This is a genomic window from Chitinophaga jiangningensis (genome assembly GCF_900142605.1).
Taxonomy (GTDB): Bacteria; Bacteroidota; Bacteroidia; order Chitinophagales; family Chitinophagaceae; genus Chitinophaga; species Chitinophaga jiangningensis.
In genome coordinates this window covers 346,030-403,700 of the sequence record NZ_FRBL01000007.1, presented here as the reverse complement: position 1 = coordinate 403,700, position 57,671 = coordinate 346,030, and the positions used below count along the sequence as shown (strand labels likewise).

Here is a 57,671-nt window from a genome sequence, read left to right as displayed (position 1 = left end):
CGTGTACCTGGCTTTCTTCTATGTGTACCATTTCCTGCACAGTGTGGTCAATGCGGTCCATTACACTTTCACCGGCCAGGACAGTGGCTTTTTCTTCCCTGCTCATATCCGCTTCGGCATTGCTGCCCAGCAGCTGCTCATATTTGATGGTGAGTAGCTGGCGGAGTGTATCCAGATGGAGCTGTTGGATTTTGCTGTCGGCCGTTACCCGGCGCAGCATCTGGTATTCTTTTTCAATGCGCAGGCTTCTGTCTTTCATGGTAGGATCAAGGAAAGAGCTGTCCTTTGTAAGTTTAAAGCCTCTGATAGCGGCCTCAGCCTCCTTCACCTGTTTGGTGATCACTTCCAGTCGCTTGGAAACTTCAATAGCGTGGTTAAGCCTGGCAGCGTTATCCAGGAGGTTTTTTGCAACAAGATAGGAGAATATCGACGCTGTCACGATAACGGTAAACGCAATGAAAAAACCAATCTGTATTTTCTTGTGTACGGAAAAATGCATATCGTCTTTGTTGGTTACTGCAACGGCATTTGAAGATACTGTATCTCCCGGAATTTTCGGTAAGCTGTCATGTGTTTTCATGGCTGATAATGAGCAACAATTTCCACAGTTGTATCGCGAATTTCTACAACTCATGCGGGTACTGACGGTGAGGGCAGACTAACTGTGCTGGAACGAACTTTGATTTTTCAATAATTATATGTTCACCTTAAAACTGTAAGCTATGGCAAATAATCCAAATCCCGACAGGAACAAGGAACCAATTCCAACTCAGCCGGATAAGCCGTCGCCGGACAGGCAGGAGCCAGGACGGCACGAGCCGACTCCCATGCAACCTCCGCCGGATCAACCCGAAATAAGGCCTATTCCACAGGAAATTCCGGATCGGCAAACGCCACACCAGCCTGCTGATCCTCAAACTAAATGATAACTGTTTTCGCCGATAAGCGGCAAATCCGAAAGAGGGCGGGTGCCAATGGTACCCGCCCTCTTTCGGTAATTGGAGGTGTATCGTGGCTTATCCAAAGAGCAGCTGCTCATCCCTGTCTTCCACAGGAATTTTCTGGATAAACTCGTCAAATCCGGGACCGTCATGGCTGCTGTAAGCGCCGTAAGCATCCAGGACAAAACTTTTATCACCTTCCTTATCTTCCAGTACATAAAGGATGGAGGAATCGGAAGGGTCTGAATCACCTTCAAACCGATATGTTTTGACAATTAACAGATCTTCCGGATTATAGATTTTCTTGGATTCCGGATTTTGCATGCGGCCATGGTCGCTGAGTTTTAATTCATGATCAAAGCCTCTCTCACGCAGTTTTTCCATTACTCTTGTCAGTGTTGTCATTTCGCCTGGCTTTTCCATAAAAAAGGGTTTTTGGTTAATGATCAAAATCCAAAAGTTATGCCGCCTGCCGGGGAAGGTACGATACAACACATGGTACCATTTGTGTGTTAGTTAATTATAACCAAAAACCTTTAGATATGAGAGCAATTTGGTCAGGCGCCATTGGTTTTGGACTGGTAAACATACCGGTGAAGTTATATAGCGCCACACAGGATAGCCACATCAGCCTGGATATGCTGGATAGCAAAAATATGGGGCATATCCGGTACAAACGTGTAAATGAAGACACAGGTAAGGAAGTCCCCTGGGAACAAATTGTGAAAGGCTATTTATATAATGATGAATACATTGTACTCGAAGATGAAGACTTTGAGGCAGCCAGCCCGAAAAAGAGTAAGGTCATCGAAATAACGTCTTTTGTTCAGGAAGAAGATATTGATGACATCTACTTCGAATCCCCGTATTTCCTGGAACCTGCCAAAGGAGGAGAAAAGGCCTATGAGCTCCTGCGCCAGACGCTGGAGAAAACCAAGAAAGCCGGCCTCAGCAGTTTTGTGCTCCGCTCAGCGGAACACCTGGCGGTGATACGCCCCCGCGAAAACTACCTCCTGTTACAGCAACTGCGTTTCGAAGAGGAGTTAAGGTCGGCCGAAGACCTGAACCTGCCTACCAATGTAAAACTGCAGAAAAAAGAGCTGGACATGGCCGCTGCCCTGGTAAAGGAATACACGGAGAAATTTGATATTTCCGCTTATAAAGATGAATACAATGCCGAGCTGATGAAGATCATCAAAGCCAAAGCAAGTGGTAAAAAGCCGGTGGTTAAAAAGATGCGGGTGGTACATACGAAAAGTGCCGACCTCTTTGATCAGCTGAAGGCTAGTTTGGGTAAATCAGGTAAAAAGAAAGTATCATGACGCTTACAAAGTATAAGGCTAAACGAAATTTCAAGGAAACAACAGAACCCCAGGCGGGTAAGCCTGAAGCAGGCAAACATATTTTTGTTGTACAGCGTCACCAGGCCTCCCGCCTGCATTACGATTTCCGGCTGGAGATAGATGGTGTGCTTAAAAGCTGGGCTATTCCTAAAGGCCCTTCGCTAAACCCGGCAGACAAGCGCCTGGCCATGGAGGTGGAAGACCATCCCTATGACTACAAGGATTTTCAGGGCGTGATTCCCGCAGGCAACTACGGTGCCGGCAGCGTTTACATCTGGGATAAAGGCACTTTTACCCTCCTCAACGATGAGGGTAAAAATTTTGATAAGCAGGCCCTGAACGAAATTAAAGCCGGCAACCTGAAAATAGTAATGAAAGGGAAAAAGCTGAAAGGAGAATTTGCCCTGGTAAAAATGAAAACTGCAGAAGCAAATGCCTGGCTGCTGATCAAGCATAACGATAAATATGCGGTGGAGGAGTATAACAGTGAGGACTATACGCCCCAACGTGTGAAAGACCAGGGAGAAAAAAATAAACCCGTTCCCAAAAAAGCTGCTGCTAAAGCTAAAAAATAAGACAAGCGGCGCACGTTTGCCTTTCTGCTATCTTTGCAGCGTTATGGCTAAAGGTCACATTCTGATTATCGACGATGAAGATCAGCTGCGTAAGCTGATGAGCAGGCTCCTGGCACTGGAAGGATATACCATGCATGAAGCCCCCAACGTACGTACGGCGTTAAAGCTGCTGGAAAAGGAAGAAATCCAGGTAGTACTCTCCGATGTAAAACTACCGGATGGAAACGGTGTGGAATTGGTGCAGACTATTCGCAGTAAGTATCCGCAATCCGAGATAATTGTGCTCACCGCCTATGGCAATATTGCAGATGGTGTGCAGGCGATCAAAAACGGCGCTTTCGATTACATCACCAAGGGCGACGATAACAATCGCATTCTCCCCCTCGTAAGCAAAGCCATGGACAAAGCAATACTGCAATACCGGGTCCGGGATCTCGAAAAGAAATTAAACGGAAAATATAGTTTTGATACCATCCTCGGCAACAGCGAGGAAATCCACAATGCTATTGCACTGGCCCGAAAGGTTGCCATGACGGACCTCACTGTGCTGCTCCTCGGCGAAACGGGAGCCGGCAAAGAGGTATTTGCGCAGGCCATTCATCAGTCCAGTAGCCGCAATCAGCAGCCTTTTGTAGCCGTTAACTGCAGTGCCTTCGGAAAAGATATCCTGGAGAGCGAGTTATTTGGCCATGTGGCAGGGGCCTTCACCGGCGCAATAAAGGATAAGAAGGGCTTTTTTGAAGAAGCTAAAGGAGGTACTATTTTCCTGGATGAAATCGGGGAGATGCCAGTGGAGCTGCAGGCGAAAATGCTGCGTGTATTAGAAGCGCAGGAGTTTTATAAAGTAGGGGAGTCAAAGCCCACCAAAACGGATGTGCGCGTGATTGCAGCTACTAACAGGAACCTCGAGAAAGAAATAGATGCAGGGCATTTTCGTTCCGATCTCTACTATCGCTTAAGCGCCTTTCAGATTGTACTGCCTTCGCTCAACGAGCGTAAAAAGGATATTCCCATGCTGGCAGCCTGGTTCCTGGACCAGGTGGCACCTAAACTAAATAAGCGCCTCTCCGGCATGACGCCCGCTTTCCTCCAGGCGCTGCAACAGCATTCCTGGAAAGGAAATATCCGTGAGCTCAAGAACGTTATTGAAAGAGCCGCCATACTAACGGAAACAGATACACTGGATGTGAATGTACTGCCTTTCGACTTCCGGCAGGACGCCTCCACACCCGCTTCCATGCGACTGGCAGAAGTGGAGAAGCATCATATTGCCCGGGTGCTGGCGCATGTGAAGGGAAATAAAACGAAAGCAGCGGAGCTGTTGGATATAGGTCTCACTACGTTGTACAATAAAATCAAGGAATATAACATTAACCTATAACAGCCAACCCAGCAATACGCAGGTGAGTACAATCACCGGCGAAGGCAGCTTGCTGAACAGCAGCAGCGCCAGTGTGGCCACCATTACCATGATGTTTACCGGAGATACGGGAATCGCAAAGAAGAGGATAAACGTGGCGGCCCACATAATTCCCACCACCACGGCGTTGATGCCTTCCAGCGCCCTGTAGATGATTACATATTTTTTCAGGTTATGCCAGATGGGGAAGAAAAAGAGCACCAGTAACAAGCTGGGTAAGAAGATCGCCACGGGAGCCAGGATACAGCCCAGGAACTGGTAGCCCATGCCAAGGTTGCGCATGGCCATGCCGCCAACATAAGCCGATATCGAAAAGGTAGGTCCGGGAAGGGCGCGCATGATACCAGCTCCGGTGAGCAGCTCTTCGGCAGAGAGGAACTGGCTTTTAGCACGGAACACGTATTGCTCCAACATCATGGCTATCAGGATATCCCCACCGCCAAATACCAGGCTTCCGAAACGATAAAAGTTCTCAAACAGGTTGAACGGACGACGGGTGATCCAGTCGTGCGTACGCGCCAGCTCCGACATGAATCCCGCCAGGATAAACAGCAGCACAAACAGCCAGATATTACCCCATTGAATCTTCTTTGGCTTTTCGGCTATATCCGGAATACGTTTATCACTGAAATTGGAGACGATACCGCCTCCGATGATCAGGGCCGGGAAAGTCCACGGTGACTTTAGGAAACACGCTACCAGCATGGATCCTATCATGATACAACAAGTAGCAGTATTCTTTATACTAATCTTGAACGCCTTTATGCTGCCGTAGGCCAGGAAGCCTACCGCCATCGGCTGTACGTAGATAAAGATGTCGGTATGAAGTGCCTTTTTATCAAAGTATTGTAACAGGAAACTCAGTGATCCCATGAGCAGGCAGGCCGGCGTAATCCATATCAGCAGCGTGATAATGGCAAGTAGTACCCCACCTCTTTTATAACCAATAAGGGTAAGGGTTTGGGAGGAGGAGGCGCCTGGCAGCAGCTGGCAGAAGGCGTTATATTCCATCAGTTCCTGTTCGGTTACATCTTTTCGTTGCTGTACAAATGTTTTCATCATCATTGCCAGATGGCCCTGGGGGCCGCCATAGGCAGTGAGACTATGCAGGAGTACTGCTTTCAGGAATGGAATATGACGTAGAATCACAGTTTTAGTTAAGGGTGGTTAGCCTTTGCGATACAATAAGATAATATAGTTAAAGTACTGCAAAATACAACAGTGTTGCTAATTATTCCAAAGAGGAGGTCTATTACAGGCACGGTACTTGTAATATCCAGCACTATTGAATTTGTGTTATGGCCTTTTATCCGTTGTGTGCATTTGCATCTGTAGCCGTGTAGCCTCGCATTTATTGGGCAGTTAACCTGCTCTCAATAATAACCATATCGGATGTTCGAAAAAACCATGATCTGACTATTAACACCAGTTCAGATATGCAAGCTTAAAGTCCCGGAAGGTTAACACTTTCCGGGGCTTTAAGTTTTATTGATACCGCTTGGATATTATTTTTTCAGGCCTATTTCGCGGAGGCGTTCATCGAGGTATTCACCTGCGGTGATGGGCGAATAGGCGAGTGGATTATCCTGGGTAACGCAGCTATCCAGGCTATCCAGCTTCATATCTGATTTAGGATGCAGGAAGAAGGGAATGGAGTAACGGGAAGTGCCCCATAACTCGCGCGGAGGATTTACTACGCGGTGGGTGGTGGACTTCAGTTTGTTGTTGGTTAAGCGTTGCAGCATATCGCCCACGTTTACCACAATCTGTTCCGGCAGGGAGGTAACGGGTACCCAGTTGTTCTGTTTGTCAAGAATCTGAAGGCCATCAGCGGAAGCGCCCACCAGCAGGGTAATCAGATTGATATCTTCATGTTGTTCTGCTCTGATGGCTGATTTCGGCTCCTCTTTAATAGGAGGGTAGTGGATCGCTCTCAGAATAGAATTACCGTTATGTATTTTGCTGTCGAAGTAATGCTCTTCCAGTCCGAGGTAGAGCGCAATGGCCTGCAGCAGGTAGCGGCCTGACTGCTCAAAGCCGCGGTAGGCTTTAAAGAAGGTTGGCGTAAATGCCGGTACTTCCTCTACCTGTACGTTAGCCGGATAATGTTCTACGGTTTTGTCGTCATCCTCCACCGTTTGTCCGAACTGGAAAAACTCTTTCAGGTCAGGTGCTTCATAGCCTTTAGCGTGCTCCTTACCAAAAGAGGTATAGCCCCGCTGACCTGCCAGTTCAGGAATTTCGTATTTATGCTTTATGTCGAACGGGAGTTTAAAAAACTCCTGCACGTATTTGTACAGATCAGCGATCAGTTCATCAGGAATGCCGTGATTTTTAACGGCCACAAATCCTACTTCTTCATAAGCTTTGCCCAATTGCTGTACAAAAGCAGCCTTGCGACTGGCGTCGCCCGACGTAAAGTCCGCGAGGTCCACGGATGGAATGGAGTGGGTAATTGCCATAATGCTATTGTTTTGGAGTGGTAAAGGTAGCAAATCCTTACCACATGGAATCCGGCCCTGCGGTTAGCAGGACCGGTATTATGGCTATTTGTTGAAGTAGGCAGTTTCCTGCGGTGTGATATCGGTTACGGCATAACGGTCAATCTTATTGATCAGCATCTCATCCATGATATCCACCAGGTTCTTGTAGTTGGCGGTTTTATCTGCCTTGATAAGTACCATGAGGTCGTTGGAATGGAATTTTTCCATTACCGCAGCCTTTTTGCTGATCAGTATATCACGGATACCATTTTTATTAGCGAAAGAGGTATGATGTATCTGTGGATCGGTGTCCATGCCTTCGTACCATGCCACCTGGTTGTTGGGGCCGAGGATAACGTTTAAGGCCTTGGATTCGCCCAGCTTCATGGGTTCTCCGTCTGTGCGGGGCATCAGGAGGTTCAATGTTTTAGGTTGTGCCATGGTGGTGGTAAGCATAAAAAAGGTGATTAGCAAAAATCCGAGATCCACCATAGGTGTCATATCCACGCGGGTTGATTTCTTGATACTTCTTCTTTTGCCATCATGACGGTTGTTGGATGTATTGTTCATTTCAGCCATGGTATAACAGTTTAGTATAAACGAAAATGGTTGAAAGCGCCTTCATCAGTAAGATGCGGGGTCAGATACATTCCATAAATTAAGGGCAAAAAAAACTCCCGCGGTGTGCGGGAGTTACTTTTATTAGAATTCTGCGTTCTTCGGTGTTCTTGGGAAAGGTATCACATCCCTGATGTTGGTCATACCGGAAACAAAGAGTACCAGTCGCTCGAAGCCCAGTCCGAAGCCGGCATGCGGGGCGGTACCGAAGCGGCGGGTATCCAGGAACCAGCTCAGTTCTTCCACAGGAACATGCATTTCTTCCATGCGTGCCACCAGTTTATCGTAGTCTTCCTCACGCTGGCTACCACCAACGATTTCGCCGATGCCAGGGAAGAGTATATCCATTGCTCTCACTGTTTTACCATCTTCGTTCAGCTTCATGTAGAACGATTTGATTTCTTTTGGATAGTCAGTGAGGATAACTGGTTTCTTAAAGTGTTTTTCCACGAGGTAGCGTTCGTGTTCGCTCTGCAGGTCGGCACCCCAACCTTCGATCAGATATTGGAACTTCTTGTTCTTGTTAGGTTTGCTGTCTTTCAGGATGCTGATCGCCTCTGTATAGGTCAGTCGCATAAACTCGTTGTTTACTACGAACTCCAATTTTTCGATCAGGCCCATTTCTGAGCGTTCTGCCTGTGGTTTTGATTTTTCTTCTTCTGCGAGGCGGCCAGCGAGGAATTCCAGGTCTTCCCGGTTGTTTTCCAGTGCGTAGCTGATCACGGATTTGATGAACTCTTCCGCGAGGTTCATGTTGTCTTCCAGTTCGTAGAAGGCCATTTCAGGCTCGATCATCCAAAACTCAGCCAGGTGGCGTGCGGTGTTGGAGTTTTCGGCGCGGAAGGTTGGTCCGAAGGTATAGATATCACCCAGTGCCATGGCGCCCAGTTCACCTTCCAGCTGACCGGATACGGTGAGGTTGGTGGAGCGGCCGAAGAAATCTTCCTTAAAGTCTATTTCACCACTTTCGGTACGTGGGGGCTGGTTCATATCCAGTGTGGTTACGCGGAACATTTCGCCGGCGCCTTCAGCGTCAGAAGCAGTGATGATAGGGGTGTGGAGGTATACGAAACCTTTTTCCCGGAAGAATTTGTGTACTGCGAATGCGAGGGAGCTGCGCAGGCGGAAAATAGCGCCGAATGTGTTGGTACGGAAACGCAGGTGAGCGATTTCACGCAGGTATTCGAGGCTGGGCCTGTTTTTCAGCTGCAGCGGATATTTTTCCGGATCGCAATCGCCCAGGATGGTCAGGGAGGCTGCTTTGAGCTCTACCCGCTGGCCTTTACCCAGGGAAGGAATTACTTCCCCTACTGCACTGATGGAAGCACCGGTGGTGATGCGCTTCAGCGTAGCAGGGTCGGTATTCTCGGTATCTATAACTACTTGGAGATTATTATTGGTAGAGCCATCATTCAAAGCTATAAACTGATTGTTACGGAATGACCGTACCCAACCCTTTACTGTAACTTCATAGTTAGTCCTGTCGTCTGCCAGGATCTGCTTAACTTTTACCCTTTGGCTCATAATAAATAAATTTTAGGACTGCAAAAATAAGTGGAATTATCCATAGTGCATAGCCCGTTTACCTGCAATTAACCTCGAAAACGCAAGGCTGCTTTTGCCAAGGAAATGTTAAAAAAGTACTTAATATGGCTGCAATCTAGCGGCAACAAGGAAAGGAGAGGGCAATGAGGGGCAAATTTTTTTGGATAATTATGAAAGTTGTTTTAATCTTGCGTTATAATCTGTCTGATTAAGTCCAAAATTACCACCTTCATCAGCAGTTCCTGAACTCAACATTCCCTATCAAATTTAATAATCAAATTAAATTTATTGACTCAAAACAATTATTTGTAATTGGTGCGTGTTGGTATGCAGTGGTACCCGCCTCATATGACTTCTAAAATTTGACAATTCCGATGATGTACGACATCTTACAATTGAACGACATGCTCGTTCCAGAGCTGCTTGATATAGCAGAGAAGCTGGACGTTACAAACGCAAAAAAACTGAACAAACAAGACCTTATCTACAAGATCCTTGATAAACAAGCTGTAATGGCTTCTGCAGATAACCCAGCAAACGGAGAAGAGAAAAAAGCACGCAAACGCAAACCTGTAAAGAAAGACGACGAGCACGCAGCTGAAGAACCTCATCATACTGAAGAAAAACCAGCAGCAAAGAAACCAGCAAAAAAAGCTACCACAGGCAAAAGCAAGGAAACCGACGATAACTCCGAAACTCCGAAACCTAAAATCAAAAACTTCGATATAGACCTCGACAGCATTCCTTCTCTCACCTTCGATGACGACGACGATATCATTATCCCATCTTTCACTGAAGATATGCATGATGAAGAAGAGGAAGAGGTAAAACCTTTGCCGGCACCTGCTGCAAAAGGCAGAGTGCAGGAAGAAGAAGAGGAGGAAGAAGAAGAGGAGTTACAGGATGACGATGATGACTTTGTGATGCCTGAAGAGCCGGACACCATCGTGCCCGCAGCGCAGAAAAATAAATTCAACAACAAAAAAGAGCCTGCATTCAATATCGAATTCGATGGCGTGATTGTTAGCGAAGGCGTACTGGAAATGATGCCTGATGGTTATGGTTTCCTCCGCTCATCTGATTATAACTACCTGAGCTCGCCGGATGATATCTACGTATCTCCGTCTCAAATAAAATTATTCGGTCTCAAAACCGGTGATACCGTTAAAGGTGCGGTGCGTCCTCCGAAAGAAGGTGAAAAATATTTCGCCCTCCTGAAAGTTGAAACCATTAATGGTAAATCACCTGAAGAAGTACGCGACCGTGTACCTTTCGATTATCTCACCCCGCTGTTTCCATTCGAAAAACTGCGCCTCACCACTACATCCAATAACTACTCTACCCGTATTATGGATATGTTCACGCCAATCGGTAAAGGACAACGTGGTTTGATCGTAGCTCAACCGAAAGTGGGTAAAACCATGCTGCTGAAAGAAGTAGCCAACGCCATCGCTACCAACCATCCTGAAATTTACCTGATGGTGGTACTGATCGACGAACGTCCGGAAGAGGTAACCGATATGGAACGTAGCGTAAAAGCAGAAGTTATCGCTTCTACCTTCGATGAGCCGGCAGAAAAACACGTGAAAGTTTCCGCTATTGCCCTGCAAAAAGCAAAACGCCTTGTAGAATGTGGCCACGACGTAGTGATACTGCTCGATTCCATCACCCGTCTGGCACGTGCACACAACACCGTAGCACCTGCCTCCGGTAAGGTATTGAGTGGTGGTGTGGAAGCCAACGCCATGCAGAAACCAAAACAGTTCTTCGGTGCTGCACGTAAAATCGAAAATGGTGGTTCACTCACCATCCTCGCTACTGCACTGATCGACACCGGTTCTAAAATGGATGAGGTGATCTTCGAGGAGTTTAAAGGTACCGGTAACATGGAGTTGCTGCTGGATCGTAAACTGGCGAACAAACGTATCTTCCCTGCTATCGATGTATCTGCATCCTCTACCCGCCGCGATGATCTGCTGCTGGATAAAGACTCCCTCAAACGTATCCATATCCTCCGCAATCACCTGGCTGATATGAATACCGACGAGTCTATGCACTTCATGCTGCAACATATGCGTGGAACTAAAAACAACGAAGAGTTCCTGATCTCCATGAATGGATAAGCGAACTTTTAAAATAAATGAAAACGCCAGTGATGAATTTCACTGGCGTTTTTTTATGCCCGGTTTGTCCGGTGCCGCAGGCCCTGAACAAACTGGCGCTGTTCCTCTGCCGCAGGCAATGGACAGCGCCGGTAATCATTAAAACAAAACAGCCGTCTCAAATGAGACAGCTGTTTCTATTACCATAAAATTTTCACATAAAGTCACGTGGTAACTACTAGAACAGGAAGTTAACACCCAGAGAGAACTGTTGAGTGAACTTGAAGTCAAAAGAGCTGGTGTTTCTTTTTACGCCAGTTGCTTCAGTTTTATCCTGAGCCCAGGTGTAGTTAATACCACCGAACATACCTTCAACCATGAAGTGTTTAGTTACGAAATAAGAGATACCTGGCTGTACGTTAACAGCGAAAGCATTAGTGGTGCTAATTTTAGTATCGTCAACTTTGTTGTTACCGAAACCGTAAGCAGCATTACCTTCAGCGAAGAATGCAAATTTGGAATCACCCAGCATATGGTAGTTACGAACGAAGATACCAGGAGCGATAGCTAAGCTTTTATTTTTAGTACCGTCAGCTGCTTTATCAACGCCGAACTGAGTGCCAACAAACACACCCACCATCCAGTTGCTGTTCAGGGCGTAACCTACTTTAGGGCTGATACCGAAAGAAGTGCTGGTGGTTTTATCATCAGCGTCTTTTGTTTTAGTGGAAGAGGTGCTAACTTCGGCAGTACCGCCTACCAGGAAATCACCTTTGGAGATTTGCGCGTTTGCTACTTGGGTGCCGAACAGAGCTGCTGCGGCAATTACAATCAACTTTTTCATCTTTCGTTAATTTAAATATTCATTAAAACTGTGCTTCCTTTCAATTTTGTTTCTACATACCTTGCTTCTGATCCTGGTCGATTGCAACACGATAATTTTGTCTGACTATTTGACTTTTTCGTTTCGCGGGTCAAATGTACGGGCAAAAACTATTCAACCAAATTTTTTTGTTAAGAAATTGTTACGTATCCTTCGCGCACTCGCATTAATTATTAGGCTTGCCAGCGCCCTGCAAAGTGAGGAAATATAGACGGAACAGGGCTTTTGACAGTGTCAACTGCTTTTAGTGCTCATGATGAAGCCGGGTTAATAAATCTTTCTTTCTTCTTTCCGAGAGCTCTAACATGCTGCCACTTTGCAGAATTACCCGGGTACCATCGCCGGAAACCCGCACCACCGCTGATAAACGGACTATTTGGGAATTATTTAACTGATAAAACCTCAACCCGGAAAATAATTCCAGGTAATATCTGAATGTTCCGGCCGCCGGAAGGATACCGCCATCGCGTAAATGAAAAACGGCCTTGTCGTCCGCTGATTCGAAATATTCAATATCTCCCAATAATACCACCCGCTCCCGGAAATCAGTATCAGAAATAATTACCCGCCACTGGTTACTTTGCAGACTGTTGAAATTCTCCATCAGCACCTGGTACCGCTGCGTCACCTTTTTTTCTTCCACGCGCCCCACCACGGTGGTTACCGCCTGCAATAAACTCTCCTTATCCACCGGCTTCAATATCAGCTCTACCTCACTCAAACGTATGATCTGCAAAAACTTTTTTTCAAAAGCAGTTACAAAAATCGCCTCAAAATTCATCTCCTCCTGCAAGGCGGTGAGAATATCAAAGCCAGTACCATCAGGCATTTCCAGATCCAGGAATACCAGCTGCGGCTGATGCTCCCTGATCCGTGCAATACCATCGTTACAATCTGTAGCCATAGCCGCTATTTCGACGAACGGACAATATTTTTCCAACATCAGGGCAATTATATCCCTGCTGTTGCGCTCATCGTCTATAATAACTGCTTTTACCATATCTAACGTTTACGAATACACTTAAAGTTGTGGAATCAATATCCTGATTACCGTTCCAGCATTACATTCCGCTTCCAACGCTTTGTCTATTATCTCAATCTGTATTTCTGTGTTGTACATTTTATTCAGCAAATCAGCCCGGTTCTGGCTGATTTCCATGCCGGACGACTGATGATGCTTGGGCAAAGAACGCAGCGCCCGCGCGCGGGTAATCCCAATCCCGTTATCTTCCACAATACACTCCAGCATGTCAGGCTCAATTTGTGTAAACCGGATGGAGAGCTTGCCCAGGGCCTGTTTGGGGTTGGTCATGCCATGTTTCACGGCATTTTCCACATAAGGTTGCAACAGCATAGCCGGTATTTCCAATTCGGCAGTAGCAATTTCCGGATCTACCACCACCTCATATTCCATGCGGTTTTCAAAGCGCATTTTTTCCAGACCAAGATAAGTATTCAGATATGTAATTTCATCTGCCAGCGATATAAAATTTCTTCGGGAGAAGTCAAGCGTTTTACGGATCAGATAGGAGAAATCAGACAAATATTTCTGGGCAAATTCAAAGTCGCGTTGCATTACAAACAACTGTATGGAATTAAGACAGTTGAATATAAAGTGCGGATTTATCTGTGCACGGATTGCTTTCAGCTCTATTTCCGTAAGCTTTTTCACATATTCTGTTTCCAGTTGAATCTTGCGCTGCTCTTCGAGCTCCTGCTTTTTACGGAGTATTTCAGTGGTTTGTTCCTTTACCAGCTCTTCCAGTTGCTCATTCAGCTTGCGTTGCAGCTCCTTGTTTTTATTCAGCTGCTTGATCAGCATTTCCTGGGTGCGGGTACGTTCCAAGTGTACCAGCTTATTGCGGTAGCTGAGGCCTGCCAGTACAAAGAAGGCCTGCAGCAGGATTCCGCCGATCAGCAGGATCGTGGGAGCCGACAACTCTCCCAGCGCACCTACTAACCCTAACGGGCGTACGTGAATCAGAAAGGAGCCAAGGCACGCCAGGTACAGGCATACCGAGCCAAACAGGAAGAACTTCACCAACGGGTGATGCTGCGATCTCCTTGCCAGTGCAATAAAAATTGCCAGTAAGGGTACCAGGGTGCCAAAGTATACATAGCCATATATGATAGTAGGGAGATGATATTGCTCCATGGCTATCAGGTATATGCAGATGATAATGAGTCCGCCCACTACGGCTGCCACCCAGGTGAAAATCCTTTCCATAAAGGGATAACGCTCCTTCAGGTTAAGGAAAGCATTTCCAAAAAGCAGGTACATCAGGTAAAAACAAAACAGCAGCCCCGGAATATCCCAATAGTATTTCAACATGGGCCAGCGGTGGAAAAACGATAACTGGTAAGGTTTGCTTTCCAGTCGCAGTGCAAAAAACAGGATGAGTCCCAGTACATAAATTGCGAAGTAGAGGTAGGATCTGTCTGGCAACTGTATATAATTGATTAGGGAGATGCCGAGTATCACCAGTAGCATTCCCAGCAAAACGAGTATCACTACCGATTCGCGGCGGTACCCTTCTACCTGTGCACTCTGGAACTTTACAAATGCGGCTGAGTTGTACAGCGTAGGCTCAAACGGGTTTTCGTTGAAGGATTTATTGATGATATGCAGGTAGAAAGTGCGGGTATCGTGTGGGGGGATGTCGGTAATTAAGCCGTAGTTATTCCAGCGTTCCACGCCACCGCGGTCCAGCATCAGTCCTGTTTGCATCAGCAGGTTCGGGACTTTCCCCGGAGCCTGTTCGTACCAGTACATGAAATCATGCCAGCCGGTAAACAGCAGCCAGGAGGCGTTGGTGTTACCGGGGTTTTTGATGTTGAGTTTGATCCAGCAGTTATTCGGCTTGCTGTTATTGCGTGGGGCGGCATGAAACAGTTGATTGTTGGTATAGAACGGCAGCTGTGTAACTGCGTCGATACTGAGGTTGCCGGTGGCATCTTCGAGGGTGCCGGTGTAAGCGCGCAGATCTATGGCAACAGGCGCCGTCGAGGGCTCTATTGTTAAGGTATCGGGTAGTGCGCTCCCGTTCGTGGCAAAGGTGATAGCCGCTGTGCAACAGCACAGGAACATTAATAGCAGAATGCGCTTCACAAATAGCGAATAAATTATCTAAAATAATTGGTCGATGGCATTGGCCAGTTGCCTGTCCTTTTCAGTAACAATATCACCTGCGTCATGTGTGCACAAATAGATTTCCACCTTATTATACACGTTTGTCCAGTAGGGGTGGTGGTCCATCTTCTCGGCCGTTAATGCTACTTTGGTCATAAAGGCAAAAGCTTCCCGGAAATCTTTAAAGGTAAAGGCCCGGAATAACTGATTGTTTTTTTCTTCCCACATATGCGGAAACTTTTATCGTAGGGCTTTCTACGTGGACTGGTTAAGATTATTATCGGTTATGTCCTGTCTAAAAAATGAGGTTCATCTTATTCCTGATCTCTCGAATATCCAGTAAAGATACTAATTGTACCTGCGGTACGTGTCTTAATTCTTCCACTATTTTTTTCACATCCTCCTGTTGGTAGTAGTCACCCTTGATCATCCAGAGAAAATGGATCTGTTTGAGTTCCGGCAGCAGGAATTCCGCCTGACAATGGTTGTTATAGCAGTAATGCACAACGGCATTGGTAGGCTCATGAAAATCCAGCACGGGGAAGTGGTAGGACCTGTTTTTTTTAGTCAGGGTGATTTCCAGAGAGTTGTTGACCCGGAAATTGGTATGCAGGTGACGGTTAATCTGCCAGCAGAGTTGGTAATCACGGGCAGTGGAGGCAATGCCGATCAAGTGGGAACTCTCAAAAAAGTCCTCCACCAGTTGATCCTGATCCAGCTTCAGTTTAAGTATCGTCATAATTAAAGATAATGGGGAAAATTATGCAATGTTGCAATCGGGGTGTTATTTTTTGATTTTTTCATACCGGAAGCAGGAGGGGAGCCCGCTTCCGGCGTGGGGCAGCTTATGGCTGCTGTATATCTTTTCTTTTATTTAGCAGGAGCGTTCTTTTCGGTTCCGGCACCTGCTCGTAATTGTATGGACAGTGTTTACAGCCGTTACCGCAACAGTGGCCACGGTCCAGGTGAAATTTTTCTGTAAACACCATATAGCCCTGCTCGTTATAATAGAAATCAACCTTTTCTATCAGCGATTTCTTCATCAGTTGCTAATTTAATATTACGCCAGTCCAGCGGCGCATCCGGCAGCTGGAATTTGAGGAAGCGGATGGTGCGGCCATCTGCCAGGTGCGACCTTTCATAGTGCGTTTGTATTTGCAGCAGTGCTGGCACCGGTTGCAGCGCATATACGTCGGAGATGTTCTCTATCAGCTTACATCCTGCCTGCTGTATCACTTCTTTGGTGAACTCATAAAGTTCTTCCGAATCGGTTTTCAGGTTGATGGTAGCGCCAGGGGCGAGCAGTGGCTGATATAAAGCGAGAAATCGCGGGTGTGTCAGGCGTTTTTTTGATTTCGACTGACGCAGGAACGGATCAGGGAAGGTGATCCATATTTCGCCTATTTCGCCGGGGGCAAAATAGTTATTCAGTTTATCGATTTGGGTACGCAGAAATGCTGCATTGCGGAGTTGCTCATCCAGCGCGGTTTTTGCACCTCTCCAGATGCGGTTGCCTTTCAGGTCTACCCCCAGGAAGTTCCTTTCGGGGAACATCCGGGCCAGTCCTACCGTGTAATCACCTTTACCACAGGCCAGTTCTAAAGTTACCGGATGGTTGTTGTGATAGAATTCGTGCCACTTTCCCTGCATCCCTTCAGGATAGATCAATACATTAGGAAAAGTTTCTATTTCTGCGAAGCGTTCTAATTTTTTTTGTCCCATTTGGGCGCAAAAATACAGTTTTGGTTTCAGTCTCAAAAAGAGAAAGGGCCTTTAGCCCTTTCTCTTTTTGAGGATCAGCCGTGCCGAAGGCACGGCTGATCCTCAAATCTCAGGATTTAAATCTCCCAAAAGCAAAAAAGCCCGTGAGCATTACCCACGGACTCTTTAAACCAATTCAGCTGTAGGAGGAGGAGTCGAACCTCCACGGAGCAGTTAGCCATAGTACAAGTAAGATTAGTGGTCAACCCAATTATACTACGTTTATCCTGTGATCCCCACCCCCGAGACAAGAGGGCATGTCTGCCAGTTTCATCATCCCACAATATGTGTATAATCAATACTGCTTTTGCTTTTCAACGGCGTTTTGTGTAATGATTATGATGCAAATCTAAAGAGGTTGGTGATTCTTTGCAAATTTTTTAAGAAAAATTTTTGAATTTTCGATATTTTTTAAATATTTGCATATAACTTTAAAACATTCAAAAACAAATTGTAAAAATGAGCCACAATTTGAATATTGACAAACTTGATTTGCAGATAATCAGCGAGATGATGAATAATGCTGAGATCTCGTATGCAGACCTGGGAAAGAAGTTATTTGTTTCCGGGGGTACTATCCACGTGAGAATGAAGAAACTACAAGAACTGGGTATAGTTAAAGGTACTAAATTACATGTAGATTTAAAAATGATTGGCTATGATGTAATTGCCTTTATTGGAATATACCTGGAAAAAAGTTCCATGTACGATACGGTAGCCAAAGAATTAAGAAAGATACCAGAAATGGTGCGCCTTAATTACACGACCGGTAGCTATAGCATGTTCGCAGAAATCATCTGTAAAGATATTACCCAGTTACGCCGTATTCTGCACGACGAATTACAGAAAATAAAAGGCATTGAAAGAACTGAAACCCTCATTTCTCTCGAAGAAAGCTTTTACCGCACGATCAACGTGGTAGAATAATAATATGGGGATGAGCTGGCCGTAGTTGCCATTTCATTCTTAATTATTAAATTTCGCCATGGTTACAACAGAAATCGCCGAAAAAATACAACGGCTGGAAGAAAAATATGCCGCGATGGGTCAAAACCTCTCGTCCTACCTGGACGGGCTTCTGTACGCGGATTACCTTACTTATTGGGACTATATTCAACTGGATGTGCTGCTGAATCTGCAGCACCCGCGGACTCCGTTTCCGGATGAAAGCATATTCATTATGTATCACCAGATCACGGAGCTGTACTTTAAGCTGACCCTCCAGGCTATTGAGCAGATCTGCCAGGCGCCGGAGGCCTCCGCCCAGGCGTTTAAGGTGCAATTGAAGCGCATCAATAATTATTTCAAAAGCCTGATCAGCTCCTTTGAGATTATGGTGGATGGAATGGATAAGGAGCAATTTCTGAAATTCCGGATGGCATTATTGCCCGCCAGTGGATTCCAGAGCGGTCAGTTCCGGTTAATTGAAATCTGTTCCACTACCTTATCCAACCTGGTGTATGAGCCACAGCGGGAGCAGGTTCGTGGTGCAGCTTTAAAGGATGTACTGGACAATATTTACTGGAGAAGCGGTGCCACTGAGCTGGCTACCGGTAAGAAAACCCTTACCCTCCGCCAGTTTGAACTGAAGTATATGGAGACTTTCCTGAAAACCGCTAACAGGTACCAGGAAAATAATATTCAATTACGCTATAAACAGCTCACTCCCCAGGAGCAGGAAGAAGTAGCACCACTCCTGCGGGAATATGACCTCAACATCAACGTGCGCTGGCCGCTGATGCACTATAAGTCTGCTGTAAGATACCTGCATAAAAAGCCGGAAGATATTGCCGCCACTGGTGGTACCAACTGGCAGCAGTTTCTGCCTCCGAAAAATAAAAGGATCGTTTTCTTCCCTGAACTGTGGACAGAAGAGGAACTGAATAACTGGGGTAAAATCGCCATGGGCGACGAATAATCAATCGAATTGCTGCGTGGTAAAACGCTTTATATGATATGCCAGCAACGGTACGTCTGCTTTTTCCAGCGGGTGTACCGTATCTGGTAATATGGCCAGTTGTGCCAGCGGGAGCGATTTATAAGCCTCAATGGTTTCCTGAAAGGATACCATGCCATCTTTATCACCCATCATTACCAGGCAGGGAGATGCTATCTGCCCCAGATCGGCGGCCTTCAGGAGATTGGTATGTCCCAGCTCCGCAATAAGCAGGGCGGTCATATTTACCACTTCTTTCCAGTCGGATGCGGCATGCCGTGTTTCCAGGACCTTGGCAAACGCCGGTACTTTTTCTTCGATCAGTTCCGGATTCAGCTGCTTTACCTCGCGGGTGGCCGTGGCTTCGTTCCAGTTGAACTTGGTGGCCAGGGTAATGACATGGCCGATCTTTTCGGGGTGGTGCCGGCAGAGGTACAGGGCCACATAGCCGCCCATACTATACCCGAAAACGTGAATGAAGTCGATGTTTTTTTCTTCCAGGTAACGTAAAACCTCACCTGCAAACACAGGGATGCTGAAGCCTTCCGCCGAAAACGGTTGCTGACCATGTCCGCTGAATTCGAGGGTATGTACGTCGTAATGCTGCTCCAGCGTGGATGTAAGCGCGTCGAACTGCGAGGCCGCTCCCAGCGCGCCATGCAATAAGAGAATGGGGATCTTTTGATGCTGCATAGTTAAAACTAAGAAAAAAATAACCAATTTACCCGGCCCTGTGATCATCACTGATCAACAATGCCGGTGGCGGAAGAAGTAACGGCTGCCGCTCAGGGGAAATCGTACCGCAACGTCTTCCGGCTTGCCTCGCCGGCATGCACGGAACTCCGCGTGACTGTCCGCCAGGGACTCAGGTAATTGGCCTAAAATACCTTCCGGGGATAACATGGATATGCTTTTATAAACAATGCCCGGATGTGAAATGTTCCTCATATTTTTTTATTATGTTTGCAATGATGTTGCCGATTAACTTCTTCCCTTTTGAGAATCACATTTGTTCTCATTAAGATGTCTCCTCATCAAATAATTTTATTAAATAATACTAATGGAATACAATACCACGCGTAATCACCTGATAATGAAAGAGTACGGTAGGAATATCCAGAAAATGGTGGAATACCTGCTGACCATAGAGGACGATATGGAGCGCCAGCGTAATGCAATGGCGGTTATAGAGCTGATGGGTACGCTGAATCCGCATCTCAGAAATGTGGAGGATTTCAGACATAAACTTTGGGATCATATCTTCAATATATCCGGCTTTGGGCTCCAGGTGGAGTCTCCATATCCAATTCCTACCAGAGAAACTTTAAAGGCAAGACCTGAAAGACTGGCATATCCTAAAAAATATCCAAGAAACAGGCACTTTGGTAAAAACCTGGAAATGGTGATCGACAAAGCAATTGTCGAAGAAAACCCGGAGAAGAAAGAAGGTTTCACCCAGGTGGTGGCCAACTACATGAAGCTCGCTTATAGCAACTGGCATAAGGAGAGCGTGCATGATGATGCTATCAAAGCTGAGCTGCTGGCTATTACCGGCAACCAGTTGGAATATCATCCAGGTGCGGCTCCGGCAGTAGCAAGCACCCCGTCATTTACCCAGCCTTCCGGCAATACAATGGGTGGTGATCACTTCCGTACCAGCACCGGTAAACGTAAAAACTTCCAGCAGAATCAGAAGTTCAAAGGCGGTAGTAACACTCCAGGCAAAGGAAATAATAACAAGCATAATAACAAATTCAACAAAAACCGGAATAAGTAGTGAGCAGTGCTTTTGAAGTAAGAGGCGGCAACCGTCTGCAAGGGGAAATTGTTCCTCAAGGTGCCAAAAACGAAGCTTTACAGATCATCAGTGCAGTAATGCTTACCCCTGAAAAGGTAACCATATCCAACATCCCCGACATTGTAGATGTCAACCTCCTGATAGAACTCCTCGGTGAGGCGGGTGTAAAGATTAACCGTGTGAGTAGAGATGTCTGTGAATTCCAGGCTGACGCGATCGATCTGGATTATTTGCAGAGCCCCGAATTTAAAAAGAAATCAGGCCGTTTACGCGGTTCCGTTATGATCGCCGGTCCATTGCTGGCACGTTTCGGAAAAGCGTTTATCCCAAAACCGGGAGGTGATAAAATTGGTCGCCGCCGCCTGGATACCCACATCATCGGATTTGAACGCCTCGGCGCTAAATTTATATACGATTCGGATGATAACTTCTTCCGGCTCGAAACCACCGGCCTGAAGGGAACTTACATGCTCCTGGATGAACCGAGTGTAACCGGTACTGCCAACATTGTGATGGCAGCCGTTATGGCTGAAGGTACTACCACCATCTATAACGCTGCCTGCGAGCCTTATTTGCAGCAGCTGTGTAAAATGCTGGTACGCATGGGCGCCAAAATTCAGGGTATCGGTTCCAACATGCTGATCATCGAAGGGGTGAAGTACCTGGGAGGTTGCGAGCATGCCATGCTGCCGGATATGATTGAAATCGGCTCTTTCATTGGCCTTGCTGCCATGACCCAGAGTGAGATCACGATCAAAAACGCCGGAGTGGAACACCTGGGCATTATCCCGGAAAAATTCCGCCAGCTGGGGATCAACCTCGAAATCCGCGGAAACGACATCTACATACCTTCTCAGGAAACGTATGAGATTCAGACATTCCTGGATGGCTCCATCCTCACTATTTCTGATCACCCATGGCCAGGCTTTACCCCTGACCTGCTCAGTATAGTACTGGTGGTGGCCACACAGGCAAAAGGCAGTGTGATGATCCATCAGAAAATGTTTGAGAGTCGCCTGTTCTTTGTAGACAAACTCATCGACATGGGCGCACAGATTGTACTCTGTGATCCACACCGCGCAGTAGTGATCGGCCTTGGCCGCCAGCACAACCTCCGTGGTATTACTATGTCGAGCCCCGATATCAGAGCCGGTGTATCCCTGCTGATAGCTGCACTCAGCGCAGAAGGTAAATCCACCATTCAGAATATCGATCAGATTGACCGCGGATACCAGTATATCGACGAACGCCTCCGGAAACTTGGCGCCGATATCAAACGTATTTAATAAATTCTTCAAGTTCATACCTGCCAACAGAGCCCAAATACCAGCAACTAAATCCTGGTTTTTGGGTTTTGTATTTGGGGTACCCGAGAAATTCATATGGAAAAAAAGATCATTATCGTTACTGCTCCTTCCGGTGCAGGTAAAACCACTATCGTAAAAAAATTACTGGCAGAAATGCCGCAGCTGGCGTTCTCCATCTCCGCTGCTACCCGCGAGGCCCGCGCTAACGAGGTAGATGGCAGGGATTATTATTTCATGACCACCGATGAGTTTCATCAGAAAATCGATGAAAATGCGTTTGCGGAATATGAAATGGTGTACGCCGGAAAATATTACGGTACCCTGAAGAGCGAACTGGAACGAATTTGGAGTAATGATCAGATTCCGATGGTAGATATTGATGTGAAGGGCGCTTTGTCTATTAAGGAAAAATATCACCAGGAGGCACTGACGATCTTTATACAGCCACCTTCTATTGATGCACTGCGTGAGCGCCTCAGTGAGCGTGGAACTGAAACCCAGGCTTCCCTGGATGAACGCCTGGCTAAAGCCCGTTACGAACTATCTTTTTCGCATGAATTTGATAAAATTGTTGTTAATGATGTATTGGAAAGGGCCTATGAAGAAGTGAAAAATCTTGTAAAAGATTTTTTAAATATAAAATAGCCTCGTGATGGTTGGTTTTCCTAATTTGTTATTTTTGTTGAGATGGACGTTTATACACTTATAATTTTAGTCTTTCTGGTACTGCTGGCGGGCTTTTTCGCCGGTATTGAGTCTGCATTCGCGAATGTGAATAAGCTCAGTATTGAACTCAAAAAGAAACAGGGTAGGACTACCGGTAAAATTCTGGCCGGTTTAAATGAGCATCCCAGCCGTTTTCTGGCTACCAGCCTGGTAGGGTTTACGATTACGATCGTGATCTACAGCATTATGATGGCAGGTGCTATTCAGCCGCTGGGGGTAGTGGCAGCACCGGAAATTGCGAACATGCAGCCGCTGGTTATATTCCTGGAGGTCTTGCTGGCGTCTCTGCTGATCCTTTTCCTGGGCTTTTTTATTCCGAAAGCAATTTTCCGTTCCAGACCGGAGGCACTGCTGAGCTTTTTTGCGCTGCCGATTTCCATGATCGCCAAGCCGCTGTATATTATCGGGAATGTACTGGTATCTATTGCTGAATGGATGCTGAAGTATTTATTTAACGTACGCCTGCTGGAAAACAGGGAATCTTTTTCCCGGGTGGATGTGGAAAATTTCATCCGCCAGTCGCAACAGCACGTCAGTGAAAATCAGGAGCTGAACACCGAGCTGTTTGAAAATGCGTTGTCGCTCGCACACGTGAAGATCAGGGGCTGCCTGATTCCAAGAAAGGAAATAGAGGCGCTGGAGATCACGAGCCCGATAGAAAACGCCCGTAGCAAGTTTATGGAAACCAAGCTGTCGAAAATAGTGATCTATGACGGCAGTATAGATAATATACTGGGTTATATCCACCAGCTGGACCTGTTTAAGGCGCCAAAGGACATCCAGTCTATCATTCACCCGATCCTGGCTGTTCCTGAAACCATGAGTGCGATAGATTTGCTGAGTAAGTTCAATAAAGAAAGAAAGAGCATTGCCTGGGTGGTGGATGAATTTGGCGGTACTGCCGGTATTGTGACCATAGAGGATGTATTAGAGGAAATTTTCGGGGAGATAAAAGATGAGCATGATGAAGAGGAGTTCGTAGAAAAGCAGATTGCCGAGAAGGAATATATTTTTTCCGGCCGTCTGGAACTTGATTACTTGAATGAGAAATACGGACTGGATTTTCCGGAAGATGAGAGTGAAACTTTGTCGGGTTATATTATTAATCACCACGAAACCATTCCAAAGATAAAAGAGCGGATCATAATAGATGACTATGAATTTGATATCCTGAATGTGACAGACACAAGGATAGAAATGGTCAAAATGAAGATTTTAGGATAAAAAATTGCAGTTTTTGCATCCTGAAAAACCGCTTATAAAAAAAATATAAACTATTTATATTTTTTTCTAATATTTGTGTTAACAAGACAATAACAATATTTGCTAAAACGTTTTTTAAAAAAGTAGTAGGAATTTAACACGGAATGTATACATTTGCTATAGATGATGTAACACAATGATTTGATTTTTGTTAAAAGGTTGTAAAAAAAGTGTTCCAACATTGATAATAAAATATTTCTCGTTATTTTTGTATTACAAATAAAGCTACCAGAGATTCTTACTTATTCTGAACGCTTGCCATCAATTAGGTAAGTAGTTGACCTGGGAGCCAAAGACATTCTCGAATTCAACTTTTTTGGGGTTAACAAACAATGGATGAAAGGCCGGCTCTTGATTCTTCTCGGGCTGGCTCTTTTTTTTGCCCTAACTCATCTTACTCTTTCCATTTTATTTATTATTTTGATTGCGAACTCTGCGGAAAACGTTTAAACCGTTGCGGAAAATGATGCATTTCCGGTGGTAAAACAGTTCTGTATTTGTTGTATCCATCCGCTATATTTGTGCCTCTGATTTTGATCACCGCATTCAAACCGGTTTGAACACTAGAACATGTTAAAGAAATTTTTTTCGAAGAATAACGATAAGGCAGAGATGTCTTTCTTTGATCACCTGGAGGACCTTCGCTGGCATATCGTTAGATCAGTATTGTCGATTGTGGCGTTCAGTATTTTTGGATTTCTCTATACGCAGGAGATATTGGACAATGTGATATTTGGACCTACCAATGCCACCTTCCCTTCTTACAGGGCACTTTGTGCGATTGGGCATTTTTTTAATCTGGGTGATGCCTTGTGTATTACACCTGTGCCGGTAACCTTTTTGAACTATAAGATGGTTGGCCAGATCATGCTGCAGTTTAAACTGGCATTTATGATTGGCTTCGTGTGTTCGTTCCCGTATATCTTCTGGGAGTTCTGGCGCTTTGTGAAGCCGGCACTGAAAGAGAAAGAGCTGAAAGGCGCCAGGGGGGTAATCTTCTGGGTATCTTTCCAGTTTTTCCTGGGAATATTCTTCGCATATTTTCTGATGGCGCCGTTCACGATTAACTTCCTGGCGTCTTATACTATTACCGATAAAGCGGTTAACCAGTTTTTTATTGATGACTACTTCGATCTGATGTCGCAGATTGTATTGGGTATGGGGTTATTGTTTGAATTGCCGGTGCTGGTATTCTTCCTGACCAAATTTGGACTCATTACACCTAAGTTCCTTCGTTCATACCGCAGGCATGCTGTAGTGGTTATTTTGATCCTGGCAGCTGTTATCACGCCGCCGGATCTGATTGACCAGCTGATTGTGTTTACGCCTTTATACCTCCTGTATGAAATCAGTATCTTTATATCTAAGAAAGCCATGCGTGATCGTGAGAATAAAGAGCAGAATGTAGAAATTGAAGAATGGTCATAATTGTTGAAAAGTAAACGGTAAGCCAACTTCATTCATCTGAAAAATTACTTGTTATGGAAAAATTGACTTTTAATCTTGCACTTCCGGTAGCCATAGGCGCTGATCATGCGGGTTTTGAGTATAAGGAAGAAGTGATCTCCTTCCTCGAAGCAAAAGGTTTGAAAGTAAAGGATTTCGGTACGCATACGAAAGACTCGGTGGACTACCCGGATTACGCACATCCGGTGGCCACAGCGGTAGAGCGCGAAGAAGCTGCATTCGGTATTTTGATTTGCGGCAGTGCTAACGGGGTGGCTATTACGGCCAACAAGCACCAGGGCATCCGGGCTGCTATCTGCTGGGGTGAGGAGTTATCCAGACTCACACGGCAGCACAACAATGCGAATGTACTTTGCATACCTGCCAGGTTTGTAGATGTGGCAGTGGCAAATCAGATGGTGGATGTGTTTATCAACACGCCATTTGAAGGTGGCCGCCACGAAAACAGGGTTCGTAAAATGACCTGCCTCTAAGCAGCTGTTATAAATTTTGTAATTTAAAGAGCCGGGAACTTCCCGGCTCTTTTTTTTGTTAAGAGTAAAGTATCCCAGGCTAAATGTTCTTCCGCATGAAATCTATCCGTGTTGCTGTCACCTGTTTATTGATTGGTATCTCTTTCTCTGGCATTGCCCAGCAGGACCTGCGTACCACAGGGATTGCTGCCAAATACGCTGCAACCATCCAACCAGGCACTATCAGGCCCTGGCTGGAGGTATTGGCCAGTCCGCAAATGGAGGGCCGGGAAACGGCTACAAAGGGCCAGGCAATGGCGGCATCCTATATCATCACCCAGTTGAAGCAGGCCGGCGTAAAGCCCGGTGCTGCCGGTAATTGGGAACAGTTTTATGAAATGTATGAGGATACGCTGATCAGAGGAGTGATTCGGATCAGGAATACGGACTACCATTTTGGGGAGGACTTCATTACTGACTTGTTGGAAAGCAAGTCTGAAACGATCCGTACAGATCAGGTTGTGTTTGCCGGATATGGTATCTCCACGGCCAGTTTCAACGATTATGCAAATGTGGATGTGAAAGGAAAAGTAGTACTGATCCGGGAAGGAGTACCTGGCGGATTACCAAGAGATTACGGTATTACTTATAACAAGTTGTCGGCCGCACGTGCTGCCGGTGTACGGGCCCTGCTGGTGATTTCGCCGCATGCCAGAAACTACCGGTTACTGAATAAAAACAAGCTGCGTCATACGGGGATTTATATGCCGGGAGCGGCCGCGGAGGGGCCTAATTTGTATTATATCACACCTGCCATGGCAGCTGCTTTGCTGGGCAAGGCCTACAACGATAGCCTGTTAGACACCCGCAAAGGTCATTTGCGTATACCTGTTCACGTTAGGGTTCCTATAGAGATAACCCTAGATAAGAAAAGTAATATTTATAAGCCATCAAATATTTTAGGAATAGTGGAAGGGAGTGATAAGAAGGACGAGTATGTTTTTGTGACGGCGCATTATGATCACTTAGGAGTGCAGGACAGTGTATTGTACCCCGGTGCGGATGATGACGGGTCGGGTACATCCGCTGTAATGGCGATTGCCGCAGCGTTTGCGAAGGCGAAGCAGGAGGGGAACGGACCGCGGAGGAGTGTGGTTTTTATGTTGGTTTCAGGAGAAGAGAAAGGCTTGCTGGGCTCCGGTTACTATATCAATCATCCGTTGTATCCGTTGTCGGCCACCGTAGTGGATCTGAATATTGATATGATAGGCAGAATTGATCCTGCCCATGAACGGGATACTAATTATATTTACATTATAGGCGATGATAAGCTGAGTTCGGAGCTCCGCCCGATCAATGAGGCGGCCAATGGTATTACCCGATTTAAGCTGGACTATAAGTATAATGACCCCGGAGACCCAGAAGATTTTTACAGGAGATCTGATCATTACAAATTTGCCCAGCAAAATATTCCGGTAATTTTTTACTTTAATGGTACGCATTCGGATTACCACCAGCCGGGTGACACCGTAGAAAAAATCGAATTTGCATTGCTGGCGCGTAGAGCGCAGCTAGTATACTATACGGCCTGGGAGATTGCAAACAGGGAAGCCAGATTAAAAGTAGACAGGTCAGAAAATAACCGTTAAGACAAACTTTATTAACCAATTGAAAACCTCATTTTCGTATGTACGTCAGTGTTAGTAATTGAAAAACGTTATGTAAAACGGCCACCCAAAAGGTTTTTGTTTATTTTAACAAAAATTTATAAATTTATAATAGAGTCCTAGTCTTAAGAAAACAACATATATGTTGTTTGTTGTATGTGAATTCTATTAGCGAGTTTTTAGCGTCATAAGTGAGTATCGGTCTGTTAGTTTATAGAGCGTCCGGGTACCCGTTAAACATTTTTAATTAACCTGTTGTTGTTCAATTGGTATTTTATTGTTTCAGGGGGATTGTGGCATCAATATCAGATAACCCCATCCATCTGTAATAAGAGAAATACCGAATATGAAAACACCTGGAACCGTAAGGTTGTCGCACCCTGCATGGGAGAATTTCCCCAAAGTGTGGCCCCTTTTTCAACGGTTTTTACACAACAAGTAGTGAATGTGCTTCCGGTACCTGAGTTTTCTAAGTTTTTATTGAGTTGTAATAACTGTTATCGAAAAAATGTCTGATTGTGCTTTAAACGCTTACCTACCGATTATTTGCAGCGGATTGTGAAACCATAAACAAGGATGCATGCCTAATTTTTATAGCGACTATTGGTGGATTTTTTTGCTTCGGGGCATTTTTGCCCTGGTACTGGGGATTTTGGCAATTGTATGGCCGGGAGCCACTTTTACCACCCTGGTAGTATTTTTCGGAGCATATCTGTTCATCGCCGGTACGTTCGCTGTAATAGGAGCAGTAGCAGCAAGGAGGACTTCCGAGAACTGGGGGGTGTTTCTTTTGTCTGGTATTGTTGGTATAATATTAGGGGTCCTCACCATTATTAATCCTTTTGCCACTGGAACTGCGCTGATTTACCTGGTTGCTTTCTGGGCTGTTATAGCCGGACTGTTCGAGATTATAATTGCAATCAGGCTCAGAAAGGTTATTACCGGAGAAGGATGGTATATCGCTGGAGGACTTTTAACTATTTTTTTCGGCATATTGCTATTATCCAACCCGGTGGCCGCAGCCGTCACCCTTACCTGGATCTTCGGCTTTTATGCCATCATCACAGGCGTTATGCTGATCTCTTTATCAGTCAGGCTTCATAAAAGATGAGCCTACCGGATTTTACCCTTATTCAGAATGCCCCATATGCAAGCATATTTTCTAACTAAAACGCATCACTATGAAACTACAAAAAACACCAGATTAACGGCACTTACTATCAGGCTGAAGGTCAGGTGCTGATAACTCCTTTCCGACAGGTCTGAGAAGACTGGCAGCAGCACCGGTTTGGAGCCCGGTGGATACCATCTCTGACGGTCTTTATCCTACTCCCCGCTCCGCGCAGGAGCTGTTACTGTAGCGTATTTCGAAAAAATTTAAAGTTAACCGTTATGTCATCCACCGAATTCAACAATTTGTTACTAGGAAACGCCGATTTTCTGCGTCCTTACGCAGTTACATTAACCAAAGACTCAGAGTCAGCCAAAGACCTTTACCAGGAAACGCTGTTCAGAGCTTTGTCAAACCGCGATAAATACCTCGCAGGGACCAACATCAGGGCTTGGTTGTATACCATCATGCGGAACATTTTTATTAACAATTACCGCAGAGGAAACCGCCAGTTCAGACTGCTGGACAGCGCCGTAGGCGACTATCTGCTCAGTCACCAGCCTTCCGCCATCGGAAACTTCGCCGAATCCGAACTCCGCGTGAAGGATGTACAAATGGCCGTTTACAATCTGCCAATTATCTTTAAACAACCGTTCTTACTCTATTTCGAAGGTTATAAGTACTATGAAATTGCAGCTATACTCAATGAACCACTAGGAACAGTTAAAAGCAGGATCCACTTCGCCAGGAAAATGCTCAAAACCCGAATAACCAGACACTAAATTTTTTAAAAAAAGCTAGTAAATCAGTTATATATAAGGTTTTTTGGTAACGGAAGCCTGCAAACCCTCGGCAATACCTGATGTTATCGCTGCTACAATCTATGAAACCCTGTAGTGAGCAAGAAACTGATTAAAGGAAAGTCATGCTGTTACATCTGTCCCCCTACACAGATGTAACTGAATGTCACATGCTGTTCTATTGTTTGCGGGCTTCAGTTATGCTGAACCAGATATCCCATATTTATTACCACCACCAACTTACCCCGCTTTTCTCCACAGGATTTTTGTACTTTTACACCCTTCAGATCTACAGTAAAAATTTCAATAAACAGCATATTTCGTGATGAAGGCAAACTATTTAGACGAGCTGAATGAACGGCAGCGCGAAGCAGTTCTACACATCAACGGGCCCCTGATGATCGTAGCCGGCGCCGGCTCAGGTAAAACAAAGGTGCTGACCACCCGTATCGCACACCTCATGCGCAACGGAGTAGACGCATTTAACATCCTGTCGCTTACCTTTACAAATAAAGCCGCACGCGAAATGAAAGAACGTGTGGAAAAAATCCTCGGCGGCAGCGAAGCCAGGAACCTCTATATCGGTACCTTCCACTCCGTTTTCGCCCGACTCCTCCGCGCAGAAGCGCACCGCCTCGGTTATCCCAACGACTTTACCATCTACGATACCGACGATGCCAAAAGCGTACTCAAAACCATCATCAATGAACTCAACCTTGATGATAAACACTATAAACCCAACTTCGTATACAACCGCATCTCCGCTGCCAAAAACAGCCTGATGGGGCCGGAAGAATACCAGCACGACTATTACGTACAACAGGAAGATATGAGAGCCAACAGACCCCTGATTGGTAAAATCTACGATATGTACGCCAAACGCTGCTTTAAAAACGGCGCCATGGATTTTGATGACCTGCTCTTCAAAATGTACGTGCTCCTCAAATCATTCCCGGAAGTACTGCATAAATACCAGCATAAGTTCAAGTATATCATGATCGATGAGTACCAGGATACCAACCCTGCCCAGTACGAAATCATCAAACTCCTGGGTGCTGTAAACGAAAATATCTGCGTGGTAGGGGATGATGCCCAGAGTATCTACTCCTTCCGCGGTGCTACCATCCAGAATATCCTCCAGTTCGAAAAAGACTACGACGACGCCCGCGTGGTTAAACTTGAACAAAACTATCGTAGTACCAAGTCCATCCTCAACGTAGCCAACGAAGTGATCGCTCACAACAAAGGCCAGATTGAGAAAAACCTCTGGACTGATAACCAGGATGGAGATACCATCAAACTGGTGCGCACCAACACAGATAACGAAGAAGGGAAATTTGTAGCGGATACCATCGCAGAGCAAAAGCTGCGTAACCACTATGATAACCGCGACTTCGTAATCCTCTACCGTACCAACGCACAGAGCCGCTCTTTCGAGGAAAGCCTCCGCCGGAAAGCCATTCCATACCGGATTTACGGCGGTCTGTCGTTCTACCAGCGTAAGGAAATCAAGGATTTTGTGGCTTACCTCCGCATTACCATGAATACCCGCGATGAGGAGAGTCTCAAACGTATTATCAACTACCCGGTAAGAGGTATCGGTAAAACTACCATCGAAAAAACGCTGGTGCTCAGCAATGACCACAACATTACCATGTGGGAAGTGCTGGAACGCGCCAGGGAATTTGGTTTTAAAGGTGGTACCCTCGAAGCGATCGATGGTTTTGTGACCATGATCCGCAGCTTCCAGGCTATGCTGGGCAAGCACAACGCCTATGACGTAGCCGTGAACGTTGGTAAATCCACCAATATCGTAAAAGAACTCTTCAACGATAAAACCACGGAAGGCCTTGCCCGTTATGAAAACGTGCAGGAGCTCCTCAACTCCATCAAGGAATTCACCGAAACGCCGGATGAAGAAGGGGAACTGCTGGATAAAAGCCTCGGCTCTTACCTGCAGCAGATTACCCTGCTTACTGACGCAGATAATGAAAACAAGGAAGATAGTGACGTGGTGAAACTCATGACCATCCACGCGGCAAAAGGGCTGGAGTTCCCGGTGGTATTCACCGTAGGGCTGGAAGAAACCCTGTTCCCGAGTGGTATGTCTATCAACACCCGCGAGGAGCTGGAAGAGGAAAGACGCCTGTTTTACGTGGCCATCACCAGGGCTAAATCCCGCCTCTGGCTTACGTATGCCAACAGCCGTTACCGCTTCGGTAACCTGGTGCAGAATGAGCCAAGCCGCTTCCTGGAAGAGATGCCGGAAAAATTCATCGATCGTAGCTACGCCGGCGGCGGTGCTATCCGCAATGCCTTTGGCAGCACCAATGGTGGTGGATGGGGCGCCGGAGGAGGTTCTAATATGTTCGATAGAATGCAGAAGAAGACAACACCGTCATCTCCCCAACAACAAAACCAGGGCCCGCGGCCAGCTCCAAAGCCAGCAACAGGACCAGTTAGCACACACGTGCCTACACCGGGCTTTGCACCGGATGATCCGGCAGGAATGGAGCCAGGCATGCAGGTAGAGCACCAGAAATTTGGCTTTGGTACCATCACCGGTATGGAAGGAGCACCTAACAACCGCATCGCCACAGTGGTGTTCCCTAAAGGTGGGGGTGAAAAGAAAATCATGCTTAACTACGCCAAACTGCGTATTGTACGCTAATATCCAGGGATGTCGCAAGCATTGGAAAAACTAAGGCAGTACTGTGCCTACCAGGAAAGATGCCATTCAGAAGTTAAATACAGGGCACTGGAACTGGGTATGCGCGGAAATGAAGTGGAAGAAGCTATCGCAGCACTCATCGCGGATAACTTCCTCAACGAGGAACGCTTTGCCAAAGCCTACGCCGGTGGCAAGTTTCGCATGAAACAGTGGGGGCGCAAAAAGATCCAGGCCTCCCTGAAAATGAAACAGGTATCAGCCTACTGTATCAAAAAAGGATTGGCAGAAATTGATGAAGATGATTACCTGCAGGTGGTACAGCAGCAGGCGGAGAAAAAATACCAGTCGCTAAAAGGTGAAATTCCCATGAAAAGGAAATATAAAACCATGCAGTACCTTTTGCAGCGGGGATTTGAACAGGAGCTAATCAGCGAAGCGCTTGAACAAATCGCAAATAATTCCGATTTTAAGTAGCATAATTTAAAAAGTTTCTAATCAGGCAGCAAGTAAATTTGCTATATAATTTTCAAAGATGTCAGATTTAAAAGTAACACTTATCCAGGCCGACTTGTATTGGGAAGATATTGAAGCCAACCTGCGTATGTTTGACGAAAAGATCAACAGCATAGGAGAGCGGACGGAAGTAGTTTTTTTACCGGAAATGTTTAGCACCGGATTCAGCATGGCGCCGGAACGCCTGGCTCAAAAGATGGATGGAAGCGCGTTTCAGTGGATGAAGAAAAAGGCTGCTGAAAAGAATATCATCATTACCGGAAGCCTGATCATCGAAGAAAATGGCAAATACCTGAACCGCCTGATATGGATGCTGCCTAACGGCACCTATGGTACATATGACAAGCGCCATCTCTTCGGCTACGCCGGTGAGCACGAGCATTATGAAGGTGGCGACAAGCGCCTGATCGCATCTGTGAAAGGCTGGAAAATAAACCTGAATATCTGCTATGACATGCGTTTCCCGGTATGGGCACGCAATCGTATCGTGGAAGAAACTGGCGCACCCGCCTACGATGTGCTGGTATATGTAGCCAACTGGCCGGAAAGACGTAACACCGCCTGGAAAACCTTACTCCGCGCGCGTGCCATCGAAAACCAATGCTACGCCATTGGGGTAAACCGCGTGGGTAATGATGGTAACAACATCTACCACAGCGGTGATACCAGCCTCATTGATCCAATGGGCGAAATCATTTACGAAAAAGCACACGACCAGGATATATTTACGTATACCCTTTCCCGTGAGCGCCTAGACGAGGTGAGAAAGAATATCCCTTTCCTCAAAGACGCAGATGCTTTTACCATCTTAGACTAAGCTAATAGTATGATATTGAACGGAATCCATCACATCGCTATCATTTGTGCTGACTATGCACGTAGTAAGTCATTTTATACCGATGTGCTTGGATTGCGTGTGATCCGGGAGGTATACCGGGAGGAGCGGGATTCTTATAAGCTGGACCTGGCTATAGGTGACCACTATATAATCGAGCTCTTTTCCTTTCCCGATCCACCGGCGCGGGTGAGTCGCCCCGAAGCGCAAGGCTTGCGCCACCTGGCCTTTGCCGTATCTGATATAGCAACAGCTGTAAAAGAATTAACCGCTAAAGGCGTAGTAACAGAGCCTATCCGGACTGATCCCCACACAAATCAACGTTTTACTTTTTTTGCTGACCCCGATGGGCTACCTTTAGAGTTATACGAAGCAGTATAACTTCCTAAAATAGCAGATATGCCCACTTCCTACGTTAACGCTACCATATTCACCGGAGAAGAAGTATTGAAAAACCACGCTGTGTCAACCGATAACGGCCTGATTACCAGTATTACACCTACCGAAGATATTCCCGAAGGTCATGACATCATAGACCTGGAAGGTGCTTACCTGGCGCCGGCGCTGATCGATTTACAGATCTATGGCGGCAATGGGGAGGTTTTTTCCATGTATCCCAGTGTGGCATCGCTCACCGGTACTTACGAGTATAGCAAAGCCGGCGGGGCCGCGTACATTATGCCTACGGTGGCTACCATATCTCCCGAAATAATGCTGGAAGCCATGAAGGCGGTAAGAGCCTATTGGCAGGAAGGCAGGAAGGGCGTGCTGGGATTGCACCTGGAAGGACCTTTCATCAATCCTGTTAAGAAAGGGGCCCACCTGACGGAATATATTAAACAACCTTCCCAGGAAGATATCGACTGGATACTGGAAAACGGCAGCGATGTGGTAAAGATCATTACCCTGGCACCGGAATGCTGTGATCCGGCTCTGGTAAAGCAGCTGCAGGAAGCTGGTATCATCGTATATGCCGGTCATAGCAATGCTACCTACGCGCAGGCCTATACGGCATTCGAAAATGGTATCCGTCATGCCACACATCTTTTTAATGCCATGTCGCCACTGGAAAGCAGGGCTCCTGGCTTGGTTGGCGCTATTTATGACCACCCGGAAGTGTATGCCAGCATAGTGGCAGACGGGGTGCATGTGGACTTCGCGTCGGTGCGGATCAGCAAAAAGATTATGGGCCGGCGGCTGTACCTGATCACGGACGCGGTGGAAGAGAATAAGGAGGGCGATTACATCTACCTGAAAGAAAAAGACCGGTTTGTAAGCGCAACGGGTGTGCTTTCAGGTTCAAGGCTCACCATGTTGCAGGCAGCACGAAATCTTGCCAATAATGATGTTTGCAGCTTGCGGGAAGCTATCCGTATGGCTTCTCTTTATCCTGCGGAAGCGATAGGCATGGCAAATAAAATTGGCCGCATTGCACCTGGCTGTGAAGCGTCGTTTCTGGTGATACCTGAGAATGGCCAGACAACAGTTTATTGTTAATATTTATATTCGCGCTAAATATTACGAAAGAACGAACGCATGGGCATACCTCAATTTCTCCGGAAAAATCAATATAGAAATCTTTTTTTACTGGGATGGCTGCTGCTGGGGCTTCTTCAGGCCTGCTTTTCAGAGCTTTGGGATGACGAGGCGTATTATTGGGTATACTCCCGCCATTTGGACTGGGGGTACTTCGATCATCCGCCGATGATTGCCCTCCTGATAAAAATAGGTTACGGCTTATTTCATAATGAGTTGGGCGTACGACTACTGGTGGTGGTGCTTAACACGCTTACCCTGTGGATAACGGCAAAGCTGCTCAGCAAGGAAGACAACCGCTTGTTTTACCTGATCCTTGGCTCCATGGGGGCGATGCAGGTAGGAGGTATGCTGGCCGTGCCGGATGTACCGCTGATCTTTTTTGCAGCTCTTTATTTCTGGGCGTACAAGGTGTTTGTAGATGAACAGAGCTGGAAAAATACCATACTACTGGCGATTTCCATGGCGCTCATGTTCTATAGTAAGTACCATGGCGTGCTTCTGGTTTTCTTTACCCTGCTCTCCAACCTCAACCTGCTGCGTGTTTTCAAGTATTACGTAGCGGTAATTATTACTACGTTATTGTTCCTGCCACATATCATCTGGCAGTATAATCATGGATTTCCTTCGTTACAATATCATTTGGTAGAACGGAATGCTGCCAGTTATCACATCAGCTTTACGCTGGATTACCTCGCCGGGCAGCTGTTGCTTTTCGGGCCGCTGCTGGGTTGGTTGCTGCTGTACTATGCCTTTATTTGTCCGATACAGCATACGTTCGAGCGGGCGCTGAAATTTTCTGTCATTGGGGTGTTGGTGTTTTTTATGATCAGCACTTTCAAAGGCAGGGTAGAGGCCAACTGGACGGTGATGCTGTTTACGCCGGTAGTGATTCTGGCACATCAAACGATTAAAAGGAAAGGATGGAAAGGCCGTGCCTTCCTTTACAGTTTGCCGGCAACCCTGTTGCTGGTACTGGTGGTAAGGGTGTATATGGTATGGGATTTTATGCCGGGAACCGAAATACGTCCGGAGATTCATCATAACCGGGAATGGACCGCTAAAGTGGCTGCTGCTGCGGGCGACAGGCCGGTGGTATTTATCAACAGCTATCAGTTGCCATCCAAGTATATGTTTTATACCGGTCATCTTTCCTATAGCCTCAACTCCCGTTATGCCCGCCGTAGCCAGTACAATTACTGGGATACCGAACAAGCGCTGTGGGGCAGGGAGGTAGTGGTTTTCGGTCCGAACTTACCTATTACTGACAGCGTGGTGAGTGTAAGAGGAACCTGGGATTATTATGTAGATTCCGCTTATTACTCTTATAATCTTATCCAGATGAAGCCAGCCAGCACGCAGCTAAAAGTGAGGAAGGGCGAGCATTATAAACTGGTTGTGGCTCCGGAGAATTGGTATCACCGGCCGGTGCCTATTAACTGGAAGAATGAACCGGTAATAGGATATGGTTTTACCACTAAAGATTCCGCGTATGCGCCGGTAAAAACCCAGTTGACATTAGCGAGAGCGATCAGCAGGCGGTTGACGAGTATGGAGGTGATTATGCCGGATAAACCTGGTAAATATCAGCTAAAGTGCAGTGTGTTTGCAGATCCGCTGCCACCAACGCATAATAGCCAGGTGATACAGGTGATTGTGGAATAAGACTTTCTTATAGATGCAAAAGGGGCGTGGACCGAAGTTCCACGCCCCTTTTGCGTCTGCCCGTCGCCGAAGGTGACGGGCAGACGCAAAAAAAATTATTGTTGGAAGGCGTTCCAGCCCTGGGATACCAGTTTGAATTTGTTACCACCTTTCGTGATGATATGTGCACCTTCGCTGATATCAGCCATGTAGCCTATTACGCTGATCTGTTCGTTGAGTACAATTTTATCGTAGTCTTCCTGTTTCATGGTAAAAAGCAATTCATAGTCTTCACCACCGCTGAGGGCGCAGGCAGTAGGATCCAGGCCAAATTTGAGGGCCATTTCCTTACTTTCCTGGGCGATGGGGATTTTTTCCTCATACAATACTGCGCCGAGGTTGCTTTGTTTGCAGATATGCAGTATTTCGGAGCTGAGTCCATCGCTGACGTCCATCATAGCGGTTGGCTTGATGTCGCTTTCCTGGAGGAACTGGATAATATCTTTTCTGGCTTCTGGCTTAAGTTGGCGGCCGATGATATAGGTTTGATCTTCCAGGTCGGGTGCCAGCTGTGGATTTTCCAGGTAGATTTTCTTTTCTCTTTCGAGCAGTGTTAATCCGAGGTAGGCTGCGCCAAGATCGCCGGATACGCAAAGCAGGTCGCCTTTTTGAGCGGTGGACCTTTTTACGAACTGGTCAGGTGTTACTTCTCCTATGGCGGTTACGCTGATAATCAATCCTTTCTGGGAATTGCTGGTATCGCCACCGATGAGGTCTACGCCGTATTTTTCGCAGGCGGCATAAACGCCTTCGTAAAATTCGTTGAGGGCTTCGAGTGAGAAGCGGTTGGAGAAGGCGATGCTGATGGTGATCTGGGTAGGGGTAGCGTTCATCGCGTAGATATCGGAGAGGTTTACTACCACTGATTTATAGCCCAGATGTTTCATGGGTACGTACATGAGGTCGAAGTGGATACCTTCTACCAGCATATCAGTACTGATCACGGTTTGTTTGCCGAAGTGGTCGATGACGGCGGCATCGTCGCCAACGCCGAGGACGGTGCTGGCATTTTGTATTTCTATGTTTCGGGTGAGATAGTCGATCAAGCCAAACTCACCGAGGTCGTTAATTTCTGTTCTTTCCTGTTCCATAACTATTTCCCGTTTACGAGGTCTTGCAATGCTTGATGGATATGGCCGTTGGTGGCCAGTATTGTTTTTTGGTAGGGCGAGTATCGGTTACCGTTATAGTCGGTTACCTTACCGCCGGCTTCTTCCACGATGAGGAATCCTGCTGCGGAGTCCCATGCCTGGAGGTGGTGTTCGTAGAACCCGTCGAAACGGCCACAGGCTACCCAGCAGAGGTCGATAGCTGCCGAACCTAACCGGCGTACCGGCAGGCCCATTTTGATAATCCTTTCGAATACCACCATTGGGTTATTCAGGGATTCTTCCCATTTATAGGGGAATCCGGTTACCAGGAGGCATTGGTTAAAGTTGCCGTTTTTGGATACCTGGATAGGTTTATCGTTGAGGGTGGCGCCTTTTCCTTTTTCCGCCACAAAAAGTTCGTTCATGAAGGGGTTATACACCGCACCGAGGATCATTTCCCCGTCTTTTTCCACGCCGATGGATACGCAGCAGATCGGTACGCCGTTGGCGAAGTTGACGGTGCCGTCGATAGGGTCGATAATCCATTTGATATTGGATTCGGAGGCGATGGCGCCTACTTCCTCGGAGAGGATGAAATGGTCGGGGAAGGCGCTGTGAATCACTTCAATGATCGCCTTTTCAGACTGTTTATCCGCCTCGGTTACGAGGTCGTTCAGGGAGCTTTTGCTGCTCACCTCAAAAGGGCCGTTAAAATATTGTTGCAGTATTTTTCCGCCGGCTTCAGTAGCTTTGAGCAAGGTTGCTTTTAACATGCGGCAAAGGTAAATATCAATTACGATATAGTGATGGCTTAAATGTCTCCCACAAAGGGGTAATTCGCAAATCGTAATAATATTCGATATTTTTGCAGTTCAATAGGAAAATTAATGGCCATTATAGGAAATCTTATTTCCAGGTCGCTGAGGATCAGGAAAAAGTTTACATTCAAGTTAGGCACACCGCGGCAGTACCAGCTGCAGGTGTTACATCGTTTGCTGGAGAAGGCCAAAGACACTGAATTCGGACGCCATTATCAGTTCCAGGACATCCTGGATAACCCAAACTTTATAGGGCAGTATAAAGACAAGGTCCCTGTGCACAACTACACCAAAATGCATAAAGAGTGGTGGTACAAGTGCCTGGAAGGAACAGAAAATGTGAGCTGGCCCGAGAAAATTAAATACTTCGCGCTGAGTTCCGGTACTTCTGAATCCGCCAGTAAACATATTCCGGTTACTAAGGATATGTTAAAAACGGTGAAGAAGGTGGGGGTAAAGCAGCTGTATTCCATGGCTAACTTCAATATTCCGCCAAGATCTTACGAAAAAGGCATACTTATGCTGGGCGGAACAACTTCACTTTACGAAAAAGGGGACTATTATGAAGGGGATATGAGTGGCATTCAGGCCAAGAATATTCCAAGATGGTTCCGCAGGTTTTATAAACCGGGCGGTAAAATCTCCCGAAAACCAAATTGGGAACAACGTATTAAGCTGATTGTACGCAAAGCACCACAGTGGGACGTAGGTACCGTTTGTGGTGTACCTGCCTGGGTACAGATCGTACTGGAGGAAATCATCAAATACCATGGCGTAAAGCATATTCATGAAATATGGCCTAACCTGGCTATTTATATTCATGGAGGGGTATCCTTCGAGCCTTACCGCGAAAGCTTCCAGAAGCTGCTCGGAAAGCCGATTACGTTCATTGAAACATACATGGCATCAGAGGGTTCCTTTGGTTTCCAGGCCCGCCCTGGTACAAGGGGCATCAAATTGGTGCTGAACGCTGGTATTTTCTATGAGTTTATTCCGTTTAACGAAGAAAACTTTGATGCAGAGGGAGAGGTAAAACCGAATCCGAAGTCTTACATGATCAACGAGGTGGTGGAAGATGTGGAATATGCGGTAATGCTGTCTACCTGTGCAGGAGCATGGCGTTACCTCATTGGCGATGTAGTGAAGTTCACGTCCGTGAAAGAGCATGAAATCGTGATCGTAGGTCGAACCAAGCAATTCCTCAGCCTTTGCGGGGAGCACATGAGTATTGATAACATGAACAAGGCGATCGATACGGTGCAGAAGAAGCTGGGTATTAACATCAGAGAATTTACGGTAGCAGGGTTCCCGTATGAGAACCTGTTTGCGCACCGCTGGTATATAGGTACAGATAATGTGAATGTGGATGCAGCCAAAGTACGGGAAATCATTGACCAGACGCTTGCGGAGGTGAATGATGACTATGCGGTGGAAAGAACATCTGCACTCAAGGAAGTGTTTGTAGAAGTATTGCCTAACGATGTGTTTATCGATTACCTCCGTTGCAAAGGCAAGGAAGGGGCGATGAATAAATTCCCAAGAGTGATGAAGGGTGAGAAGCTGAAGGACTGGGAAAAATTTCTCGAGGGAAAAACCGTTAAGCAGTAATCATACAAACAGCACCAGGATAATTAAAGCATGATAGCAGCAATAATAGCAGGATTAGGTCTGGGATTGGTATTATCGGTTTCTGTGGGCCCTGTAATTTTCGCTATAATCAAATACAGCGTTAATAATGGCTTCAAGGCCGGTATTGCATTTGCTTTAGGAGTGTCCTTAAGTGATGCTTTTTATGTGACAATTGGAAATCTGTCCACTGCATTTATTGCTGACCTGACAGAATACAACCGTTACATTGGTATCTGCGGGGGGATTCTTTTAATGGGTATGGGGTTATATTCTCTGTTATTCAAGAAGGTAAGAATCAGCACCGGAGAGGAAAAGCCAGAGATGTTCCGTACGCATGACTACCTGAAGATATGGCTGGCCGGTTTTCTGATGAATACCCTTAATCCGGGTGTTATTCTTTTCTGGCTGCCGATCTGTATTGCTTATGCGGGGCAGGCAACATCGTATAAGATTGCTATGTATGGCATTTGTCTTACCATGGTGGTGTCGATGGATATTCTGAAAGTATTTGTGGCCGACCGGATACGTCATAAGCTCACTTTAACGAATGTGACCTGGCTGAACAGGATTTCGGGGATCAGCATGATCATATTTGGTATGGTGCTGATGTACAAGATCTTTCTTGATCCATCCGGGTTGGGGCATTGATGAGTCGTTGTAAAATCCGGGCATGTTGGTGGCATACCTCCCGCGCTCGGCGGATATCACTCAGGTGACACCCCGGTGTCATGGAAAATCAAAAATCATTTATCAAAATAAAAAGGTGCTGCGGATCCCCGCAGCACCTTTTTGATATTATGAAATAAAGCAGTGTTACCTGATGGTCCAGGTTTCATTACCTGCGAAGAGTTTATCAAGGTTTCCAGGTCCTTTTCTGTCAAGAACGTCAGAAAGCTGGAAAGACATGATGTCTTCGTAAGTAGGACGATGTGCCTGATAGAACACACCGAAAGGACGTGGTAAGTGTCCTTCAACACGAGGATCATCGAACATGCGGGTAAGCAGTTGTGCTTTCAGGAAGTCGTTTTCGTCGTGAATCCAGAGGTCATCAGCGCTGAATTCAGCACCGAGTTCTACTACCACCGGTTTCAGGCCGTCGAAGCGGATACCTTTGTTTTTCTGGGCACCGAAAATGAGTGGTTTACCCTGTTCCACAAAGATGGTTTCATCGCCTTTTGTAGACTTCTCTGTAAATACTTCAAACGCACCATCATTAAAGATGTTACAGTTCTGGTAAATTTCCAGGAAAGAAGCGCCTTTATGGGCGTGGCTGCGTTTCAGCATTTCCTGGAGGTGCTTCGGATCGCGGTCCATACTGCGGGCAATAAAAGTGGCATCAGCACCCATGGCCAGGGCCATTGGGTTAAACGGATGGTCGATACTGCCGAAAGGAGTGGACTTGGTAACTTTATTTTCTTCTGATGTAGGGGAATACTGGCCTTTTGTTAAACCATAGATCTGGTTGTTAAAGAGCATGATATTCACATCAAAGTTGCGGCGCAGCAGGTGAATGGTGTGGTTACCACCGATGGAGAGACCATCCCCGTCGCCGGTAACGATCCATACGCTCAATTCAGGGCGGGCTGCCTTTAAGCCGGAGGCAATGGCAGTAGCACGACCATGGATCGAGTGCATACCATAGGTATTCATGTAATATGGGAAGCGGGAAGAACACCCGATACCTGATACAATCACAATATTTTCGCGTGGCACGCCTAAGGAAGGCATGATGGTTTGAACCTGTTTTAATATAGAGTAGTCACCGCAGCCCGGGCACCAGCGCACTTCCTGGTCGGTGGCAAAGTCTTTAGCCGTTAAGGCCTGCGGAGCTATAGTTGCTGTTGACATTAGAATGGATTAAATATATGTTTTATATAGAATGTAAAGTTACAACAGATCGCCGGAAAATAAGTATCACTGCGCTGTCAATTCTTCCCAATACTCTGCCGCTCTGCGTGTGTGCGGGATAACGATAGTTCCGCCCACGATATTGGCCACCGCAAAGATTTCATACATTTCTTCGGTGGTGACGCCCTGCTCATAGGACTTTCCCAGGTGATATTTGATACAATCGTCGCAGCGCAGTACCATGGATGCTACCAGGCCCAGCATTTCCTTTGTTTTAGTGCTTAGGGCGCCTTCTGCATAGGTATTGGTATCCAGGTTAAAGAGGCGGTTTATCACCTTATTCTGTTTGCCCAGAATCACGTCATTCATTTTAGCTCTATACTCGTTAAACTCCTCGATTGCTTTCCCCATATATATGCTGTTTTATAATGTGATAAAATGTTTTCCAGGCACTAAAGCTATGAAAGGATTTACAAATATAGATTAATCTACTGGTTAAGTAGACTGTATGGCCTATAACGTGTGTTTATGCGTCATAACTAAAAGTTATAGTGGGTGATAGCGCCTTAGCTGAGTTTCACCCGGACCTTCGGTCCGGGTGATGGGGAGGGGCTCCTGCGGAGCCCTTCTGGAAGCAGGAGTCCTCTGGAAGCAGGAGTCCTCTGGAAGCGGATGGAAGGCGTGCCATGATCCTGCTGTGGGCTACCTTGTAAAACCGGGGCTTAATACTCGCCGCATAGAAGAAAGCAAGTTAAGATCTTCAGGCTGGTTCCCTGTTGGGCGACATTCAGGGCGGCAAAAAAAAACGTTGCCGCGCGTAGCGCGGCCCCCTCCAGGGATGATGCCGAAGGCATCATCCCTGACAAAAACTTATAAAAAACCCTATTAAATTAATAGACTATTTGTATCTTGATAATACACAAAACCCACATCTACCAACAATCTGAATCTGTTATGATCACATCACCTATCAGTCAACTGATGGCTGCCCTGCTGCTGCTAAGCGGCATTGCCAGCGGGCAAACAAAGAAACTATCCGGTTTTCCTGACAGCCTCGCTGCGGCCCAGTTACGGCTGGAAACGCAGTTTGACCAGCACCTGAGCAGCGCAAATATTGGCGCCACCATTAAAGAACTGGCCTCACAGCCTCATCACATCAGCTCTGCCAGAGGCAAAGAAGTAGCCGAAGAAATCAAACGCCGCTTCAATAGCTATGGCTGGGATGCTTCCCTGGCAACCTATCAGGTATTATTTCCCATTCCGACTGAAAGGGTGCTGGAACTCGGCGGCCCCAAACCCTACAAGGCCTTGCTGAAAGAGCCCGCACTCCCGGAAGACGCAACCTCCGGGCAAGCCGGCCAGCTGCCTACGTATAACTGCTGGAGTGCCGACGGTGACGTGAAAGCCGGGCTCGTATTCGTTAACTACGGCCTGCCGGAAGATTATGACTACCTGCAGCGTTTAGGGATCAGCGTTAAAGGAAAAATTGTAATCGCTAAATACGGCCGCTCCTGGAGAGGTATTAAACCCAAAGTAGCCCAGGAACACGGTGCCATTGGCTGTATCATCTATTCCGACCCCCGCGATGACGGCTACTATAGCGGCGATGTATATCCTAAAGGCGCTTTTAAAAACGAATACGGTGTGCAACGCGGCTCCATTATGGACATGGTCATCTATCCCGGCGACCCGCTCACACCCAACGTTGGCGCTACCTCGGAGGCCAAACGACTTAAAAGGGAAGAAGCACCTAATCTCCTTAAAATACCGGTAATACCCATCAGCTACCACGATGCAGCACCGCTGCTGCAATCCCTTGAAGGGCCCGTGGCTCCTGATGACTGGCGCGGTGGCCTGCCATTCACCTACCATATAGGTCCGGGCACCACACCCGTGCACCTGAAAATGAAATTCGACTGGCAGATACGCCCGTGCTACAACGTGGTGGCCACTTTGAAAGGCAGCAAATTCCCCGACCAATGGATCGTACGGGGTAATCACCACGATGCCTGGGTAAACGGCGCCGCCGATCCTATCAGTGGCATCGCGGCCATGCTCGAAGAAGCGAAAGCCATCGGCGAACTGGCCAAACAAGGAAATAAGCCCGCAAGAACCCTCGTTTACTGTGCCTGGGACGGTGAAGAGCCTGGCCTGCTTGGCTCCACCGAATGGGTGGAAGATCACGCCAAAGAACTGCAGGAAAAAGCAGTGGTATACATCAACTCGGATAATAACGGCCGCGGATTTCTTAACGCCAGCGGCTCCCATGCACTGGAAACCCTGGTTAATGAAGTGGGTCGCGATATCACTGACCCGCAAACCAATGTAAGCGTGCTCGCACGCCGCCAGGCACTGGATGCCCTGAGAGCAGCCACGCCAAAAGCGAAGAAAGAAAAACTCGCCAGGCAAAGTATCAATATCAACGCCATGGGTTCCGGCTCCGACTACTCCTCCTTCCTCCAGCACCTCGGTGTACCGTCGCTGGATTATAGCTATGGTGGCGAAGATGCAGGCGGTGAATACCATTCCATCTACGATTCGTATGACGACTACCGCCGGTTTAAAGACCCCACTTTCGACTATGGTGTTGCTTTGTCTAAAACCGCAGGACATACCGTACTGCGTATAGCCAACGCCGTTAATGTGCCCTTCGACTTCCGCAGACTCTATGAAACCGTAAACACCTATGCATCGGAACTCTCAGATCTCTCCAATAACCTGAGAGAAGCCACCGCAGTGGAAAACCAGCTCATAAACGATAATAAATATGCGCTGGCGACTGATACGGCCAAACACCTGGCGGCCCCTGCGTTGAAAGATCCGGTGCCATACATCGACTTTACACCGCTGCAAAACGCGCTGGCAGGGCTGGACTCCGTTACTCAGCAGTTATCTGCCCGTAAACAGGGTGCTAACAGTGAAGCGGTGAATAAGGCATTGTATCAGGCGGAGCAACAGTTATTGTACGCCGGTGGCCTGCCAAACCGCTCCTGGTATAAGCATACGCTGTATGCGCCCGGATTTTATACCGGCTACGGGGTGAAAACTATTCCCGGGGTGAGGGAAGCGATTGAGCAACGGAGGTGGAAAGAGGCGGATGAGCAGATTAAGATTGTGTCTGAGGCGATTGTGAGGTTGTCCGGGTATTTGCAAAAGCATGCACTTTAACCTCCTATAAGCGCCGGGTTTCGCGGGACCTTCGGTCCCACGAAACCCGGCAAACTATCGTTTTACTTCCTGGATATAATCCTTCGTACCCTGCACAATCTTCTGGATCAGCAACTGCTGAAATTCGGGATCCAGGATGGCAGCTTCATCTCCGGGATTGCTGAGAAACAATGTTTCCACCAATACATCCGGAAACTCGGTTGGATTATTCAGAATAAAATTGAAGTTGCCGTTATTGCCGAAGTCGCTCAAACCTGTTTCCAGCAAGCGTTTATGGATAGCCGTAGAAAACGGTTCGCAAAACGGATGCCGGTAATAGGTGGCCGTTCCGTATATATCCACGGGATTGGCCGAGGAGTTGAAATGTATGCTGAGTAACAGGTCAGGATCTACCTGCCGGTAAAAAGAAAGTCGTTCCTCATTATTCACAAACTGGTCGGTAGTACGGGTGATCAGCACTTTAGCCCCTTCTTTCTCAAAGGCATTTTTGAGCATCAGCGAAATGGCCAGCGTCATATGCTTTTCCACTACGCCTGCCAGGCCGGTTCCGCCTGGGTTATTGCCCCCATGGCCGGGGTCGATGGCAATTGTCATATTGCTGAGAGCCAGGTTTTCCGGAATTCGTTTAACCCTCACCGTTAGCTTGTTGCCTTCGTAATACATTTTATACCCCCACACATTATGTTTGAGGGAGAGCGTCATCCGGAAAACGTCCGGTGCCGGCTGGCCCCAGGTTACCTGGCTGATTTCGCGTGCATTTTGTAAGGCGTTGCTGATACGTTGTTCCGCATAGGCGCCATACACGTCAATAATAATTTTTCCGGGGTCATTTTGTTGGGTAGAGATGTAAGGCATTCTGTCGGAAAGCTCAATCTGTACATAGTCGTACTTCTCGTCGCCCCAGATGGCGGCATTGGAAATCACGCTCACCGGAATGCCTTCCTGCGGGATGTCTGTGTCGAGATAACCCTCAGGGATATACGCATTTTTCTTGTTGGCGAGTCGCACCTTGTAATAGTCACCTTGTTTACCTACGATCTGCAGCAGTACATCTTTATCGAGGTACCCGAGTTTATTGGGCCCCAGCCGATCACCTTCTGTGGTGCTGGTGAGGTAGGTCATGTTATCGATGGTACGCCCGGTAAGAATCTTGTCTGTTTTCATGTACCGGTAGCGGTTAGGACTGGCCAGGGTGGTAGTGCTCCCGTTGCGGAGGGTTACATTTATTTTCCCGTTAAGCAGGGAGTCTGCTTCAGTAATCACGTGGTAGCCTACATAGTAGCCGGGAACACCGGACGACTGGGAGGGAGGAAGCTCCGTGAGTGCTTCGCCGTTGAACCAGCTGGCTTTGGTGCCGGGGTAGCCTTTCATCTTTACCCGTATGGTATCACCGTCTGCCAGTTCCAGGTTTCCTTTCGGGGAGATGTCAATAAAATCTATGCGAAAGGTGCTCGTAGCTTTTGGCGCTGGGGCGGGGTTATAGTAATACGTTATTGTTTTCGTATAGGTGGTACCGGTAGAGTCCTGTGCGTTGAGTACAAAAGTACTTTTACCCTGGGGCAGCTCTTTTTTTACGGCGAAGGTGCCGGTAGGGTACACAAGTACGCTATCGTTATTGATAGTGAGTTTGCAGCCTATACAGGTTCTCCCGGCGATGAACTGTTTGCCGTTGCTGACATTGTTCTGATCCCGGGAGGGTTGGTTTAATCTGATGGAGGCCTGGCTGAGCGCCAATGTTGGAAAAACTAGAACCGCGATAATGGAGGCTAAAATAGATACTAATTGCTTCATGCACCTGTCTGTAAGTCAGTTGTAAAGATAACAAGGCGGGGCAAATAGGTGGGGTTAATTTGAAAATATGCCCCGCAGGTTGAAGGCGGGGCATATTTCGTTATTGAATTACCAGATGTATTTATTCTCTGCGATAAGTTTATCGGCGATACGTCGGCGGGCGTCTTTAGTATTGAACGGTTCCGCTTTGGTAAAGCGTTTGAGGCCGAGCAGCATCATGCGTTGTTCATCTCCTTCGGCGAAGGCGTTGATGGCGTCTTTACCGGATTTGTTGATACGGTCGGCTGCATCGTAGATGTATGTTTGAACCATATCTTTTTCCAGGGATGCAGCTGCTTCTCCTTTGCTTTGACTCAGTTTAATAAGGCGGAGCAGGGCGCTTTCGGCTACAAATGTTTCGATGGCCATATCGGCGATGTCCATGAGTACTTCCTGTTCACCTTCCAGCTTAGCCATCAGCTTTTGTGCGGCTGCGCCGGCGGTCATGAGGATGGCTTTTTTGAAGTTGGCAATCATTTTCTTTTCCTTGCTGAAAGGAGTTTCATCATCACTGCCAAAATCAGGGATGCTCATGAGTTCCTTCATTACGTTCATCGCTGGTGTCATCAGGTCTATTTTTCCTTTCATGGCGCGTTTGAGTGTCATGTCGAGGGTCAGGAGCCTGTTGATTTCATTGGTACCTTCAAAGATGCGGTTGATGCGGGAATCGCGGTAGGCTTTGGAGATGATATACTCATCGCTGAAACCGTTACCACCGTGAATCTGTACGCCTTCGTCCACCACATAATCGAGTACTTCGGAGCCGTTTACTTTCAGGATGGCACATTCCACGGCATATTCTTCGGCGGCGCCGAGGAGGGCTTCGTTGAAGGGTTTTCCTGCGGCCAGCAGTTCTTTTTCTTTTTCATCGATCAGCTGGGCAGTACGATAGAGTGCTGCTTCGCTGGTCCAGGTGCGGATCACCATTTCCGCCAGTTTATGTTTGATGGCGCCAAAGTTAGCGATCGGTTGCTTAAACTGCTCGCGGGTAATGGCGTAATTAACGGAGGTGTTGATACATTTTTTAGCGGCGCCCAGTGCAGCTGCACAGAGTTTCAGGCGGCCGATATTGAGAATGTTAAAAGCGATCAGGTGACCTTTACCAATCACGCCCAGTACATTTTCTACAGGTACTTTTGCGTCCTGGAAATAGATCTGTCGGGTAGAGGAGCCTTTGATACCCATTTTATGTTCTTCCGGTCCGAGGGTGAAGCCGGGAGTATCTTTATCTACGATGAAGCCGGTGAATTTATCCCCGTCAATTTTCGCGAATACGGTGAATACATCTGCAAAGCCGGAGTTGGTGATCCAGATTTTCTGGCCGTTGAGCAGGTAATATTTACCATCGTCGGTGAGTTTGGCGGTGGTTTTAGCGCCGAGGGCATCGGAGCCGGAACCTGGCTCTGTGAGGGCGTAAGCGCCTTTCATTTCGCCGGTGGCCAGTTTAGGAATATATTTTTGTTTTTGTTCTTCCGTACCAAAGTAAAGGATGGGGAGTGAGCCGATACCTGTATGGGCAGCCATGGCAACAGAGAAGGAGTGGCCGGCACCCAGGCCTTCGTTGATGATGGTGGCGGTAACAAAATCTTTACCTAATCCACCCAATTCCTCAGGGAAGGCAGCACCCAGTAAGCCCTGCTCACCCGCTTTTTCCAGTAACGACGGCATCAGTCCTTCTTCCAGTTTATCCAGCCTTTCTACAACCGGCGTGACTTCTTTCACAATAAACTGATCGGCCATGTCTTTAATCATCAACTGCTCTTCTGAAAAATCTTCCGGAGTAAATACCTCTTCAGGAGCACTTTCCTTAACAAGAAATTCTGCGCCTTTCAGCGCTTGCTTATTTTCAACTGTTGCGTCCATGATAAAACTGTTTTTGGTAGTTCTGTAATTTAACTAAATAATTGCGAATTAAGTGCGGCCCGCAAAGCCTCTTTTCCGAGTTTTAAAACAACCTTAACGATCTGCTGTAATAACATTAACAGCCGCTGCTAGCATTATTTTGCTTATCATTGTTCCCTTTTAGGTTATGCCTGAATTTTATCTGCCATATAAGAAAAGTCGTATACACGGAATATGCGAAGGCAATGGAAACCAGCTGCTTATATGTCTGCATGGTTTTGGTGAAACTGCTGCGCATTTCCGGCCGCTGGTAGCTGAATTAGGTGATAGGTTTACCATTATAGGGATAGATATGCCGCTGCATGGTAAAACGGAATGGAAGGAAAACCGTGGCTTTGAAAAAGCCGACCTCACTGCTATCATCGCCTTGCTGATGGAACAGCACGGGTTTCAGCGGTTTTCTCTGCTGGGCTATAGCATGGGGGGACGATTATCTTTGTGCGTGGTGGAAGGCATGGCCGCAAAGCTGGATCATCTGATCATGGTGGCTGGTGATGGCCTGAGGAATAACCCCTGGCATTTGTTTGTAACACAAACAGGCATCGGCAATCGCATCTTCCGTTATAATACCTATCACCCGCAGTTCTTTTTCAGGTTGATAAAAGTCTGGCGTAAGATGGGGCTGCTCAATGAAAGTATTTTCAAGTTCGTGATGCACCGGATGGATCAACCGGAAAAGCGTATCCAGGTATATGAAATCTGGACAAACCTCCGAAAGATGATGCCCAATCAAAAGCGATGCAGGCAGTTGCTGGCTCAATATAAAATAAATACGCTCCTGATTTTCGGGAAGTACGACCGGGTAATCCCGCCTGAACTGGGCACCCGATTTATGGATGGAACTTTTCCAGCTAAAATGCTGGTGCTGGAAAAAGGACATCAGCTGATATCAGCGCAATTAGGTCAAGTAATAAAATCAAACATATAAACCCGAATGCATTTTTTCCTGATTCTTATGGTGGTGCTGGCACTGGGCTACGGCGTACTGATGTTGTGGTACAGCCTTGGCTGGAAGCGCCTCAAAAATTATGTACCCGTTCCCCGGATGGGAACCACGCATGTTACGGTGATCATTCCCGCCAGGGATGAGGAAGATAACCTGCCACCCCTGCTGGAAGCCCTGAAACAGCAAACATATCCCGCAGACCTCCTGGAGGTAATTGTAATTGATGATTTTTCTACAGATGCTACGCCCGAGGTGGTGCGTAATGCCGGTGCGCCCAATATCCGTCTGTTGCAAATGAGTCAGATGCTGGATAAACAGCAGCGGCTCAATTCCTATAAAAAGAAAGCGATTGAAATTGCGGTGTCGCAGGCCAATGGGTCGCTTATCGTGACCACCGATGCTGATTGCATTATGGGACCTAAATGGATTGAAACTATTGTACAGTTTTATGAAGACAGGCATCCGAGGTTAATAGCGGCTCCTGTTAGTTTTTATAAAGAAGATAATTTTTTCAAAAAGTTACAGTCGCTCGATTTCATGACCATGCAAGGCATTACCGGTGCTGCAGCACAGTTACAGGCCGGAACGATGTGTAATGGTGCGAACCTGGCTTATGAAAAAGATGCTTTCTACGATGTAGGCGGCTTTAAGGGAATCGACAATATTGCCTCCGGGGATGATATGCTGCTGATGTATAAAATTTACAACGCCTATCCGGAAGGAGTGATGTACCTGCGCAGTGAGGAGGTAATCGTACGTACGTTACCGGTAGATACGCTGAAAGGCTTTATGAACCAACGTATCCGATGGTCGTCCAAAGCGGATAAATACGAGGATAAGCGTATTACCTGGGTGCTGATGCTGGTGTATTTCTTCAATGCCGGCCTGCTAGGTATGGCTGTCGCAGCTTTCTTTTTGCCGGTGCTGTGGCCGTGGCTGCTGATTTTACTATTGTTTAAAGTTACCATGGAACTCTATTTCCTGCTACCGGTGGCTAGTTTCTTCAATAAATCCGGTTTGCTGGTATGGTTTATTCCGGGGCAAATATTTCATATTCCTTATATTGTAATTGCGGGGTGGCTGGGTAAATTTGGCAGCTACCAGTGGAAAGGCCGGAAGGTAAACTGATAAAACTATTCGATTGTCTGCTCCTGAAACTTCTTTCAAACGACTGCTGCGCAACAAAGGTGCTGTTGCAGGATTGTTGATCGTGTGCCTGTCGGTGCTGATCAGCATCCTGGCCTACTTTATTGCGCCGGATCATACGCCAAACGCTAACAGGATGGTTTTGGAAGTAGAAGGGCAGCGGCCGGGCTTCAGGGTAACCATGCTGGCTGTACGAAAAGACCAGGAACTGCCACGTACCGGCTTTTTCTCCCGGTTGATTGCAGGAGAGCCATCCGCTTATACCTGGATTCCAATAGCATCTCACCAGATAAAAGACTCCACTATTGTTATCCAACATTATGTAGATGAGGCCACTACCGTGAAGGAAGTTTATCCGCTGGATGTAGTGGTGTATGGCAGGCCGACGGCAGCCCATGGCAGTTGGCAAACCTTACAACAACAGGTGACCAGGGAGCAGGTTTTTACACAAACCTACTGGCTGGGTACCGATAAATTCGGAAGGGATATACTTAGTCGCCTCATCATTGGCACCCGTGTGAGTTTAGGCGTGGGCGTTATAGCGGTAATTATCTCGCTGACCATCGGGGTGTTCCTGGGCGCTATTGCCGGCTTCTATGGCGGCCGTACGGACGACCTGGTGATGTGGCTCGTGAATGTGGTATGGGCTATGCCTACGCTGCTGGTGGTATTTGCCCTCACGCTGGCCCTGGGTAAGGGGTTCTGGCAGGTATTTATTGCCGTGGGCCTTACTATGTGGGTGGGGGTAGCCAGGATTATCCGCGGACAGATATTTTCACTCAGGCAGCTGGAGTTTGTGGAAGCCGCCAGGGCTTTGGGATACCGCAATGGACGGATCATCGTAAAACATATTCTGCCTAACATCCTCGGGCCCGTGATGGTGGTAGCTGCCGGCAACTTTGCCACGGCCATTGTGGTGGAGGCCGGGTTAAGTTTTCTGGGGGTGGGGGTACAGCCGCCGCAACCCTCGTGGGGCCTCATGATAAAAGAAAATTACAATTTCATCATCACCCATAACCCCGCTTTAGCGTTGGCGCCGGGGATAGCTATAATGATACTGGTATTGGCTTTCAACCTGTTAGGGAATGGGCTGCGGGATGCCCTGGACGTCAGAAGTAAAATTTGATTTACATGTTTTAAAAATTTAATTTTACTGATATTATTAATGCTATGGTATTGAAAACCTATCTTCCCGCTGTTGTCCTGCTGAGCGCAGTGGCATTTTTCGCTTGCAAAAAGAAGAACAAAGGAACAGACACTCCTCCGGTAGTGCAGGAAGAGGCGCTTAAATTTAGTCTGTCGGGGGTGGAAGAGGGTGCCTATAACCAGGCGCTGGACAGCAGCTTTACTTTTAAGGTGAAGGTGGACAGCAAGATGCCGGAAAAAGGGGTGATCACCAGTTTAAACGTGGTGTCGGATCCTGCAGGTATAGGGCAGGATCAGGATGCCGTAGCAAACAGCACCAGTGCTACTTATGATGTTACTTTAAAGCATCTGAAAGAATTAAAAACCTACAAGGTTACCATCAACCTCACTTCAGCCGGTAATTCCGGTAACGTTGCCACACCAAAGATCTTCTATATCACTAACAAGAAGCCATTATAGGTATTAGTAATTAGTACCATAGCAGAAAATGCTTTAGGTTTGCAGGCTGGCAGATCAAGACTTTCTTTTTTATGAAAATTGCTGTTAATGCCGCTTGCCTTCGCAGGGACTTGCCTGCTGACACCGGGGCGGTGGCCACACAAATCATAGTTACACTTTGCAGGCAACAGCCGGAGCATCAGTTTATTTTATTCTTTGACGGGCCTGTGCCTGCGGGGATGGAATTGCCGCCAAACGTAACGCCGGTGGTGTTGCCGCTGCGCGGGGAGAAGGCCTGGCATTTATACTGGTGGCTGGAATGGCAGCTGCCAAGGGCCATGAAGGCCTTTCAGCCGGACCTTTACCTGGGCCTGGATGGTACATTGCCTTTGCGTAGCAAGATACCGGCCACGCTGCTGATCAGGGACCTGTCGTTCCTGCTGGATGCCGGTTTGCAATCTGTTGCCCAGCAAAAGCGACTGAAGAAAAATCTGATGAACTACCTCTGGAGGGCGCGCAGCATAGCGGTACTTTCAGAAACAGGAAAAGAGGCCGTGCTGGATTTTGCCCCTTCCGTGGCGCCTAAGCTGACCGTGCTTGACATCGGCCTGAGTGATTTATATAAACCACTGGAATGGGATGACCGCGAGGCCGTGAAACGGGAATTTGCCGGAGGAGCAGAGTATTTTCTGGTGACTGCCGGGTTACATCCCCGTAATAATATTATGCCGCTGTTCAAGGCTTTTTCAGCACTGAAGCGCCGACAGTTATCCAGTATCAAACTGGTGATTGCCGGATCAGCCACGGCGGCTGGTGCGGAAATAGCCAGGGCCCTGCCTTCCTATAAATTCCGCAATGATGTAAACTGGATTCAGGATGCCGACCTGGAAACGCTGGCAAAACTCACAGGGGGAGCCTATGCGCTGATATATCCGGTGCGCCTTGATGGGTTAGCCTTACCGGTGTATGCCGCACAGCAATGCCAGGTGCCGGTAGTGGCTATTGAAGGGAAAGCTGCACTGGAGGCTGCGGGCGATGCCGCTTTATTTTCTGACCCGGCGGACCTGGATGACCTGTCCGACAAAATGAGTCGTATTTACAAAGACGAGCAGCTGCGATCGCTGTTGCTCACCAGAATACCGCCACAAAAGGCTTTCAACAGTTGGGAAAAGGCCGCAGAAGAGCTTTGGACCGCTATGACAGGTCCGGTACCACAAAATCCCTAAATGATACCTATTTTTGTGGCCTTAATTGAAAATCATGAGTAAGACATCTACCATACAGATCCAGGTTGGACTGGACGAGAATAAGATACCCGAATCAATAGCCTGGAGTGCAACGGATAACAGGGAAGAGCGTATGACCAAAGCCAAAGCGATGATGGTTTCCTTCTGGGACCCGGCTGAAAAGGCTGCGCTGCGTATAGATCTGTGGACAAAAGATATGATGGTAGACGAAATGGCCGACTTCTTTTTCCAGACCCTGATGACCATGGCGGATACCTACGTGAGAGCTACCCAGTACAAAGACCAGGGTGAAGAGATGCGCGCTTTTGCAAAGGATTTCTATCAGAAATTCCAGGACAAACAGGCGGCTGAACAAAAATAATAATCCATTAAAATTAACCATATGTCATTAGAACTGACTATCAACGCAGAGATCAAAGCTGCGATGCTGGGCAAAAAAGAGGCTGACCTGCGCGCACTGCGTGCAATTAAGGCGGCGATCCTGCTGGCTAAAACAGCAGAAGGTGGCAACGGTGAAATTACCGAAGCCGAAGAAAGCAAAATTTTACAGAAGCTGGCTAAACAACGCCGCGACTCCCTGGATATCTTCAGACAGCAGAACAGGGAAGACCTGGCGGTGAAGGAAGAAGAGGAGCTGGTAGTGATTGAGCGTTTCCTGCCTAAACAGATGGATGAGGCGGAACTGCGCGCTGCGCTGAGTCAGATTATTACGTCTGTAGGCGCTGCTTCACCTGCCGATATGGGCAAAGTGATGGGCGTAGCTACCAAGCAACTGGCGGGCAAGGCCGACGGAAAGGCTATTTCTGCTATGGTAAAGGAATTATTGAAATAATAATATAAAGGGGCTTTATCATTCCGGCGGCAACTTCGGTGTCGCCGGGCGGCTTCCTCGCTGCATCTGAAAGGTGCTATTGATAAAGCCGCTCTTCCAAATTCGCCCATGCCGATAGATGTACTCTTCGCCATTATCATGGTTTTTGCCATATACAAAGGGTTTACACGGGGCCTGATCGTCGCCGTGTTTTCCATGATCGGCCTGGTACTGGGCATGGTCGTAGCACTAAAACTCAGCGCGGTTACAGCATTATACGTACAACAACACTGGAACCTACACTTCATCTGGCTGCCTGCACTTTGTTATATTTGCCTGTTTCTGGCCGTAGTATTGTTGGTGCGATTGGGCGCCACCGCTCTGCAAGGCATGGTAGAGCTGGTTTTGCTGGGCTGGCTCAATAAATTGGGTGGAATTTTATTGTATAGCGCCATTTTTATAATAATTTACAGCGTTTTGCTGTGGATGGCCAACCAACTGTACTGGCTCAGTCCCGAAACCAAATTGCAGTCTGTAGTATATCCCTATATTGAAAAAGTAGGCCCGTGGACAGTGGATAATATAGGAAAGGTGATCCCTCTTTTCAGAGATCTGTTCACACAATTGCAGGCTTTCTTTGAAGAAGCAGCCCACCATATTCAACCTAGTTGACTCTCTTCAAAGATTATTTAGATTAATAAAAAGAATTATTTTAGCGTAAAATTGACTCAAGATTAGGCAATGGATTACGAAATCAAAACACAGGGTAAATTTAGTTTTATAGAAGAAGGAGAAGGTGAACCACTGCTGCTATTGCATGGATTATTCGGTGCGTTGAGTAACTTCTCGCACATGATCGAATATTTCAAGCAGTACAATAAGGTGGTTATCCCGATGCTACCCCTGTATGATTTAAACATCCTGGAAACATCCGTTGGCGGCCTGGCTAAATATGTTCACAAGTTTGTGGAAGCCAGAGGTTACACCAACATTCACCTGCTGGGTAACTCCCTCGGTGGGCATGTCGCACTCGTATACCTGCTCAAGCATCCTGAAGCTCCTGTGAAATCGCTGATCCTCACCGGCAGCTCCGGCTTGTTCGAAAACGGTATGGGCGAAACCTATCCTAAACGTGGCGACTATGAATACATCCGCAAGAAAGCAGAACTTACTTTCTACGATCCTGCCATCGCTACCAAAGAGCTGGTAGATGAAATGTTCGAAATCGTTAATAACCGACTCAAGGTAATCAAGATCATCACCCTGGCAAAATCCGCCATACGGCATAATCTGGGCGATGAACTCCGTGAAATCAAGCAGCCCACCATGCTGATCTGGGGTAAAAATGATACGATCACCCCGCCAATGGTGGGTGAAGAGTTCCAAAAATTAATTCCAAACTCCCAACTGGAGTTCATAGACAAGTGCGGGCACGCACCTATGATGGAAGTTCCCGGTGAATTTAATGTGATCCTGCATAAGTTTCTGGATAGTTTAAAGAACAAATAGACCAACTTATTGGTATAGAATAGCATGCGTGTGCAATGCTATTGCAGCATGCCCTGACAGGCCTGTTCATGGAAATTGTTTTTCTGTTGGGATTTTCTTTGTTATTATTGTAGTAAGAATACACGACGATGATTGCCAGAGAACTCATATCTACCACTATTCCTGTACTGCATCCAAACGATGCGGGCACAGAAGCATTGCGGCTGATGAACGAGTTCCACGTGACCCAGCTGCCATTGGTAGTGGAGGATAAGTATGCAGCATTGATCGACGAAGATACCGTGCTGGACTGGGAAGATCCGGATATACTCCTGGAAGCAGCGCCATACGGTAACCTTAAACCCGCCATCCCTGAACAGGCACACCACCTCGAAGCACTTAAACTGTTTTATGAGTTTAAGCTCTCCGTGCTGCCCGTTGTTTCAAAAGATAATGATTACCTGGGACTGATCTCCAAAGATACTCTCCTGGCTGCACTGGCGCAGTTTAACGCCGTGAAAGACCCCGGAGGCCTTATCGCACTGGACCTCGACCCGCGTGATTACAGCCTGAGTGAAATTGCCCGCATCGCTGAATCCAACGATGTAAGCCTGCTCAGCGTTCAAACCATTACTGATCCGCAAACCGGCCGGCTCGAAGTATTACTCAAAACTAACCGTCTTGATCTCCAGGCCCTGGTAGCCACTTTCGAACGTTTTAACTACACCATCAAATACCTCTTCTCCGAAGCCCAGGAAGAAGACCTCGTCAAAAAGAATTATGATCTGTTGATGAATTATATCAGCATGTAATTTCCATCGCCAATTTATTATATTTGGTTTTAGTCATTAATTTTTTGTGCCTACATGCTGAGACGCTGCTGCTTTTTGCTGGTAATATTGTGCCTGCTTGGAATCGTGTTGCCCGTGGCAGCCCAAAATACCAGTGATACCCCAGATAACCAGGGATATCTTATTGTTAAAAATGTAATCATCACCGGGAATAAGAAAACTCGTACCACCATCATCCTCCGGGAATTAAGTACCGTGCCGGGAGATACGATCTACCTTAAAGATCTCGCTGAAACACTCGAGGAACGCCGCAAGCAGCTCCTCAATACCTCCCTGTTCCTGAATGTGACCGCCAACGTTAAAAACTGGGACGGGGATCATGCAGACCTTGTTTTTGATGTGTGGGAGAGATGGTACACCTTCGCTTTCCCCATTTTCAAGCTGGCGGACAGGAACTTCAACCAATGGTGGGTAGAGAAAAATCATAGTCTCGACCGCGTAAATGTGGGGGTTAAAGGTTCCCAGGGTAATCTCACCGGCCGCAACGACGAACTCAATGCCGGTATCCAGGTAGGTTATACCCAGCGGATTTCCTTTTCCTATTCAGTACCGTATATTGATAAACGTTACCGCCATGGCCTGGGCATCTCCTTTGCGTACAGCCGTAACCGCGAGGTAAACGACAGTACGGATTTTAATAAGCAGCTCTTTTTCCGCCAGGATGGCTTTGTGCGGCAAATATATAATGTAGGGCTCACCTACAGCTATCGACCCGGCATCAATAC

Annotated in this window: 57 protein-coding genes (2 of these 57 only partly in view); 36 read left to right on the top strand and 21 right to left on the bottom strand. The window is 47.0% G+C overall.

Annotated features, from left to right (window positions below; genetic code table 11):
- Positions 1–580, bottom strand: partial view of a sensor histidine kinase gene (locus tag BUB18_RS19880; protein WP_073084432.1) — the 5' portion only. 956 nt of this gene lie to the left of the window's left edge; 580 of the gene's 1,536 nt are visible here — the first part of the coding sequence; its start codon is at positions 578–580; its stop codon lies off the left edge, out of view.
- A gap of 142 nt (positions 581–722) precedes the next feature.
- Here BUB18_RS19880 and BUB18_RS19875 point away from each other — a divergent pair, with 142 nt between their 5' ends.
- Complete coding sequence (locus tag BUB18_RS19875) at positions 723–926, top strand: hypothetical protein (RefSeq protein WP_073084430.1); 204 nt, start codon at positions 723–725, stop codon at positions 924–926.
- A gap of 90 nt (positions 927–1,016) precedes the next feature.
- Here BUB18_RS19875 and BUB18_RS19870 read toward each other — a convergent pair whose 3' ends face one another.
- Positions 1,017–1,364 (bottom strand): hypothetical protein, encoded by a 348-nt coding sequence (locus BUB18_RS19870; protein WP_073084429.1) that lies wholly within the window; start codon positions 1,362–1,364, stop codon positions 1,017–1,019.
- A 119-nt stretch (positions 1,365–1,483) separates the two neighbouring features.
- Between BUB18_RS19870 and ku the strand changes: the two genes are divergently transcribed.
- The 3 genes from ku to BUB18_RS19855 are packed head-to-tail and all read left to right on the top strand — an operon-like array spanning position 1,484 to position 4,240.
- Positions 1,484–2,263, top strand: a complete 780-nt coding sequence (gene ku / locus BUB18_RS19865; RefSeq protein ID WP_073084427.1) for a non-homologous end joining protein Ku — start codon at positions 1,484–1,486, stop codon at positions 2,261–2,263.
- On the top strand, positions 2,260–2,859 hold the full coding sequence (locus tag BUB18_RS19860) for a DNA polymerase ligase N-terminal domain-containing protein (RefSeq protein WP_073084425.1): 600 nt from the start codon (positions 2,260–2,262) through the stop codon (positions 2,857–2,859). The genes ku and BUB18_RS19860 overlap by 4 nt, the downstream gene beginning before the upstream one ends.
- Before the next feature lie 43 nt (positions 2,860–2,902).
- Positions 2,903–4,240 carry a sigma-54-dependent transcriptional regulator gene (locus tag BUB18_RS19855; RefSeq protein ID WP_073084424.1) on the top strand — a complete coding sequence of 446 codons (1,338 nt, stop codon included), beginning with the start codon at positions 2,903–2,905 and terminating at the stop codon, positions 4,238–4,240.
- Here the strand turns inward: BUB18_RS19855 and chrA are convergent.
- The 4 genes from chrA to asnS form a co-directional block, all read right to left on the bottom strand.
- Complete coding sequence (gene chrA / locus BUB18_RS19850) at positions 4,235–5,428, bottom strand: chromate efflux transporter (protein WP_073084422.1); 1,194 nt, start codon at positions 5,426–5,428, stop codon at positions 4,235–4,237. The genes BUB18_RS19855 and chrA overlap by 6 nt on opposite strands.
- 356 nt (positions 5,429–5,784) lie before the next feature.
- Positions 5,785–6,741, bottom strand: coding sequence for an isopenicillin N synthase family dioxygenase (locus BUB18_RS19845; RefSeq protein WP_073084420.1), 957 nt, complete (start codon positions 6,739–6,741; stop codon positions 5,785–5,787).
- An 84-nt stretch (positions 6,742–6,825) separates the two neighbouring features.
- Entirely contained in the window at positions 6,826–7,341 is a 516-nt protein-coding gene (locus tag BUB18_RS19840; protein WP_073084419.1) for an ExbD/TolR family protein, read from the bottom strand.
- A 123-nt stretch (positions 7,342–7,464) separates the two neighbouring features.
- Entirely contained in the window at positions 7,465–8,904 is a 1,440-nt protein-coding gene (gene asnS / locus BUB18_RS19835) for an asparagine--tRNA ligase (RefSeq protein ID WP_178372159.1), read from the bottom strand.
- A 398-nt stretch (positions 8,905–9,302) separates the two neighbouring features.
- Here asnS and rho point away from each other — a divergent pair, with 398 nt between their 5' ends.
- Positions 9,303–11,048 (top strand): transcription termination factor Rho, encoded by a 1,746-nt coding sequence (rho, locus tag BUB18_RS19830; RefSeq protein WP_073084732.1) that lies wholly within the window; start codon positions 9,303–9,305, stop codon positions 11,046–11,048.
- A 217-nt stretch (positions 11,049–11,265) separates the two neighbouring features.
- On the opposite strand, the gene BUB18_RS19825 is transcribed toward rho, so the two are convergent.
- From BUB18_RS19825 to trmB, 7 genes are all read right to left on the bottom strand, one after another.
- Complete coding sequence (locus BUB18_RS19825) at positions 11,266–11,871, bottom strand: outer membrane beta-barrel protein (protein ID WP_073084415.1); 606 nt, start codon at positions 11,869–11,871, stop codon at positions 11,266–11,268.
- A 283-nt stretch (positions 11,872–12,154) separates the two neighbouring features.
- Complete coding sequence (locus BUB18_RS19820; RefSeq protein WP_073084413.1) at positions 12,155–12,910, bottom strand: LytR/AlgR family response regulator transcription factor; 756 nt, start codon at positions 12,908–12,910, stop codon at positions 12,155–12,157.
- 21 nt (positions 12,911–12,931) lie between these two features.
- On the bottom strand, positions 12,932–15,019 hold the full coding sequence (locus tag BUB18_RS19815) for a histidine kinase (RefSeq protein WP_143160013.1): 2,088 nt from the start codon (positions 15,017–15,019) through the stop codon (positions 12,932–12,934).
- 18 nt (positions 15,020–15,037) lie between these two features.
- Complete coding sequence (locus BUB18_RS19810) at positions 15,038–15,268, bottom strand: 4a-hydroxytetrahydrobiopterin dehydratase (RefSeq protein ID WP_073084410.1); 231 nt, start codon at positions 15,266–15,268, stop codon at positions 15,038–15,040.
- A 67-nt stretch (positions 15,269–15,335) separates the two neighbouring features.
- Entirely contained in the window at positions 15,336–15,779 is a 444-nt protein-coding gene (locus tag BUB18_RS19805) for an IPExxxVDY family protein (RefSeq protein WP_073084408.1), read from the bottom strand.
- A 106-nt stretch (positions 15,780–15,885) separates the two neighbouring features.
- Complete coding sequence (locus BUB18_RS19800) at positions 15,886–16,083, bottom strand: C1orf53 family protein (RefSeq protein WP_073084407.1); 198 nt, start codon at positions 16,081–16,083, stop codon at positions 15,886–15,888.
- The gene (trmB, locus tag BUB18_RS19795; protein ID WP_073084405.1) at positions 16,055–16,762 is read right to left on the bottom strand and encodes a tRNA (guanosine(46)-N7)-methyltransferase TrmB; all 708 of its coding nucleotides are present in this window, start codon (positions 16,760–16,762) and stop codon (positions 16,055–16,057) included. The genes BUB18_RS19800 and trmB overlap by 29 nt, the downstream gene beginning before the upstream one ends.
- Positions 16,763–17,260: 498 nt before the next feature.
- Between trmB and BUB18_RS19790 the strand changes: the two genes are divergently transcribed.
- Both BUB18_RS19790 and BUB18_RS19785 read left to right on the top strand, forming a co-directional pair.
- Positions 17,261–17,728: an Lrp/AsnC ligand binding domain-containing protein gene (locus BUB18_RS19790; protein ID WP_029465139.1), complete on the top strand. Its 468-nt coding sequence runs from the start codon at positions 17,261–17,263 to the stop codon at positions 17,726–17,728.
- Positions 17,729–17,786: 58 nt separating this feature from the next.
- A complete protein-coding gene (locus BUB18_RS19785) occupies positions 17,787–18,719 on the top strand; it encodes a tryptophan 2,3-dioxygenase family protein (protein WP_073084403.1) in 933 nt (310 codons plus the stop codon).
- On the opposite strand, the gene BUB18_RS19780 is transcribed toward BUB18_RS19785, so the two are convergent.
- Together BUB18_RS19780 and BUB18_RS29435 are read right to left on the bottom strand one after the other, a co-directional pair.
- Complete coding sequence (locus BUB18_RS19780) at positions 18,720–19,430, bottom strand: alpha/beta fold hydrolase (RefSeq protein WP_073084401.1); 711 nt, start codon at positions 19,428–19,430, stop codon at positions 18,720–18,722.
- A gap of 54 nt (positions 19,431–19,484) precedes the next feature.
- The gene (locus BUB18_RS29435) at positions 19,485–19,685 is read right to left on the bottom strand and encodes a hypothetical protein (RefSeq protein ID WP_143160012.1); all 201 of its coding nucleotides are present in this window, start codon (positions 19,683–19,685) and stop codon (positions 19,485–19,487) included.
- 112 nt (positions 19,686–19,797) lie between these two features.
- Here BUB18_RS29435 and BUB18_RS19775 point away from each other — a divergent pair, with 112 nt between their 5' ends.
- The 15 genes from BUB18_RS19775 (at position 19,798) to BUB18_RS19705 (ending at position 36,548) form a co-directional block, all read left to right on the top strand.
- Positions 19,798–20,514 carry a DUF4290 domain-containing protein gene (locus tag BUB18_RS19775; protein ID WP_073084399.1) on the top strand — a complete coding sequence of 239 codons (717 nt, stop codon included), beginning with the start codon at positions 19,798–19,800 and terminating at the stop codon, positions 20,512–20,514.
- Positions 20,514–21,821, top strand: a complete 1,308-nt coding sequence (gene murA / locus BUB18_RS19770) for a UDP-N-acetylglucosamine 1-carboxyvinyltransferase (protein WP_073084398.1) — start codon at positions 20,514–20,516, stop codon at positions 21,819–21,821. Before BUB18_RS19775 ends, murA begins: the two co-directional genes overlap by 1 nt.
- Before the next feature lie 96 nt (positions 21,822–21,917).
- Positions 21,918–22,487, top strand: a complete 570-nt coding sequence (gmk, locus tag BUB18_RS19765; protein WP_073084396.1) for a guanylate kinase — start codon at positions 21,918–21,920, stop codon at positions 22,485–22,487.
- A gap of 42 nt (positions 22,488–22,529) precedes the next feature.
- Positions 22,530–23,792 carry a hemolysin family protein gene (locus tag BUB18_RS19760; protein WP_073084394.1) on the top strand — a complete coding sequence of 421 codons (1,263 nt, stop codon included), beginning with the start codon at positions 22,530–22,532 and terminating at the stop codon, positions 23,790–23,792.
- Between the two features lie 609 nt (positions 23,793–24,401).
- Positions 24,402–25,259, top strand: coding sequence for a twin-arginine translocase subunit TatC (gene tatC / locus BUB18_RS19755; protein ID WP_073084392.1), 858 nt, complete (start codon positions 24,402–24,404; stop codon positions 25,257–25,259).
- A 53-nt stretch (positions 25,260–25,312) separates the two neighbouring features.
- Positions 25,313–25,771: a ribose 5-phosphate isomerase B gene (rpiB, locus tag BUB18_RS19750; protein ID WP_073084390.1), complete on the top strand. Its 459-nt coding sequence runs from the start codon at positions 25,313–25,315 to the stop codon at positions 25,769–25,771.
- Positions 25,772–25,866: 95 nt separating this feature from the next.
- The gene (locus BUB18_RS19745; RefSeq protein ID WP_073084388.1) at positions 25,867–27,399 is read left to right on the top strand and encodes a M28 family peptidase; all 1,533 of its coding nucleotides are present in this window, start codon (positions 25,867–25,869) and stop codon (positions 27,397–27,399) included.
- A 598-nt stretch (positions 27,400–27,997) separates the two neighbouring features.
- A complete protein-coding gene (locus BUB18_RS19740; protein WP_073084386.1) occupies positions 27,998–28,528 on the top strand; it encodes an HdeD family acid-resistance protein in 531 nt (176 codons plus the stop codon).
- Positions 28,529–28,809: 281 nt separating this feature from the next.
- Entirely contained in the window at positions 28,810–29,310 is a 501-nt protein-coding gene (locus BUB18_RS19735) for an RNA polymerase sigma factor (protein WP_073084385.1), read from the top strand.
- Between the two features lie 343 nt (positions 29,311–29,653).
- Positions 29,654–31,999, top strand: a complete 2,346-nt coding sequence (locus BUB18_RS19730) for an ATP-dependent helicase (RefSeq protein ID WP_073084383.1) — start codon at positions 29,654–29,656, stop codon at positions 31,997–31,999.
- A gap of 9 nt (positions 32,000–32,008) precedes the next feature.
- Positions 32,009–32,473 carry a regulatory protein RecX gene (locus BUB18_RS19725; RefSeq protein WP_073084381.1) on the top strand — a complete coding sequence of 155 codons (465 nt, stop codon included), beginning with the start codon at positions 32,009–32,011 and terminating at the stop codon, positions 32,471–32,473.
- Positions 32,474–32,531: 58 nt separating this feature from the next.
- A complete protein-coding gene (locus BUB18_RS19720) occupies positions 32,532–33,329 on the top strand; it encodes an amidohydrolase (RefSeq protein ID WP_073084380.1) in 798 nt (265 codons plus the stop codon).
- Positions 33,330–33,338: 9 nt separating this feature from the next.
- Positions 33,339–33,728 carry an SMU1112c/YaeR family gloxylase I-like metalloprotein gene (gene gloA2 / locus BUB18_RS19715; RefSeq protein WP_218588067.1) on the top strand — a complete coding sequence of 130 codons (390 nt, stop codon included), beginning with the start codon at positions 33,339–33,341 and terminating at the stop codon, positions 33,726–33,728.
- A gap of 18 nt (positions 33,729–33,746) precedes the next feature.
- Positions 33,747–34,844, top strand: a complete 1,098-nt coding sequence (nagA, locus tag BUB18_RS19710; RefSeq protein ID WP_073084378.1) for an N-acetylglucosamine-6-phosphate deacetylase — start codon at positions 33,747–33,749, stop codon at positions 34,842–34,844.
- Positions 34,845–34,883: 39 nt separating this feature from the next.
- Complete coding sequence (locus BUB18_RS19705; protein ID WP_073084376.1) at positions 34,884–36,548, top strand: ArnT family glycosyltransferase; 1,665 nt, start codon at positions 34,884–34,886, stop codon at positions 36,546–36,548.
- Between the two features lie 95 nt (positions 36,549–36,643).
- Here BUB18_RS19705 and thiL read toward each other — a convergent pair whose 3' ends face one another.
- Positions 36,644–37,678: a thiamine-phosphate kinase gene (thiL, locus tag BUB18_RS19700; protein WP_073084375.1), complete on the bottom strand. Its 1,035-nt coding sequence runs from the start codon at positions 37,676–37,678 to the stop codon at positions 36,644–36,646.
- Positions 37,679–37,680: 2 nt separating this feature from the next.
- Positions 37,681–38,451, bottom strand: coding sequence for an inositol monophosphatase family protein (locus BUB18_RS19695; protein WP_073084373.1), 771 nt, complete (start codon positions 38,449–38,451; stop codon positions 37,681–37,683).
- Between the two features lie 114 nt (positions 38,452–38,565).
- Between BUB18_RS19695 and BUB18_RS19690 the strand changes: the two genes are divergently transcribed.
- Together BUB18_RS19690 and BUB18_RS19685 are read left to right on the top strand one after the other, a co-directional pair.
- The gene (locus BUB18_RS19690) at positions 38,566–40,104 is read left to right on the top strand and encodes a GH3 family acyl-acid amido synthetase (RefSeq protein ID WP_073084371.1); all 1,539 of its coding nucleotides are present in this window, start codon (positions 38,566–38,568) and stop codon (positions 40,102–40,104) included.
- Positions 40,105–40,134: 30 nt separating this feature from the next.
- A complete protein-coding gene (locus BUB18_RS19685; protein WP_073084369.1) occupies positions 40,135–40,773 on the top strand; it encodes a LysE family translocator in 639 nt (212 codons plus the stop codon).
- A 165-nt stretch (positions 40,774–40,938) separates the two neighbouring features.
- Here the strand turns inward: BUB18_RS19685 and BUB18_RS19680 are convergent, their stop codons facing one another.
- On the bottom strand, positions 40,939–41,973 hold the full coding sequence (locus BUB18_RS19680; protein ID WP_073084367.1) for a 2-oxoacid:ferredoxin oxidoreductase subunit beta: 1,035 nt from the start codon (positions 41,971–41,973) through the stop codon (positions 40,939–40,941).
- Between the two features lie 66 nt (positions 41,974–42,039).
- Positions 42,040–42,384, bottom strand: a complete 345-nt coding sequence (locus BUB18_RS19675; RefSeq protein ID WP_073084365.1) for a carboxymuconolactone decarboxylase family protein — start codon at positions 42,382–42,384, stop codon at positions 42,040–42,042.
- A 543-nt stretch (positions 42,385–42,927) separates the two neighbouring features.
- On the opposite strand from BUB18_RS19675, the gene BUB18_RS19670 reads away from it, so the two are divergent.
- A complete protein-coding gene (locus BUB18_RS19670; RefSeq protein WP_073084364.1) occupies positions 42,928–45,141 on the top strand; it encodes a transferrin receptor-like dimerization domain-containing protein in 2,214 nt (737 codons plus the stop codon).
- Positions 45,142–45,195: 54 nt separating this feature from the next.
- Here the strand turns inward: BUB18_RS19670 and BUB18_RS19665 are convergent, their stop codons facing one another.
- Together BUB18_RS19665 and BUB18_RS19660 are read right to left on the bottom strand one after the other, a co-directional pair.
- A complete protein-coding gene (locus tag BUB18_RS19665; protein WP_083550327.1) occupies positions 45,196–46,932 on the bottom strand; it encodes an N-acetylmuramoyl-L-alanine amidase in 1,737 nt (578 codons plus the stop codon).
- A gap of 108 nt (positions 46,933–47,040) precedes the next feature.
- Positions 47,041–48,834, bottom strand: a complete 1,794-nt coding sequence (locus BUB18_RS19660; protein WP_073084360.1) for an acyl-CoA dehydrogenase family protein — start codon at positions 48,832–48,834, stop codon at positions 47,041–47,043.
- A 166-nt stretch (positions 48,835–49,000) separates the two neighbouring features.
- Between BUB18_RS19660 and BUB18_RS19655 the strand changes: the two genes are divergently transcribed.
- The 11 genes from BUB18_RS19655 to BUB18_RS19605 all read left to right on the top strand — a co-directional run.
- Positions 49,001–49,801, top strand: coding sequence for an alpha/beta fold hydrolase (locus tag BUB18_RS19655; protein WP_073084359.1), 801 nt, complete (start codon positions 49,001–49,003; stop codon positions 49,799–49,801).
- A gap of 6 nt (positions 49,802–49,807) precedes the next feature.
- On the top strand, positions 49,808–50,947 hold the full coding sequence (locus BUB18_RS19650; protein ID WP_083550324.1) for a glycosyltransferase: 1,140 nt from the start codon (positions 49,808–49,810) through the stop codon (positions 50,945–50,947).
- A gap of 13 nt (positions 50,948–50,960) precedes the next feature.
- Positions 50,961–52,091, top strand: coding sequence for an ABC transporter permease (locus BUB18_RS19645; RefSeq protein WP_245805705.1), 1,131 nt, complete (start codon positions 50,961–50,963; stop codon positions 52,089–52,091).
- Positions 52,092–52,141: 50 nt separating this feature from the next.
- A complete protein-coding gene (locus BUB18_RS19640) occupies positions 52,142–52,570 on the top strand; it encodes a hypothetical protein (RefSeq protein ID WP_143160011.1) in 429 nt (142 codons plus the stop codon).
- 71 nt (positions 52,571–52,641) lie between these two features.
- Positions 52,642–53,775, top strand: coding sequence for a glycosyltransferase (locus BUB18_RS19635; RefSeq protein ID WP_083550321.1), 1,134 nt, complete (start codon positions 52,642–52,644; stop codon positions 53,773–53,775).
- A 34-nt stretch (positions 53,776–53,809) separates the two neighbouring features.
- Positions 53,810–54,157, top strand: coding sequence for a gliding motility protein GldC (gldC, locus tag BUB18_RS19630; protein ID WP_073084352.1), 348 nt, complete (start codon positions 53,810–53,812; stop codon positions 54,155–54,157).
- A gap of 21 nt (positions 54,158–54,178) precedes the next feature.
- Positions 54,179–54,628 carry a GatB/YqeY domain-containing protein gene (locus BUB18_RS19625; RefSeq protein ID WP_073084350.1) on the top strand — a complete coding sequence of 150 codons (450 nt, stop codon included), beginning with the start codon at positions 54,179–54,181 and terminating at the stop codon, positions 54,626–54,628.
- A gap of 108 nt (positions 54,629–54,736) precedes the next feature.
- Positions 54,737–55,279, top strand: coding sequence for a CvpA family protein (locus BUB18_RS19620; RefSeq protein ID WP_073084349.1), 543 nt, complete (start codon positions 54,737–54,739; stop codon positions 55,277–55,279).
- A 69-nt stretch (positions 55,280–55,348) separates the two neighbouring features.
- A complete protein-coding gene (locus BUB18_RS19615) occupies positions 55,349–56,116 on the top strand; it encodes an alpha/beta fold hydrolase (RefSeq protein ID WP_073084347.1) in 768 nt (255 codons plus the stop codon).
- A gap of 128 nt (positions 56,117–56,244) precedes the next feature.
- On the top strand, positions 56,245–56,907 hold the full coding sequence (locus BUB18_RS19610) for a CBS domain-containing protein (RefSeq protein WP_073084346.1): 663 nt from the start codon (positions 56,245–56,247) through the stop codon (positions 56,905–56,907).
- 54 nt (positions 56,908–56,961) lie between these two features.
- A protein-coding gene (locus BUB18_RS19605) for a POTRA domain-containing protein (RefSeq protein WP_073084344.1) crosses the window boundary here: on the top strand, positions 56,962–57,671 show its 5' portion. 703 nt of this gene lie beyond the right edge of the window; the window shows 710 of its 1,413 coding nt (coding positions 1–710); the start codon lies at positions 56,962–56,964; its stop codon lies beyond the right edge, outside the window.

Bases quoted from the DNA above. Each gene is read 5' to 3' on its own strand.
- BUB18_RS19805 (WP_073084408.1), bottom strand. From the start codon at position 15,779: ATGACGATACTTAAACTGAAGCTGGATCAGGATCAACTGGTGGAGGAC.
- BUB18_RS19675 (WP_073084365.1), bottom strand. From the start codon at position 42,384: ATGGGGAAAGCAATCGAGGAGTTTAACGAGTATAGAGCTAAAATGAAT.
- BUB18_RS19615 (WP_073084347.1), top strand. From the start codon at position 55,349: ATGGATTACGAAATCAAAACACAGGGTAAATTTAGTTTTATAGAAGAA.
- BUB18_RS19855 (WP_073084424.1), top strand. From the start codon at position 2,903: ATGGCTAAAGGTCACATTCTGATTATCGACGATGAAGATCAGCTGCGT.
- BUB18_RS19695 (WP_073084373.1), bottom strand. From the start codon at position 38,451: ATGTTAAAAGCAACCTTGCTCAAAGCTACTGAAGCCGGCGGAAAAATA.
- BUB18_RS19790 (WP_029465139.1), top strand. From the start codon at position 17,261: ATGAGCCACAATTTGAATATTGACAAACTTGATTTGCAGATAATCAGC.
- BUB18_RS19720 (WP_073084380.1), top strand. From the start codon at position 32,532: ATGTCAGATTTAAAAGTAACACTTATCCAGGCCGACTTGTATTGGGAA.
- BUB18_RS19650 (WP_083550324.1), top strand. From the start codon at position 49,808: ATGCATTTTTTCCTGATTCTTATGGTGGTGCTGGCACTGGGCTACGGC.
- BUB18_RS19785 (WP_073084403.1), top strand. From the start codon at position 17,787: ATGGTTACAACAGAAATCGCCGAAAAAATACAACGGCTGGAAGAAAAA.
- BUB18_RS19725 (WP_073084381.1), top strand. From the start codon at position 32,009: ATGTCGCAAGCATTGGAAAAACTAAGGCAGTACTGTGCCTACCAGGAA.
- nagA (WP_073084378.1), top strand. From the start codon at position 33,747: ATGCCCACTTCCTACGTTAACGCTACCATATTCACCGGAGAAGAAGTA.
- BUB18_RS19680 (WP_073084367.1), bottom strand. From the start codon at position 41,973: ATGTCAACAGCAACTATAGCTCCGCAGGCCTTAACGGCTAAAGACTTT.
- gloA2 (WP_218588067.1), top strand. From the start codon at position 33,339: ATGATATTGAACGGAATCCATCACATCGCTATCATTTGTGCTGACTAT.
- BUB18_RS19740 (WP_073084386.1), top strand. From the start codon at position 27,998: ATGCCTAATTTTTATAGCGACTATTGGTGGATTTTTTTGCTTCGGGGC.
- ku (WP_073084427.1), top strand. From the start codon at position 1,484: ATGAGAGCAATTTGGTCAGGCGCCATTGGTTTTGGACTGGTAAACATA.
- asnS (WP_178372159.1), bottom strand. From the start codon at position 8,904: ATGAGCCAAAGGGTAAAAGTTAAGCAGATCCTGGCAGACGACAGGACT.
- BUB18_RS19625 (WP_073084350.1), top strand. From the start codon at position 54,179: ATGTCATTAGAACTGACTATCAACGCAGAGATCAAAGCTGCGATGCTG.
- BUB18_RS19860 (WP_073084425.1), top strand. From the start codon at position 2,260: ATGACGCTTACAAAGTATAAGGCTAAACGAAATTTCAAGGAAACAACA.
- BUB18_RS19660 (WP_073084360.1), bottom strand. From the start codon at position 48,834: ATGGACGCAACAGTTGAAAATAAGCAAGCGCTGAAAGGCGCAGAATTT.
- BUB18_RS19875 (WP_073084430.1), top strand. From the start codon at position 723: ATGGCAAATAATCCAAATCCCGACAGGAACAAGGAACCAATTCCAACT.
- thiL (WP_073084375.1), bottom strand. From the start codon at position 37,678: ATGGAACAGGAAAGAACAGAAATTAACGACCTCGGTGAGTTTGGCTTG.
- BUB18_RS19735 (WP_073084385.1), top strand. From the start codon at position 28,810: ATGTCATCCACCGAATTCAACAATTTGTTACTAGGAAACGCCGATTTT.
- BUB18_RS19825 (WP_073084415.1), bottom strand. From the start codon at position 11,871: ATGAAAAAGTTGATTGTAATTGCCGCAGCAGCTCTGTTCGGCACCCAA.
- BUB18_RS19870 (WP_073084429.1), bottom strand. From the start codon at position 1,364: ATGGAAAAGCCAGGCGAAATGACAACACTGACAAGAGTAATGGAAAAA.
- BUB18_RS19610 (WP_073084346.1), top strand. From the start codon at position 56,245: ATGATTGCCAGAGAACTCATATCTACCACTATTCCTGTACTGCATCCA.
- BUB18_RS19745 (WP_073084388.1), top strand. From the start codon at position 25,867: ATGAAATCTATCCGTGTTGCTGTCACCTGTTTATTGATTGGTATCTCT.
- BUB18_RS19760 (WP_073084394.1), top strand. From the start codon at position 22,530: ATGGACGTTTATACACTTATAATTTTAGTCTTTCTGGTACTGCTGGCG.
- BUB18_RS19775 (WP_073084399.1), top strand. From the start codon at position 19,798: ATGGAATACAATACCACGCGTAATCACCTGATAATGAAAGAGTACGGT.
- BUB18_RS29435 (WP_143160012.1), bottom strand. From the start codon at position 19,685: ATGAGGAACATTTCACATCCGGGCATTGTTTATAAAAGCATATCCATG.
- BUB18_RS19800 (WP_073084407.1), bottom strand. From the start codon at position 16,083: ATGAAGAAATCGCTGATAGAAAAGGTTGATTTCTATTATAACGAGCAG.
- BUB18_RS19780 (WP_073084401.1), bottom strand. From the start codon at position 19,430: ATGCAGCATCAAAAGATCCCCATTCTCTTATTGCATGGCGCGCTGGGA.
- BUB18_RS19635 (WP_083550321.1), top strand. From the start codon at position 52,642: ATGAAAATTGCTGTTAATGCCGCTTGCCTTCGCAGGGACTTGCCTGCT.
- rpiB (WP_073084390.1), top strand. From the start codon at position 25,313: ATGGAAAAATTGACTTTTAATCTTGCACTTCCGGTAGCCATAGGCGCT.
- gldC (WP_073084352.1), top strand. From the start codon at position 53,810: ATGAGTAAGACATCTACCATACAGATCCAGGTTGGACTGGACGAGAAT.
- BUB18_RS19840 (WP_073084419.1), bottom strand. From the start codon at position 7,341: ATGGCTGAAATGAACAATACATCCAACAACCGTCATGATGGCAAAAGA.
- BUB18_RS19820 (WP_073084413.1), bottom strand. From the start codon at position 12,910: ATGGTAAAAGCAGTTATTATAGACGATGAGCGCAACAGCAGGGATATA.
- BUB18_RS19685 (WP_073084369.1), top strand. From the start codon at position 40,135: ATGATAGCAGCAATAATAGCAGGATTAGGTCTGGGATTGGTATTATCG.
- rho (WP_073084732.1), top strand. From the start codon at position 9,303: ATGTACGACATCTTACAATTGAACGACATGCTCGTTCCAGAGCTGCTT.
- BUB18_RS19670 (WP_073084364.1), top strand. From the start codon at position 42,928: ATGATCACATCACCTATCAGTCAACTGATGGCTGCCCTGCTGCTGCTA.
- BUB18_RS19845 (WP_073084420.1), bottom strand. From the start codon at position 6,741: ATGGCAATTACCCACTCCATTCCATCCGTGGACCTCGCGGACTTTACG.
- BUB18_RS19655 (WP_073084359.1), top strand. From the start codon at position 49,001: ATGCCTGAATTTTATCTGCCATATAAGAAAAGTCGTATACACGGAATA.
- BUB18_RS19810 (WP_073084410.1), bottom strand. From the start codon at position 15,268: ATGTGGGAAGAAAAAAACAATCAGTTATTCCGGGCCTTTACCTTTAAA.
- BUB18_RS19620 (WP_073084349.1), top strand. From the start codon at position 54,737: ATGCCGATAGATGTACTCTTCGCCATTATCATGGTTTTTGCCATATAC.
- BUB18_RS19730 (WP_073084383.1), top strand. From the start codon at position 29,654: ATGAAGGCAAACTATTTAGACGAGCTGAATGAACGGCAGCGCGAAGCA.
- BUB18_RS19690 (WP_073084371.1), top strand. From the start codon at position 38,566: ATGGCCATTATAGGAAATCTTATTTCCAGGTCGCTGAGGATCAGGAAA.
- BUB18_RS19705 (WP_073084376.1), top strand. From the start codon at position 34,884: ATGGGCATACCTCAATTTCTCCGGAAAAATCAATATAGAAATCTTTTT.
- BUB18_RS19665 (WP_083550327.1), bottom strand. From the start codon at position 46,932: ATGAAGCAATTAGTATCTATTTTAGCCTCCATTATCGCGGTTCTAGTT.
- tatC (WP_073084392.1), top strand. From the start codon at position 24,402: ATGTTAAAGAAATTTTTTTCGAAGAATAACGATAAGGCAGAGATGTCT.
- gmk (WP_073084396.1), top strand. From the start codon at position 21,918: ATGGAAAAAAAGATCATTATCGTTACTGCTCCTTCCGGTGCAGGTAAA.
- trmB (WP_073084405.1), bottom strand. From the start codon at position 16,762: ATGGGACAAAAAAAATTAGAACGCTTCGCAGAAATAGAAACTTTTCCT.